Here is a 57,671-nt window from a genome sequence, read left to right as displayed (position 1 = left end):
CACACGGCGCGCTCTGCGGTGGCGCCGGGCAAATGGGATCAAACGATCTACCACCATACGCACCCACCACCCCTCAAGGCAAACCGCCCCCCAAAGCCGCAGCTCACACGGCTTTCGGGCAACGGCCACCAGCAGACCGATCACGCCACCGCCAGGCCGAACCTTCTCTTCGCCGCAACGGCGCCCAGCCCCCCGCGGCGCATCCTGGCGATGCCGGCCACCGCCACGCCCGCAGCCCCCTACGCCGGCGTCCCCGCCGCCGGTGCCGGTTCGCGTTCCACCAACTGCGTGCCCGTGCCCTCGTGCGCCGACGAGGACGGCTCGGCGGACGGCGGGTCCGTGACCGGTGGCGGCGGCGGCGAAGCCGGAGGGGGCGTGGGGGAGGCCGCCGGCGGAGTGGGCGGCGCCGGCGGCCCCGTCGGCCCGGCAGGCGCCCCCGGCGCCACGCTCTTCCCCGGCTGCACCGGCGCCGCCGGCACCCCGCTCGCGCCCTTCGTCGGCTTGGCGGCCTCCGACGCGGACTCCCCCGGCTTCGGTTTCCCCCCGTGCCCGCGCTTCCCGTCGGCCACCGCACCGCCGTACCCCGCGCCGCCCTCGCCGGACGCCCCGGAGCCCCCGTCGGCCCCGTCACCGTCCCGGTGCCCTGCGGAGTGCGACGGCTTGGCCTTTCCCGCGTCATCCCCGACGTTCACACAGCCGGCGGCGGCCGCGACAGCCATCACCGTGACGGCCAGACGGACGGGTACGTACAAGGAGCGCACGGCGGCCACCTCCGGGGGCGAAGAAAGGAGTCAACCTCCCCAACTCCCGCCGCCCACAAGAAGACACGCAACCGAGGCGTCACCCGCGCCATGGGGCCCACACCAGACCCGCGGTCACCGTCAGCCGTACCCCAGCGCATGCAGCCGCGCGTCGTCGATGCCGAAGTGATGGGCGATCTCGTGGACCACGGTCACCTCGGTCTCCGCGACGACGTCCTCGCGCGAGTCGCACATCCGCAGCGTCGGCCCGCGGTAGATGGTGATGCGGTCCGGCAGCACGCCCGCGTACCACTCCCCGCGGTCGGTCAGCGGAGTCCCCTCGTACAGCCCGAGCAGGTCGGGGTCGGAAGGATCGTCGGGCTCGTCCTCGACGAACACCGCCACGTTGTCCATCAGCCGGGTCAGCTCCGGCGGGATCCGGTCGAGCGCCTCGGCGACCAGTTCCTCGAACTCCTCGCGCGTCATCTCCAGCACAGGCCCATTGTCCGGTACGGAACGCCCGTACGAGAGTCGCGATGCCCCGGACAAACGGGACGCGCACCGTCGCATACGAGACCGCAACCCTGGGCATACGGCACCAATGGCCCGCGTCCGAGCCCGAGCCCATGCCCGTCTCCCCCACCTGGAACTCGCCCCCCATGCGCACGAACCACCTGTCTGGATCCGCGTCCTCGGCCTGATGACCGTCGTTCTCGTCGGCGCCTGGCTGGGTCTGCTGGTCGTCGGGAACGTCCGCGCCCAGGTCGGCCCGATGGACACGACGATGACCCTGCGGCCGTCCCTCCACGGCGGTACGAAGATCAACGTCTCCCCACTGGGCGCCCTCTACCTGGACACCCACAGCGCGCCGGTCCGCCTGGACGTCAACGTCGACCAGCTCGACCCGGTCCGCTCCCAGGCGCTCGTCGACCACCCGGAACGCCTCTCCGGCCTCCAGGACGAGGTCGCCAAGGACGTCGAGCACGGCACCCTGGACGTGGCCGTCCGCTCCTGCGTGGCCGTCGTCTGCGGCGCCACCGCCCTCGGCCTCGCCGTCTACCGCCGCCCGCGCCGCGCCCTGACCGCAGGCGGCCTCGCCCTCGCCCTGCTCGCCACGTCCGGCGTGACCGCGTACGCCACCTGGAACCCCAAGTCGGTCCTGGAGCCGAGGTTCTCCGGCCTGCTCTCCTCCGCCCCCGCCCTGGTCGGCAACGCGCGCAGCATCGTCACCGAATTCGATGTCTACCAGCAGGAGTTGGCACGCCTGGTGACCAATGTGACGAAGCTGTACGACGTCACGTCCACGCTCCCCGCCTACGCGCCGGACCCGACCACCCTGCGCGTCCTGCACGTCTCCGACATCCACCTCAACCCGGCGAGCTGGAAGATCATCGCCTCGCTGGTGGAGCAGTACAAGGTGAACGTGATCGTCGACTCCGGCGACACCATGGACCACGGCATTGCGGCCGAGAACGGGTTCCTGGACCCGATCGCCGACCTGGGCGTGCCGTACGTCTGGGTCCGGGGCAACCACGACTCCGACGTCACCCAGCGCTATCTGTCCCGTATGAAGAACCTGCACGTCCTGGACGACGGCCGCGCCGAGACGATCGCGGGGCTGCGCTTCGCCGGGATCGGCGATCCCCAGTTCACGCCCGACCGCTCGGCCCTGCCGGGCGGGGACGCGGCCGAGGAACAGGCCGGGGACCGTCTGGCCACGGCTCTGCGGCAGCAGCGGGCAGCCGGCACCCCGGTGGATGTCGCCATCGCCCACGAACCGACGGCCGCCCGGATGACGGACGGCGAGGTGCCCCTGGTCCTGGCGGGCCACCTCCACCACGTGGAGACCGAGCTCCTGCCGCACGGCACCCGCCTTCGGGTGGAGGGTTCCACGGGCGGCAGCGGCCTGCGCGCGGTCGAGGGCAAGTACCCGGACCCCATCGAGGCCTCGATCCTCTACTTCGGCCGTGACAGCCGTCGGCTGCAGGCCTGGGACGAGATCAAACTGGGCGGTCTGGGCGAGACGACGGCCGAGGTCAGCCGCCACCTCCCAGAGACGTCGCCCTCGGGGTCTTAAACGGTTTTGGCGATACTCCCCGCCATCCCATATGCTTCTCACGTCCCCGACGCGCTGAGAAGCGCCCAGGCGGGCCGATAGCCCTCATCGTCTAGCGGCCTAGGACGCCGCCCTTTCAAGGCGGTAGCACGGGTTCGAATCCCGTTGGGGGCACGCAAGATCGTGTGCGACACTGGTGCACACAAAGCTTGGTCCTGTGGAGCAGTTTGGAGTGCTCGCCACCCTGTCAAGGTGGAGGCCGCGGGTTCAAATCCCGTCAGGACCGCTGAGGTTTCACGTGAAACCTCGTGGCTGGGTAGCTCAGTTGGTACGAGCGATCGCCTGAAAAGCGATAGGTCGCCGGTTCGACCCCGGCCCCAGCCACAACACACAGCCCCTCCGGAATTCCGGAGGGGCTGTTCTTGTGCGCACCGGCCCGGTGGACGTCTATACCGACCTACTGGCCGATTACGACGCCTTCCCGGCGGGCTGATCTGAATCTCCTTGGCGCCGGGGCTGCTCGGCGCTAGGTTCTGGCGGCCCGACACGTCATCAGGGTGGGGAAGATGAGCCGCGATCAGGATGTACATCTGGAGAAGGCCCGTGCGAGATACGGCCTGCTCGCCGTCGTCATCAGCAATCTCGCCATCGCCGGGGTCGCGATCTTCGGCGTCTGGCGGCTCGACGGCGACCGGTCGGTGATCATCGGCGTGCTCACCGCCGCCTTCACGGCGGTGAGCAGCATGACCACCGCCTACCTGGGGATCAAGGCCGTGTCCAATACGGCGAAGTCCATGGCCGCCGCTTCGGCCCCAGCCCCAGCCGCAGCTCCGGCGGCGGCCCCGGCCCCCGCCCCCACCCCGCAGACCTCCTCCACCGCCACCCCGCCCGCCCAGCGGAGCCAGTAGGCCAACCCCGGCCGAACCGCCGGAGGCAAAAGCGTTCGCCACGAATTTCCCCGAGGTGAGATCCTGGACCGCGTATGTCTACGCATCCCGCCCCCGCCCTCGGCGCTCTCGCCCCCCGCCTGACCGAGCTCTCGCTGCGCGACGCGCACCGGCTCGGGCGCAGGCTTGAAGGCGCACGCAAGATCCGTAAGCCGGAGGCCCGGGCCGCCGTCCTCGCGGAGATCGAGGCCGAGGTGGCCAGGGCCGAGGAACGAATGGCCGGCCGACGCTCCGTCGTGCCCGCCGTGTCGTACCCCGAGCAGTTGCCCGTCAGTCAGAAGAAAGACGACATCGCCGAGGCGATACGCGATCACCAGGTCGTGATCGTGGCCGGTGAGACCGGGTCCGGGAAGACCACACAGATCCCCAAGATCTGTCTGGAGCTCGGACGGGGTGTCCGGGGAATGATCGGGCACACCCAGCCCCGCCGGATCGCCGCCCGCACCGTCGCCGAGCGGGTCGCCGACGAGCTGCGCACCCCCCTGGGGGAGGCCGTCGGCTGGAAGGTCCGCTTCACCGACCAGGTGAACCCGGACGCCACGTTCGTCAAGCTGATGACGGACGGCATCCTGCTCGCCGAGATCCAGACCGACCGCGAGCTGCGCGCCTACGACACGATCATCATCGACGAGGCCCACGAGCGGTCCCTCAACATCGACTTCCTGCTCGGCTATCTGGCCCAGCTGCTGCCCAAGCGGCCGGATCTGAAGGTCGTCATCACCTCCGCGACCATCGACCCCCAGCGGTTCTCCCGGCACTTCGGCGACGCCCCGATCGTCGAGGTCAGCGGGCGGACGTATCCGGTGGAGGTGCGCTACCGGCCGCTCCTCGAAGAGGACTCGGACGACTCCGACCGCGACCAGATCACCGCCATCTGCGACGCCGTGGAGGAGCTCCAGGCCGAGGGGCCGGGGGACGTCCTCGTCTTCCTCTCCGGTGAGCGGGAGATCCGGGACACGGCGGACGCGCTGGAGAAGAAGAAGTACCGGTCCACAGAAGTGCTGCCGCTGTACGCCCGGCTCTCGCACGCCGAGCAGCATCGCGTCTTCCAGCCGCACAGCGGTCGCAGGATCGTCCTGGCGACCAACGTCGCCGAGACCTCGCTCACCGTTCCCGGGATCAAGTACGTCATCGACCCCGGCTTCGCCCGGATCAGCCGCTACAGCCATCGCACCAAGGTGCAGCGACTGCCCATCGAGCCGATCAGCCAGGCCAGCGCCAATCAGCGCAAGGGCCGCTGCGGCCGCACGAGCGACGGTGTCTGCATCCGGCTGTACGACGAGGAGGACTTCCTCGCCCGTCCGGAGTTCACCGACGCCGAGATCCTCCGGACCAACCTCGCCTCCGTCATCCTGCAGATGACCGCGGCCGGCCTCGGCGACATCGAGAAGTTCCCCTTCATCGATCCGCCGGACCACCGCAACATCCGCGACGGTGTGCAGCTGCTCCACGAGCTGGGCGCGATCGACCCGGCCGAGAAGGACGCCCGCAAACGGCTCACCGACACCGGCCGCAAGCTCGCCCAGCTGCCCGTCGACCCTCGCCTCGCGCGGATGGTCCTGGAGGCCGACAAGAACGGCTGCGTCCGCGAGGTCATGGTCATCGCCGCCGCGCTCTCCATCCAGGACCCGCGCGAGCGCCCGGCCGACAAGCAGACCCAGGCCGACCAGCAGCACGCCCGCTTCCGGGACGAGACCAGCGACTTCCTGGCGTTCCTCAACCTGTGGACGTACATCAGGGAGCAGCAGAAGGAGCGCGGCTCCAGCTCCTTCCGGCGCATGTGCAAGCAGGAGTTCCTGAACTTCCTGCGCATCCGGGAGTGGCAGGACATCTACACCCAGCTGCGCACGGTCGCCAAGCAGATGGGCATCCACCTCAACGAGGAGGACGCCCCCGGCGACCGCGTGCATGTCTCGCTCCTCGCCGGCCTGCTCTCGCACATCGGCATGAAGGACGTGCAGAACGCCGGGGGGGACGGCGGGAAGAACACAGCGAAGAACGAGTATCTCGGCGCCCGCAACGCCAAGTTCGCCATCTTCCCCGGCTCGGCGCTGTTCAAGAAGACGCCCCGCTTCGTCATGTCCGCCGAACTCGTCGAGACCTCCCGCCTCTGGGCCCGGGTCAACGCGAAGATCGAGCCGGAGTGGGTGGAACCCCTCGCCGAACACCTCCTCAAGCGGACGTACAGCGAACCGCACTGGGAGAAGGACCAGGCGGCCGTCATGGCGTACGAGAAGGTCACGCTGTACGGCGTGCCGATCGTCGCCCAGCGGAAGGTCAACTACGGCCGGATCGACCCGCACACCAGCCGCGAGCTTTTCATTCGCAACGCACTGGTCGAGGGCGACTGGCGGACCCACCACAAGTTCTTCGCCGACAACCGCAGACTCCTCAGCGAGGTCGAGGAGCTGGAGCACCGGGCCCGGCGCCGGGACATCGTCGTCGACGACGACACGCTCTTCGACTTCTACGACCAGCGGGTGCCCGAAGACGTCGTCTCCGGCGCCCACTTCGACTCCTGGTGGAAGCGGAAGCGGCAGGAGCAGCCGGAGTTCCTCGACTTCGAGCGCGAGATGCTCATCCGGGAGTCGGCAGAGGCGGTCACCAAGGCCGACTATCCGGACTCCTGGCGGCAGGGGCAGCTGAAGTTCCGGGTGACGTACCAGTTCGAGCCGGGAGCGGACGCCGACGGTGTGACCGTCCACGTCCCGCTCCAGGTCCTCAACCAGGTCAAGGACGAGGGCTTCGACTGGCAGATCCCGGGCCTCAGGGAAGAGGTGGTCACGGAGCTGATCCGGTCCCTCCCCAAGCCCATCCGCCGCAACTACGTGCCCGCACCGAACTTCGCCAAGCGCTTCCTGGACTCGGCGGTCCCTCTGCAGGAGCCCCTGACCACGACCATGGCCCGCGAGCTCAAGCGCATGGTCGGTGTGCCCTTCGAGGCCGAGGACTTCGACTGGGCGAAGGTGCCGGACCACCTGAAGATCACCTTCCGGATCGTCGACGAGCGGCGCCGGAAGCTGGCCGAGGACAAGGACCTGGAGTCGCTGAAGCTCCGGCTCAAGCCGAAGGCGCGTCAAGCCATCTCGCAGGCCGCCGCGGCCACCGCGGAGCGCGAGGGCGGCGAATCCCTGGAGCGCGAGGGCCTCACGGACTGGACGATCGGCGCGCTCACGCGCGTCTTCGAGACCCGCCGGGCGGGCCAGCCGGTCAAGGCTTACCCGGCCCTGGTCGACGACGGCGACACGGTCTCGGTCCGCCTCTTCGACACCGAGGAGGAGCAGGCCGAGGCGATGTGGAAGGGCACACGGAGGCTCATCCTCCGCAACATCCCCGTCAATCCCGCGAAGTTCGCCTCGGAGAAGCTCACCAACGCCCAGAAGCTGGCCCTGTCCGCCAACCCGCACGGCTCCATCCAGGCCCTGTTCGACGACTGTGCGATGGCGGCGGCGGACAGGCTGATCGGCGACTTCGGGGGCCCTGCGTGGGACGAGGAGTCGTACCGGAAGCTGTACGACAAGGTGCGCGCCGAGATCGTCGACACCACGGTCCGTACGGTCGCGCAGGTGCAGCAGGTGCTTGCCGCCTGGCAGGCCTGTGAGCGCCGTCTGAAGGCCGTACGGAGCCCCGCGCTGCTGGCAAACCTGACGGACGTCCGCAAGCAGCTGGACGCCCTGGTGAAGCCCGGTTTCGTTACCTGGGCCGGTATACGTCGCCTGCCCGACCTGATGCGGTATCTGGTGGCCGCCGACCGGCGGCTGCAGCAGATGCCGACGAACGTCCAGCGGGACACCACCCGCATGGAGAAGGTCCACGAGATGCAGGACGAGTACGCCTGGCTCCTGGAGCAGCTCCCCCAGGGCCGGCCGGTTCCGCAGCAGGTCCTGGACATCCGCTGGATGCTGGAGGAGCTGCGGGTGAGCTACTTCGCGCACGCGCTGGGCACGGCGTATCCGATCTCCGACAAGCGGATCGTGAAGGCGATCGACACCGCGGCTCCGTAACAGACCGGGCACGCTAAGTGAGTTCGACCGGGACCCTCACCCTCCTGTACAGTCCTTCTCGCAGCACAGCGCAGACAAAGTGCCGCAAAACCTGGTCCTGTGGAGCAGTTTGGAGTGCTCGCCACCCTGTCAAGGTGGAGGCCGCGGGTTCAAATCCCGTCAGGACCGCACAGTGAAGAGGCCCGCATCCCGGCAAGGGAAGCGGGCCTTTTCCGTCGCTTCTCCCGGGCAGCGGGGGTGAGCTCTTGACGGCGTCACATTCCCTCGCTACCCAGAAGACAGGGCTCGCTTCCCTCGGCCCCCTTCTGGAGGTGGCGTATGGCGGCTTCGGTGCGGCATGAGACGCGAGCCCTGTTGCGGGCCCATCTGGCGGCCGCCTCGTCGTACCGGCACCGGACCCGTCACTGCCCGGTCTGCCATCAGCTGCTGCGGCTGGCCATGGACTCCGCCCCGCACCCCGCGGAGGCCCCCGAGGACGCCGCAGAGGACGAGGGTCCCGTCGCCGTGTGACAACGCCGGCTCAACAGCCGTTCCCCAGGGGGGCGGTGGAGCGTACGGCTCCATTAGCGCACGTGGGGCAGTACAAACAACCCGTGCGGTATGTGACGGGAGTCACCGCATAAGTTCCTGATACGGCGGTACTTACACCCTGCCTACCCCAAGTCAATTTAATATGTGCAATTGCACCACCTCAACACCCCTCCCCCGCCCTCCCGCCGGGCGCGTCCACAGCGGATCCGACAGCCTTCCTCAGACTCCGACAAGGCTGCTCACAGACCCGTCGGTCATGGTCGACCAAGCCTCATGGACGCACAAAAAAGATCGCGCTGGACCCGGCGGAGTCCAGCGCGATCTACGACGCACCCTGTGTCGCTGCCTGAGAAGTTTCTGTCGGCCTGGGCGTGGGCCCTGTTGGGGCAGGTCCCGCGTCGCTCGGAGCTAGGGTTTCGGGCGCCTCGGCCAGTTGGGGGACCGGTCGGTTTGCCCGCTATTCAGTTGGTCAGGCCTCGCTGCGCTGCTGCGGGATACCCGCGAGCAGAGCGCGGACCTCAGCCTCGCGGTAACGGCGGTGTCCGCCGAGCGTGCGAATCGACGTGAGCTTGCCGGCCTTCGCCCACCGCGTCACCGTCTTGGGGTCGACACGAAACATGGTGGCGACCTCAGCCGGGGTCAGCAGCGGCTCGGCATCAGGGGTGCGAGCGGTCATGAGCGGCCTCCTCGGGAGAACCGAACCTTCTCGGTTCTTTCCTCTAAATTCTGCACCTTGACCCGCGTTGCCCGAAATGGCGGACGCGAGTCGAGTCGGTTATAGGACGAACGGCTTGTCCTCGGCACTACAACTACACCATCTGTCCAGCCGCGTCGGCCAAACCGATGGAATTGCCCTCCCAGGTAGTCATCAGCCGCGGAAGCCGATGGACCATGCCATAGCGGACAGTCACGCCACTGTGACGATCAGTCACATGACGATCAGGAGTCACCAGACCCCCCAAAGCGCGTGCAATGCTGAGATTCCGCCCACAGTGCACCACAGTCGGACGGAAGGAACCCTCCCCGGACTCCTTGTCCTATTTTGGCACGAGGAGTGGTAAGAGGCGCAAGAGCCGTGTAAGTGCGGTCCGTCACCCTTGACGCAAAAGCCCGGATCAGGACCAACGTCCCGTGCGTTCACTGAAGTGCCGTCAACGTACGTTGTTTCGCGCCATCTGGGCCGTGATGTACATCACTCATCACTCACACGTCACCCAGGTGTCATCCGGCTGTCACACCATCACACAACCCGACACTCAGTACGGAGCAGTCGGCACCGGCACTCAGACCAGGCACAGACTGGTTCAGACCAGGCTCAGACCGATACGCGGACGGTTCGCAGACCGGTGCTCAGTTCGCCGAGCGCCGGTTCCGCACCGCCCGCCACCGCTCCACCAGCCGCCCGTACGCCTCCCCGGCCGTGGCCCCGTCACCCAGCCGCAGCGCCTCGATACCCGCCGCCACGTCGGCCGCGGAATGGTCGCCCTCCAGGTCGCCGGCCGGAAGGGCGTGCACCAGGCCGCCGTAGTCCAGCTCGACCAGCGCGCGGGGGTGGAACTCCTCCAGCCAGCGGCCCACGTCCACCAGGCCGTCGATCAGCGGCCCTTCGTCGATGGCGTCCTTGAGCGTGCGCAGCGCCCGGGCCACCCGGCGCCGGGCCTGCACCATCGGTGTGCGGTAGCGCAGCATCGGCGGGATCTCGCCGGTGCCCTTGTCGTACCGGCGCTCCTCGTCGGAGACCAGCACGAACCAGTTGAGCGGTACCTGCCAGGTCGCCGTACGGATCCAGGGCCGGGAGTCGGGGTTGCGGACCAGCCAGCGCTCGTAGTCCACCGTGGCCTGCCGGCGAACGACCGGGGGCAGCATCGCGTCCAGGACCGTGCTCGGCAGCTCGTCGGGCAGCTCCTGCAGGGCCTGCCAGCCACGCAGCCGGGTCCGCCACGGGCACACGCACACGACACCCTCGACCTCGAGGACGAAGGCGTCACTGCTCTCCTGCACCGGCACCGGGATCGGCGGGGTGGGCAGCAAGTCGGCCAGCGCACGGCGGAGTTCGTCCTGGTAGGAGGGCCGGTCCGGGCGCCGGGCGTAGCGCGTCCAGTAACCGCGCTCGGGCTCCGGGAAGGCGGCCAGCGGTTCGTACACACGCAGGTACGTCGCGTAGGGGACGACCACCGAGGACACCTTGGGCACGCCTGCTCCCTCCCCATCGGACCGGGCTCGAAACCAGCTGAACCCACTGCGGAGCAGCCGCGAAACCACAGCAAATCGTCCCACGCTCATACGTGCGCACACGGCGCGGGAGAGTGATCCTGAACACGGCGCGGATAGTGGGTGGGCAATAGCTCTACGCTCATGCCACGGCCCCCGCCACCCTCCCCCGCCGGCCAAAAGCCGAGGGGGAATCCCACGGAGGCCCCCCGCTTCCACTCGCCGCGAACACAACCGGGAGTCACCACAGTGGCCGACGTTTCCACCGGCGTCCTGCACACCCTGTTCCACTCGGACCAGGGCGGTCACGAGCAGGTCGTGCTCTGCCAGGACCGCAAGAGCGGCCTCAGGGCCGTCATCGCCATCCACTCCACCGCGCTGGGCCCCGCCCTCGGCGGCACGCGCTTCTACCCGTACGCGAACGAGGAGGCGGCCGTCGCCGATGCCCTCAACCTCGCGCGCGGGATGTCGTACAAGAACGCCATGGCCGGTCTGGACCACGGCGGCGGCAAGGCCGTGATCATCGGGGACCCCGAGCGCGACAAGACCGAGGAGCTGCTGCTCGCCTACGGTCGGTTCGTGGCCTCGCTCGGCGGCCGGTACGTCACCGCCTGCGACGTCGGCACCTATGTCGCCGACATGGACGTCGTCGCACGTGAGTGCCGCTGGACCACCGGCCGCTCCCCGGAGCACGGCGGCGCCGGCGACTCCTCCGTGCTCACCGCGTACGGCGTCTACCAGGGCATGCGGGCCAGCGCCCAGCACCTGTGGGGCGACCCGTCGCTCCGCGGCCGTACCGTCGGCATCGCGGGCGTCGGCAAGGTCGGTCACCACCTGGTGGAGCACCTGCTGGAGGAGGGCGCCCGGGTGGTGATCACGGATGTGCGCCGGGAGGCCGTCGGCCGGATCTCCGACCGGCACCCGCAGGTCAAGGTGGCCGCCGACACCGGCGCGCTGATCCGCGTCGAGGGCCTCGACATCTACGCCCCGTGCGCGCTCGGCGGGGCGCTCAGCGACGCGTCCGTGCCGGTGCTGACCGCCAAGGTGGTGTGCGGCGCAGCCAACAACCAGCTCGCCCACCCCGGTGTCGAGAAGGACCTCGCCGACCGCGGGATCCTCTATGCGCCGGATTACGTGGTGAACGCCGGCGGGGTCATCCAGGTCGCCGACGAACTGCACGGGTTCGACTTCGACCGGTGCAAGGCCAAGGCGGCTAAGATCTTCGACACCACGCTGGCCATCTTCGCACGTGCGAAGGATGACGGAATTCCGCCTGCCGCGGCGGCCGACCGGATCGCCGAACAGCGGATGCACGAAGCATCAACGGCGGGTGGACGCTGACCGGACGCCGGGTATCCGCACGGATTTCCGGTACCCGTCGGCGGGCAGTTGGAGAGAACTCTCACGTTCGTCGGCGGGTCGCTCGCCAGGAAGTGGTTAAAATCGTCGTTGACCAGCGAGGACGGGGCACCTCGCGGGTCGTGCAGCCAGGCGCGTGGTGCGGGCGACGTACCGTATGGGCGCGGGCTCAGGTACCGTGGAAGCCCTACGGACCGGTCTCTCCGAGGAGAGTCCGTTCCGGATCATGAACGCGTGTCAGACTCTGGGGCCGTCGAGCCCCGTCACCGAGGGGGTCGAGCCATGGGGCGCGGCCGGGCCAAGGCCAAGCAGACGAAGGTCGCCCGCCAGCTGAAGTACAACAGCGGTGGGACTGACCTGTCACGTCTGGCCAGCGAGCTGGGCGCTTCGACTTCGAGCCAGCCGCCGAATGGCGAGCCGTTCGAGGACGACGACGAGGACGACGACCCGTACGCCCAGTACGCGGATCTCTACAACGACGATGATGACGAGGACGAGGACGACCAGTCCGGTCCGCAGTCTCGACATCGTCGCGGTGCGTAATGCCCACGGCTGCTTAGCCGTTCACTGACCCGGTCCGGGGTGGCAACGCCGGACCGGGTTTTGTGCTGGCCTTGCGGCCGATCGGCCTAGGCGTAGTCGCCGGCCAGCTCCGCGCCGGTGGTGTGCTCGCCGCGCTCGGTGATCTCGCCGGCCACCCATGCCTCGACCCCGCGGTCGGCCAGTGTGGCCAGCGCCACGTCCACCGATTCCTGCGGGACCATCGCGATCATGCCGACGCCCATGTTGAGCGTCTTCTCCAGTTCGAGCCGCTCGACGTGGCCGGTACGGCCGACCAGGTCGAAGATCGGGCCCGGCGTCCAGGTGGAGCGGTCGACGGTCGCGTGCAGGTGGTCCGGGATCACCCGGGCCAGGTTCGCGGCGAGTCCACCGCCGGTCACATGGCTGAAGGCGTGCACCTCGGCGGTGCGGATCAGGGCCAGGCAGTCCAGCGAGTAGATCTTGGTCGGCTCCAGGAGTTCCTCGCCGAGGGTGCGGCCGAGGTCCTCGATGTGTGCGTCGAGCGCGAGGCCCGCATGGTTCAGCAGAACATGCCGGACCAGTGAGTACCCGTTCGAGTGAAGCCCGGAGGACGCCATGGCGATCACCGCGTCACCCGTACGGATACGATCCGCGCCGAGCAGCCGGTCGGCCTCCACCACGCCCGTACCGGCGCCGGCCACATCGAAGTCGTCCGCGCCCAGCAGCCCCGGGTGCTCGGCGGTCTCGCCGCCCACCAGGGCGCAGCCGGCCAGCACGCAGCCCTCGGCGATGCCCTTGACGATCGCGGCGACCCGCTCGGGGTGGACCTTGCCGACACAGATGTAGTCGGTCATGAACAGCGGCTCGGCACCGCACACCACGATGTCGTCCATGACCATGGCGACCAGGTCATGGCCGATGGTGTCGTACACACCCAGCCGGCGGGCGATGTCGACCTTGGTGCCCACGCCGTCCGTCGCGGAGGCGAGCAGCGGGCGCTCGTAGTGCTTGAGGGCGGAGGCGTCGAAGAGGCCGGCGAAGCCGCCGAGGCCGCCCAGCACCTCGGGGCGCCGGGTCTTCTTCACCCACTCCTTCATCAGCTCGACGGCGTGGTCGCCCGCCTCGATGTCGACTCCGGCAGCCGCGTAGGAAGCACCGGTGGAACGGCTCTCAGACATTGCCTGGGATCTTTCGGGTTGGTTGCTACGGGGCTTACGGGCGACGGATCGCGTCGGCCGCGGCCGTGGCTGCCGGACCGGCGGCCAGTTCGGTCTCCAGGAGCTGCTTGCCGAGCAGCTCGGGGTCCGGGAGCTCCATCGGGTACTCGCCGTCGAAGCAGGCACGGCAGAGGTTCGGCTTGGCGATGGTGGTCGCCTCGATCATGCCGTCGATGGAGATGTACGCCAGGGAGTCGGCGCCGAGCGAGGTGCCGATCTCGTCGATCGTCATGCCGTTGGCGATCAGCTCGGCGCGGGTGGCGAAGTCGATGCCGAAGAAGCAGGGCCACTTCACGGGCGGCGAGGAGATCCGGATGTGGACCTCGGCCGCGCCCGCCTCGCGCAGCATGCGCACCAGGGCCCGCTGGGTGTTGCCGCGCACGATCGAGTCGTCGACGACGACCAGGCGCTTGCCCTTGATGACTTCCTTCAGCGGGTTCAGCTTCAGGCGGATGCCGAGCTGCCGGATGGTCTGCGAGGGCTGGATGAACGTCCGGCCGACGTAGGCGTTCTTGACCAGACCGTTGCCGAAGGGGATGCCGGAGGCCTCCGCGTAGCCGATGGCGGCCGGGGTGCCGGACTCCGGGGTCGCTATCACCATGTCGGCGTCGACCGGGGCTTCCTTGGCGAGCTTCCGGCCCATCTCCACGCGGGAGAGGTACACGTTCCGGCCGGCGATGTCGGTGTCGGGGCGGGCCAGGTACACATACTCGAAGACACAGCCCTTGGGCTTCGCATCCGCGAATCGCGAGGAGCGCAGACCGTTCTCGTCGACGGCGACGAACTCGCCCGGCTCGATCTCGCGGACGTAGCTCGCGCCGCAGATGTCGAGGGCGGCGGACTCGGAGGCGATGACCCAGCCGCGCTCCAGGCGGCCGAGGACCAGCGGGCGGATGCCCTGCGGGTCGCGGGCGGCGTAGAGGGTGTGCTCGTCCATGAAGACGAGGGAGAAGGCGCCCCGGACCTTCGGCAGGACCGCGTGCGCGGCCTCCTCGATGGTCAGCGGCTTGCCGTCGGCGTCGACCTGGGCCGCGAGGAGCGCGGTCAGCAGGTCGGTGTCGTTGGTGGCGGCGACCCGGGTGGAGCGGCCGTGGTTGTCCTTCGGGAGGTCGGCGACCATCTCGGCGAGCTGCGCCGTGTTGACGAGGTTGCCGTTGTGGCCGAGCGCGATCGAACCGTGCGCGGTGGCGCGGAACGTCGGCTGGGCGTTCTCCCACACGGAGGCACCGGTGGTCGAGTAGCGGGCGTGACCGACCGCGATATGACCCTGGAGCGAGCCCAGGGAGGTCTCGTCGAAGACCTGGGAGACCAGCCCCATGTCCTTGAAGACGAGGATCTGGGAGCCGTTGCTGACCGCGATACCCGCGGATTCCTGGCCCCGATGCTGGAGGGCGTACAGCCCGAAGTACGTGAGCTTGGCGACCTCTTCACCGGGAGCCCAGACACCGAAGACGCCGCAAGCGTCCTGGGGGCCCTTCTCACCGGGGAGCAGATCGTGATTGAGGAGACCGTCACCACGTGGCACGCCACCGAGTGTAGGCGAGATCGACCACTGGTCCGAATTGGGGTTACCCGGCCGTAATGGATCTACGGCCGGGGCCGCGGTTGTGGCTTTCTCCATTTCCGCTGGTCAGCGCGGTGGGAGGATTCTCCAGCCGAGGTTCGTTGGTGCGAACCGGTGCCGGCGCAAGCCCCCCGCACCCCATCTCCGAGTGAGGTGTCGCACATCATGTGGGGGCTCCGGAGGTCACTTCCTGGACAGCTGGACCCGGTCGCCGCCCGCGGTGGTGAGGGTGAGCTTCTTACCTTCGGCCTGGGTGGTGAGCGGCCCCGCGGTGAGGGTGCCGGCCAGGGCGCGCTCGAAGGTCATGCGGGCGTTGTCGCAGGCCATGCGGGTGGTGCGGGCGTTGCTCAGCCGGATCCGGTCGCCCGTGACCTTCGCTGTGGCACTGAACTGGTTGCACCCGTAGCTGCCGGCGGCCTTGCCGTCCTCGATCTTCACATGGGCATGTGCCGGGGCGCGCCGCGTGGTGCCGCCGACGGTCACGCTGTCGACGTTCCACTCGATCCCGGTCACCGGCTGCTGAGGTGCCACCGAACCACTCCCGGTGCCCGCCCGCTCACCGCCGCAGGCCACCGCGAGCGGGACCAGCACGGCGGCCGCTGTCATGGTCAGGGTCATACGCTGTGTGCGCTGCTTGTACCCGTACATGTCCGTTCGACGGAACACACAGGATGATCGGTTCCCTCAGCGCATGAGGGGCAGCTGGGCCCCGATGTCGGCCCGCTCCCCGCTGGCGCTGACCTTGGCGTCCGCCACGGCCTCCTTCCACTCCAGCCGTCCGGTGGCCAGCCGGATCCAGGTGAGCGGATCGGTCTCGACGACGTTCGGCGGGGTGCCCCGGGTGTGCCGGGGGCCTTCGACGCACTGCACCACGGCGTACGGCGGCACGCGCACCTCGGTGGAGCCGCCGGGCGCCTTGACCGCGAGCGCGTCGGCGAGCAGCCGGGTGCAGGCGGCCAGGGCCTGCCGGTCGAACGGCACCTCCAGCCCCGCGACGGCCGCGTTGAGGTCGTCGGTGTGGATGACCAGTTCGACGGTCCGGGTGACCAGGTAGTCGTCGAGGGACATCGCACCGGCGCTGGTGGCGAGCAGCCGGGTGCCGGGGTGTGCGGCAAGGAGGGCGTGGAGGCTGTCGTCGACGTCGGCGAGGTAGGCGTCGAGGTCGGGGTGGCCGGCGGCGAGCCGACGGGTGAAGTCGGAGATCGCCGAGGAGTTGCCTGCGGTCCCGAAGGGCCAGGCGAGCAGGGCCGCGTCCGCCGTGGCCGGCTCGGGCTGGTCCAGGGCCCGGTGGACGGCGGTGACCGCCATGCCGATGTGGGCGACGAGGTCGCGTACGGTCCACTCGCCGAGCCGGGTGGGGAGCGCGAGCTGCTCGGGGGCGAGCGTACGGACGGCGTCGCGCACATTCGTGAGCTGGGCGGCAACCGCCGTACGGATCTTGGCGGGGTCGTACGTCCTGGTGCGCTTCTTGGCCGGGGGCATGGGAGCGAGCCTATTCACGGGCGCAGCTTCACGGCGAGCGAGTACAGGCGGGTGATCTGGGCGGCGCTGTCGTTGTCGTCCGAGACCAGGTACAGAGGGCGCCAGCCCTTGTACTGGCCGGTCTTCCAGGGGGCGCCGAGAGCCATGCCCTCGGCGTTGTCGACGAGCGGGTTCTTCGGGGAGGACGACGGCACGGCGACCTGGCCGGGGCCGCCGACGGGGCAGGTCGCCAGGTCGACGACCAGTTCGTCACCGGCGAAGATCTTCGCCGGCTGGTGCCACAGGGTGGTCACGTGCGTCACGTCCATGGCGTCGGCGACGTCGAGCTGCACGATCCGGATCGCCGTGCCGAGGCCGGCGGTGTACTGGCGTTCCAGCGCCAGGAGGTGCCCGGTGTCGTCGATGGCGCTCAGTTCGGTCAGGTACATGCCGTCGTCGGCCAGGAACGCGTACTGCCGGTCCGCGGTGTAGTTGCCGCCGGGCGTTCCCGTGTAGCGCTGGATGCGGATGATGCCCCGGCCGCGCTGGTCGCCGTCCTCGGCGAGCGGGGCCTCCCAGCCGGCGTAGAGATGGCGGCCGTCCGGCGAGACGGTCAGGGACTCGATGCTGCGCCCGGTCTGCGCGGAGCCCTGGGGCCAGTAGCGCAGCTCCTTCGGGATGGGGAAGTCCTTGCCGATCTGCTTGCCGGTGGCGATGTCGAAGCGGCGGATGGCCGGGCCGGTCTCGGAGGAGATCAGCATCGTCTTGCCGCCCTGCTCGATGACCAGTCCCTCGCCGTCGTACCAGTCGCTGAACAGCCTGGCGTTGGCGTGGCGCAGGGGCATCGCCGTCTTGGGGACGGGGTTCAGCTGGAAGGGGGATCCGAGGTGGAGCGGCCAGACCCGGCCCGGAGAGTTGTCGGCGAGCGCGAGCGCCTCGACGTCCTTGCCCTGCGAGACGAGGGCCAGGGCGGACAGGCCGTAGATCTTTTCGTAGTCGACGTTCACCTTGTTCAGATCGTCGGAGTGGTCGAGCAGCACGGCGCGGGGCGCGTGGGCGTCGGACGGCGAGGGCACCGCGCAGGGGCCGGCCGCGGCCGCCGGGTGGGTGTCGCGCCACCAGTGGCCGAGGGGCGGGATGCCCAGGCCGAGAGCGAGACCGAGCGCGCCGACGGTCACCGACAGAACGGGGGTACGGATGCGCTGCCAGCGCGTGGGCGGGGGCGGCGGGACATGGCGGATCTGTCTGGGCGACACGGCGACGTTGTGGACGAAGCCGAGTCCGCCGACGCCGTTGTGGTCCTCGGCCTGCGGTTCCTGCGCCACCTCGGGCTTGAGGGCACGGATACGTTTCTTGACCTCCTGGAAGAGGTCGCGCAGGCCCAGCATCTCCGGGCCGTCGGCCAGCCCCTCGCGCATCACGTCGACCAGGGCGCCGGTGAACAGGGTGCAGCGCTTGGGGTCGGGAGCGTGGGAGGGCCGGTCCCGCGGGGCGGACGTCATGACGTACGCGCCCTCGACGTCGTGCAGCGTGCGCACGGCCGCCTCGACGTCCTGGCGGTGGCCGTCCGTCATCTCCGTCAGGACATGGCCGCTGAAGCAGCAGTCGAGGATCAGGACCCGGCGCAGCGCGGAGCCCGTGTCGCGGATGGCGCGGCGGACGTCACCGGAGCGGACACAGGTGTCCGGCTGGTCCTCGACCGAGTCGGTCAGGGTGAGCAGCAGCTGGCGCTCATGGCGGTCGATGAGCCCGTGGCCCGCGTAGTAGACGATCAGTGTGTCCTCGGCGAGCTCGGCGGCCTCGCGGATCGGGCGGACCAGCTCGGCCGGTGAGGCCGGGTTGGAGACCGAGCGGATCCGGTTCTGGTCGTCGGGGATGCCCCAGACCTCCGGGTCCGTGAGCGCGGCCCGCAGCTCCGTGAGGTTGTGCTTGACGCTGCGCAGCGGGTCCAGGTGGGCGTAGTCGTCCACGCCGATCAGCACGCAGGCGGAGCGCTCCGGGTCGATCCGGCCGAAACTCTCGACCGTGGGCGTCTGCGTGGTGTCCGTCACCGCTGCTCTCCGTCCGCGCCGTCGGCTCCGGCTCCGCCCGCGCCGTCGGCCTCCGCGAACCTGCGCAGCAACTCCGCCACCTGGTCGGGGTCGTCTCCGGTGATCTCGACGCTGACCCGTCCCCGGGGCCGGTGGCTCCGCCGCCAGGCCAGATACGACAGATGGAGCTGGCCCACGCCGCTCACGGCGGACAGCACCGCGAGAACGGCGTCCAGTCCGGGGCCCATCCGGCCGGCGTCGTCCTCGTCCTCGTCCTCGGTGACCCGGGTGACCCGGACCCCGCCGCGCAGGGCCCGGTCGTCCGTCAACCAGCCGTACAGGGACTGCAGTTCTTCCTCGCGGGCGGCTCCGGCCGCCTCGAACCTGATCTCCATCCGGCTGCTCCCCCGGCTCGCCCACGGATGTTGCCCGACTGTCCAACTACCCCACTGGCATCAGCAGTTGGCAAGTCAATTTTCCCCGGAGAGTAGCGGGGACACGCCCGCGCCCGAAGCGGCGGGTCCACTCTTCAGGTTTTTGACGGCGGCGTACCGGCGTGAGGGCGTCAGGGGAGGAGGCCGGAGCGGGGGGTGATGACCCAGTGGTTGCTGTGTATGACCCTGTCGGCGAAGTCGACGTCCGTCTCGCCGAGGAGGCGGAAGCCCAGGGATCGGCAGATGCCGTTCGAGGGAGCGTTGCCCGTTGTCGGGAAGGCGGTGGTCCTCCCCGAGCCGATGGGCATCGAACTCGACACGGAGATCCTCAAGAACTACGTCCGATGAGCCGAGAAGGCCCCGCCCGGAAAGATGAAGCCGGGCGGGGCCTTCGTCGTGGTACGGCGGGTTACGCCAGCAGCGCCGGGATCGTGCCCTCGTGGGCCTCGCGGAGTTCGGTCAGCGGGAGATCGAACTCGCCCTGGATCTCCACCGAGTCGCCGTCCACGACACCGATGCGGGCCACGGGCAGGCCCCGCGCACCGCACATGTCGTTGAAACGGACCTCCTCGGAGCGGGGCACGGCGACGATCGCGCGGCCCGCCGACTCGGAGAGGAGGAAGGTGAACGCGTCCAGACCGTCCGGCACGACCAGGCGCGCGCCCTTGCCGCCGAGGAGCGCCGACTCCACGACCGCCTGGATCAGACCGCCGTCGGACAGGTCGTGCGCCGAGTCGATCATGCCGTCGCGGGAGGCCGAGATCAGGATCTCGGCCAGCAGCCGCTCCCGCTCCAGGTCCACCTTCGGGGGCAGGCCGCCCAGGTGGTCGTGGACGACCTGGGACCAGGCCGAGCCGCCGAACTCCTCGCGCGTGTCGCCGAGGAGGTAGAGCAGCTGGCCCTCCTCCTGGAAGGCGACCGGCGTACGGCGGGCGACGTCGTCGATCACGCCGAGGACGGCGACGACCGGGGTGGGGTGGATGGCCACCTCGCCCGTCTGGTTGTAGAGGGAGACGTTGCCGCCGGTCACCGGGGTGCCGAGCTGCTGGCAGGCATCCGCCAGACCGCGCACCGCCTCGGCGAACTGCCACATCACCGCCGGGTCCTCGGGCGAGCCGAAGTTCAGGCAGTCGGAGACGGCGAGCGGCTTGGCACCCGTCGTCGCCACGTTCCGGTAGGCCTCCGCCAGCGCCAGCTGCGCGCCCGCGTACGGGTCCAGCTTGGCGTAGCGGCCGTTGCCGTCCGTGGCGATGGCGACGCCGAGGCCGGTCTCCTCGTCGACGCGGATCATGCCGGAGTCCTCCGGCTGGGCGAGGACCGTGTTGCCCTGCACGAAGTGGTCGTACTGCGAGGTGATCCACTTCTTGGAGGCCTGGTTGGGGGAGCCGACCAGCTTCAGGACCTGGTCCTTCAGCTCCTCGCTGGTCGCCGGCCGCGGCAGCTTGTTCGCGTCGTCCGCCTGGAGCTCGTCCTGCCAGGACGGGCGTGCGTACGGGCGCTCGTAGACCGGGCCGTCGTGGGCGACCGTGCGCGGGTCGACGTCGACGATCTTCTCGCCGTGCCAGAAGATCTCGAGCCGGTCGCCGTCGGTGACCTCGCCGATGACCGTGGCGATGACATCCCACTTGGCGCAGATCTCCAAAAACCGGTCCACCTTCTCCGGCTCGACCACCGCGCACATGCGTTCCTGCGACTCGCTCATGAGGATTTCCTCGGGCGAGAGGGTCGAGTCGCGCAGCGGGACGTCATCCAGTACGACGGTCATACCGCCGGAGCCGTTCGACGCCAGTTCGCTGGTCGCGCAGGAGAGCCCCGCCGCGCCCAGGTCCTGGATGCCGACGACCAGCTTCTCGGCGAAGGCTTCGAGCGTGCACTCGATCAGGAGCTTCTCCTGGAACGGGTCGCCGACCTGCACCGCCGGCCGCTTCGACGGCTTCGCGTCGTCGAAGGTCTCGCTCGCCAGGATCGAGGCGCCGCCGATGCCGTCGCCGCCGGTCCGGGCGCCGTACAGGATGACCTTGTTGCCCGCGCCGGAGGCCTTGGCGAGGTGGATGTCCTCGTGCCGCATCACTCCGATGGCGCCGGCGTTGACCAGCGGGTTGCCCTGGTAGCAGGCGTCGAAGACGACCTCACCGCCGATGTTGGGCAGGCCCAGGCAGTTGCCGTAGCCGCCGATGCCGGCGACCACGCCCGGCAGGACGCGCTTGGTGTCGGGGTGGTCGGCCGCGCCGAAGCGCAGCGGGTCGACGACGGCCACCGGGCGCGCGCCCATCGCGATGATGTCGCGGACGATGCCGCCGACACCGGTCGCGGCGCCCTGGTACGGCTCGACGTACGACGGGTGGTTGTGCGACTCGACCTTGAAGGTCACGGCGTAACCCTGGCCGACGTCGACGACACCCGCGTTCTCGCCGATGCCCACCAGCAGCGCGTCGCTCTGCGGGGCCTTCTCACCGAACTGGCGGAGGTGGACCTTGGAGGACTTGTACGAGCAGTGCTCGGACCACATCACCGAGTACATGGCGAGTTCGGCGCCGGTGGGGCGGCGGCCGAGGATCTCCACCACCCGCTCATACTCGTCCTTCTTCAGGCCGAGTTCGGCCCAGGGCAGCTCGACGTCGGGGGTCGCGGCCGCGTGCTCGACCGTGTCCAGAGGCGTCCGGCTCATGCGGTGACCAGCTTCTTGAGGATCGAGGTGAAGAACGGGAGACCGTCGGTGCGGCCGCTGCCGATGACCGGCTCGACGGCGTGCTCCGGGTGCGGCATGAGGCCTACGACGTTTCCGGCCTCGTTGGTGATGCCGGCGATGTCGCGGAGGCTGCCGTTGGGGTTGACGTCCAGGTAGCGGAAGACGACCCGGCCCTCCGCCTCCAACTTGTCGAGCGTGTACTCGTCGGCGACGTACCGGCCGTCCATGTTCTTCAGCGGAATGTGGATCACCTGGCCCTCGCGGTAGTCGCCGGTCCAGGCGGTCCCCGCGTTCTCCACCCGCAGCTTCTGGTCACGGCAGATGAAGTGGAGATGGTTGTTGCCAAGCATCGCGCCCGGGAGCAGATGCGCCTCGGTCAGGATCTGGAAGCCGTTGCAGATACCGAGGACCGGGAGGCCGGCCTTCGCCTGCTCGACGACGGACTCCATCACCGGGGAGAAACGGGAGATGGCGCCGGCCCGCAGATAGTCGCCGTAGGAGAAACCGCCGGGGAGGACCACCGCGTCGACCTGGTGGAGGTCCTTGTCCTTGTGCCAGAGGGCCACCGGTTCGGCACCCGCGAGACGGATCGCGCGCTGGGTGTCCCGGTCGTCCAGACTTCCCGGGAAAGTGACGACGCCAATACGAGCGGTCACTTCGCCGCCTCCGCCACTTCATCGACGCGAACGGTGAAGTCCTCGATCACGGTGTTGGCGAGGAAGGATTCCGCAAGGTCGTGGATGCGGGCGAGCACGGCCTCATCGACCGGCCCCTCAACTTCCAGTTCGAATCGCTTTCCCTGACGGACATCGGAGATGCCTTCGAAACCCAGGCGCGGCAGCGCACGCTGGACCGCCTGGCCCTGGGGGTCGAGGATCTCCGGCTTGAGCATGACGTCGACTACGACGCGTGCCACTGGCACTCCCGGTGTTGTGGTGCTGGCTGCTGAGCAGGTCCTGCCGAGGTCTCCGACAGGTGTCTTCAGACTACCCGCACAAAATTTCTACGCGGGTAGAGTTGTAGGAAACCACGTGAGCCGCATCACGATCGGGTGACAGTGGGGGATCCACACGAAAAGTTCTGGGAAAGTTCCCCGGGTTCGCCCACGACATCTATTGCGCCGGGGACACGCGGACGGATTTAGTCGGGCTTCACTTTGTATTGCCAGGCACTGTACAAATGAATTGGCAATAGCCGATACTCGGCACGTCATCTCCGCCATCGCGGTCATCGCCGATGAGCTGTAAGACGTGCCACACGAAGGGACCGATATTCGTGGCGCAGAAGGTCGTGGTCACTCTCTTTGACGACATCGACGGCTCGGAAGCGGCGGAAACGATCGCCTTCGGACTCGACGGCAAGTCGTACGAGATCGATCTGAATCGAGCCAACGCCAAGGAACTGCGCAAGGCCCTGGAGCCTTACGTGACGGCCGGCCGCAAGCGGTCGAAGTCGGGCAAGGCGTACAAGCAGACGGAGGTCGCCCCCGACCCGGCGGCCGTCCGTGCCTGGGCGCAGGCGAACAAGATGGATGTCCCGGCACGCGGTCGCATCCCGAAGAAGGTGTACGAGGCGTTCAGTGCCGCACAGTGAGACGCGGCTCGGGCTGTCCTCAGGGACCGTCACCGGCCCCCGGGGACAGCCGACTTGCGCTACCCCCCTGCTGATCAGCTAATGTCTGGAGCACGCCGAGGGGCGCGGCCGAAAGGCTGAAACCCACGGAGTACATGCGGGTGTAGTTCAGTAGTAGAACATCCCCCTTCCAGGGGGAAGGCGCAGTGTGCAATTCCTGTCACCCGCTCTGCACCGCCGGTCCTGAGCATGCTTGTGGATCAGGTAGGCTGGTGCTCGCACCGATCGGTGGGAGCCGGTCGGGAGCAGTGCGGACGTAGCTCAGTTGGTAGAGCGCAACCTTGCCAAGGTTGAGGTCGCGAGTTCGAGCCTCGTCGTCCGCTCCAGTTCGTAGGAGAAACCCCAGTCATGTGACTGGGGTTTTTTCATGCGCCAGGACGCCAAGGCACGCTCTGACATTTGTCATCGCGAGTGATGACACCGCGCACTGCTGCCGGGCCCGGTCCCCGGGGACGCTCGTCCCATGGAAGACAACGAACACGAACACGAACACGTGGTTGAGGTCACAGATCTCCGCCGTGTGTACGGGGGCGGGTTAGAGGCGGTCCGCGGAATCACCTTCTCCGTGAGCCGCGGGGAGATCTTCGCGCTCCTCGGCACCAACGGCGCCGGAAAGACCTCCACCGTCGAACTGCTGGAGGGCCTCGCACCGCCGAACGGGGGCCGGGTGCGGGTGCGGGTGCGGGTGCGGGTGCGGGGCCACGATCCGCACCGCGAGCGGGCCGCCGTACGACCGCGCACCGGCGTGATGCTCCAGGAGGGCGGCTTCCCGTCCGAGCTGACCGTCGGCGAGACGACACGGATGTGGGCCGGCTGTACGACGGATGCCCGGCCCACGGCCGAGGCACTCGGCCGGGTGCCGCTGTCCGGTCGTATGGCGTGAGCGGCGTCACCTCATGACGTCTCCGGTACGGCTGTTGCTCGCCGACGACGAACATCGGATCCGGGGTGCGCTCGCCGCGCTGCTGGGACTTGAGGACGACCTGGTCGTGGTCGCGGAGGCGGCCACCGGGCCGGAGGCGCTCGCCATGGCGCGGGCCCATCGGCCCGACGTGGCGGTACTGGATCTGCAGATGCCGGGAGCGGACGGTGTGAAGGTCGCCACATCGCTGCGGACCGAACTGCCCGGCTGTCAGGTGCTGATCGTCACCGGTCACGGACGGCCCGGGCGTCTGAAACGGGCCCTGGCCGCCGGTGTGCGGGGGTTCGTCCGAAGACGGTCAGCGCGCAGCGGCTGGCGGAGACCATCCGTGCGGTGCATGCGGGAAACCGCTATGTCGACCCCGAGTTGGCCGCCGACGCGATCTACGCCGGGGACTCGCCGCTGACCGCACGGGAGTCCGAGGTGCTGGAACTGGCGGCCGACGGCGCGCCGGTCGCGGAGATCGCCGAGCGGGCCGCGCTGTCGCCGGGAACCGTGCGGAACTATCTCTCCTCGGCCGTCGCCAAGCTCGGTGCGGAGAACCGTCATACGGCAGTGCGTCTCGCGCGGGAGCGAGGTTGGGTATAGTTGCTCTCGCGCCTCGGCGCATGCGGACGTAGCTCAGTTGGTAGAGCGCAACCTTGCCAAGGTTGAGGTCGCGAGTTCGAGCCTCGTCGTCCGCTCCGAAAAGAAAGCCCCCGGTTCTCACCGGGGGCTTTCTTTCTTTTCTCGTTCTCTCGTGTCCCTTGCGGGGTCAGCCCCAGCTCTGGCCGGTCAGCCGCTCGTACGCCTCGACGTACTTCGCCCGGGTCGCCTCGACCACCCGCTGCGGCAGCGGCGGCGGGGGCTGCTCGCTCTTCCGGTCCCAGCCGGACTCGGCCGAGGTCAGCCAGTCACGCACGTACTGCTTGTCGAACGACGGCTGGACGCGGCCCGGCTCCCACTCGTCGGCCGGCCAGAAGCGGGAGGAGTCGGGGGTGAGGACCTCGTCGGCGAGGACGAGGACGTCGTCGCCCCCGGCGCCCTGCTCCAGGCCGAACTCGAACTTGGTGTCGGCCAGGACGATGCCCCGGTCGCGGGCGATGTCCCGGGCCCGCCCGTACACCGCGAGGGTGGCCTGCCGCAGTTGGGCGGCCGTCTCGGCGCCGACCTGCCGGGCGACGTCCTCGTACGACACGTTCTCGTCGTGCTCGCCGACCTCGGCCTTGGTGGCCGGGGTGAAGATCGGGGCGGGCAGTTCGGAGCCGTCGACCAGGCCCTCGGGCAGGGCGAGGCCGCACACCGTACGGGACTCCTGGTACTCGGCCAGGCCCGAGCCGGTGAGATAGCCGCGGGCCACGCACTCGACCGGGAGCATCTTCAGGGACTTGCAGATGAGGGTGCGGCCCGCCCAGTCGGCGGGGGCGCCCTCGGGCAGATCGGTGCTGATGACGTGGTTGGGGACGAGGTCGGCGAGCTTGTCGAACCACCACAGGGAGAGCTGGGTGAGCACCCGGCCCTTGTCGGGGATCTCGGTCGGCAGCACCCAGTCGTACGCGGAGATACGGTCGCTCGCGACCATCACGAGGTCGCCGTCCGCGTTCTGGTACAGCTCGCGCACCTTGCCGGTGTGCAGATGCACCAGACCCGGCACCTCGACGGGTTCGGGCTTTTCGACGAATCCGGACACGGTTCCTCCCCGTGGTTCTGTACAGGTGCCCCCGATTCTCCCGTATGCCGGGTTGCCATCGGACACGGGGTTCGGATCTGTGGTCCGTTGAGGGCGATTGAGCGTGTTCTGGGGTGCGTGAGTGAGTGTCCCGGTTGTGGTGTGCCAGGGATCATGGAAGGGAACGGGGAGAAACACGGCCGCCGTGGCGACCGGAAGACGCGCCCTGGGGCACCCGATACGGCGTCGGACGACACCGCCCCGTACCCACCAGCGCGATGGCTACGGGCATCGGACCCGCCCAGACCGGACCGGCAGCCTCTGGGCGTGAGGGCTCACTCCCGCTCAGTCCCTGGGAACGGTCAGTCCCGTTTGCAGATGCGGTCCAGGAGGTTGGCGGTGGCGCGCTGGACGCGGGGGTCGATATGGCCGGGACGGTCCAGGGCCGGGGACCAGGCGAAGGACCCGGAGGCGAAGACCAGGGCGCCGGAGGGGGCCCGGTAGAGGGAGGTCTCCTGGTGACGGACGGCGCCGTCGTTGTCGGTGTAGGGGGAGTGGGCCAGCAGGATGCGCTCCTCGTGCTCGGGCAGCGCGGTGCGCGGGAAGTAGCGGTCGGCCTCCCCGGCCACCAGGCCCGGCAGTTCGTCGCCCTCCTGCGCGCCGGTGGCCTCCCAGAGCCAGTGGCCCGCATTGCGCACGATCAGGGGATACGGCTCGGGCACCCGGCCCGCGTACTGGATGCCGACCGTCTGCTGCTCGGGCCGGTCGATCTCGCGCCAGAGCACGGGTTTGCCGGGGCCCTTGCGTTTTCGGCAGGTGAGCAGGCGGTCGGCGACCCCGGACGGGGACGGCCCCAACTCCACTTGCCAGTACATGGTGTTGGCGGACAGGAAGACCAGCGAGGTGCCGCTGTCCCGGGCCAGCTCGACCGCGCGGCGCATCTGCGGGGACCAGTACTCGTCGTGGCCCGGGAAGACCAGGCCCCGGTAGCGGGCGGGGTCGACGCGGCCGGCGTGCAGGTCGCGGGCGTCGGCGTAGGCGATGTCGTACCCGTAGCGCTCCGCCCAGCGGATGAAGTCGTAGGCGTGGCCGACGTGCAGGGGCAGGCCCGCACCCGCGTACGGGCGGTCGAAGGAGACGGTGGTCGCCGCGTCGGCCTCGCCGAGCAGCCGGCCCCGCTCGTCCCAGGCGTGGTAGAGGCTGGCGCCGGTGCGACCGTCCTCGGGGTAGAGGTTGTACGCCTGCCAGGTGATGTCCGGCAGGAGGAGGAGCAGATCGGCGGGGTGGTCGTCGCGGATCGTGAAGGGCACGTGGGAGCGGTAGCCGTCGGCCGTGGTGAGCACGGCGACATAGGCGCCGATGCTCCAGTACGACGGGACCTGCAACCGCCAGGACAGCCACCAGTGGTGGCAGGAGACCGTACGGTCGGCGGCCAGCGGCGGGGGCTGCACGATGCCGGACAGTCGCGGGCTGGTACTGATCTTGGCGGCGCCGTGACCGCCGTAGTGGCCGATGCGGTAGATGTCGACGCTGAATTCCTGCGGCGGGTCGACGGTGATGTGGAAGTCGACTGCCTCGCCGGGGGAGACCGCGCCGGTCGAGGTGAATCCTTTGATCTGGCGGTGCACGTCGTCCGCCGAGCGGGGGCCGACGGCACTTCGGGGTGCGGGGACCCGCGGATTCTCGCCGGTGGGCTGTGGCCGGCTCGGGTCGACGTACCACGGGACGACATGACCGGTGTCGTCGAAATAGGTCTCGCTGCCGCGCAGCCAGGGAACGGGCCCCTGACCGAAGGGGTCCGTGACGGCGTGCGCGAGTGCTCCCGACTCCCAGCGGCGGATCTGGTCCGATGCCATGGTGGCTCCCCTCCCTCGTGCCCCCGTGAAGTGTGCTGATACGAGTCGTCGTGCGGTGGTACGGCGTTTCGTGGCCGAGCTTGTTCTGTTCTGGTCGTGCCCTGTTCCGGCCTCGATCGTGGTGCTGTGACTGGGGCGGCTGTCTTATGTCGGATGCGCTTGCCATTTCACCGAACGGTCCCAGCACATCACATAACGCACGCGTACGGTCACGGTTCGTTGCGAATTTGCCTGAAGTGGAATGCTTCACTCCGCTAAAGCGTCGAAACGCCGAGGTCAGACCAGCCGTACGGGCTTCTCGGGACGTATCCCGGACTCGACCAGCCAAGCCCGCAGCGGGGCCGGGTCTCCCTCCTCGATGAGGCTGAGGACTCTGGGCGTCAGGTCGGCGGCCCGCTCGCCGTCGACCAGCAGGGACGGGCCGTCGAGCCAGTCCAGACCGGGGGTGGCTCCGGCGGTGTCCATGGCCGCGCAGCACACCATCGCCGTGACGTGGTCGGCGAGGAGTTCGCGGGCGGTGCGCGGAGGCTGCAGTGGGAGCAGGGGCAGCGTCCCGTCGTCCCAGAGGGTGCTGTCGGGGCCCTGCCCGGCGGGTGCGGGCGAGCCGGGGCCGGGGCGCGGGGTGACGGCGGCGGCTTCCTCCCGGGCAAGGGCGGCGGTGAGGCCGGCGGCGAGGGCGGCGCTGCATTCGGTGCCGGTGGTTTCCTCGCCGTCCTCGTCGTAGGCCGGGGGCTCTTTGGGCCTGCTGCGGGCGGCCGGGTCGGTGAGGTGGTCCAGGACCCGGGCCAGCGTGGGGCCGCCGGGGTCGGGGGCGGCGGGGTCGAGGGTGGCGCGGACGCCGAGGGAGTCCAGGACGCGGTGCAGACGGGCCGCCTCGGTGCGCCAGGTGCGGTCCACGACCTCGTCCGGATACTCCTGCCAGGCCACCGGTGACCAGTCCGGTCCCGGCTCGGCGGGGCCGCCGTGGAAGAGGCGGGCGGCGAGCAGCGAGGCGGCCTCGTCCGCCAGGCCCGGCTCGTCCAGCAGGTCGCAGGCGGGCCGCTCGCCGAGCCGGGAGGCGAAGCCCTCGGCCAGCCGGTCGCGCCGGGACAGCTCGGTGAGCGCCGCGACCACTCCCGCGTCCAGCCGGGACGGCCAGCGGCCCATCCGCCAGGCGGGCAGCGCGACCCGGGTCAGAAGGCGGTCCCAGCCGGCGTAGGCGAGGCCGACCTGCTCCTGGGCGACGATCCGCAGTCCGTAGTCCACAGCCTGTGCGCGCTCGGCGGCCGCGGCGGCGACCCCGCGCTCCATCAGCGCCGCGTGCTCCCGGCAGCCCCGCAGCATCAGCCGGGCCACCCAGCCGAGGCCCCCGCAGAACAGGCGGGTCGCCGGACAGCGGCCGGTCGTCGTGGAGACGGCGACCGCCGCGTCCAGCCCGCGCACGAAGCGGCGGGCGGCCGCTATGTCCGGGTGCGCCGACGGTCCCGTACCGGCGACGACCGGGGCGAGGACCGCGCGCAGCTCACCCACACGCATCCACCACAGGAACGGGGAGCCGATGACGAGCACGGGGGCGGCCGGCGTACGGCGGTGCGGGCCGGGGCTGCCGAGCTCGTCGCCGCCCTTGGGAGCGGGCGGGCCGTGCGCCGGGTGGGTGCGGTCCTCCAGCCAGCTGTCGCAGTCCGGGGTGAGCGCTATGGCGGAGGGCACCGGGACGTCGAGACGGTCGGCGAGGTCGCGCACCATCCGGTACAGGTCCGGGGCAGACTCCTCCGGGATCGGGACCGTGGGGCTCACGGCCGGGCGGGCGCGGGCCACGACCACCGCGATGCCGGCGGCGGCCAGCAACACGACGGCGGCGAGCACGCCGACGACCCAGCGGGCCGTGTCCCAGCCGCGGCCGACGAAGTGACCGGTGGAACCGCCGGTCAGCAGGATCACCATGGCCGCCGCGGGCAGCAGCGCCACGGCCAGGGCCCGGCCGCGGACGCGCAGCACGGCGAGAGCCCGCGCACGGGCCCCCTGCGCCCCCGCCTCCACACCGATTCCGGTCACGACCGGACCTCACCCCCTCCCTGCTGTGCCGGCGCTGTCCTGGCTGTTGCTCACTCCCCCACTGTGGCACCCACCACTGACATCGCAATGCCGGTGGGCCAAGTGCCGGAACACCTGCGCCGCACCCTAGTTGGGGCCTTGGCCCCCGTCAGCCGGTTGGGGCATCGGTCACTCGATGGAATGGCTTTGGTCAGAGGTGATCGACAGACAGCAACGATCAGGCCCCGGATTTCCGGGTTCCGGGGCCTGACCAGGAGCGGTGGACGCATGTACGGCGCTCAGGCCTCGGCCGCAGCCTTCGCCGCAATGTCCGTACGGTGCTGGGAGCCGTCGAGGCCGATCCGGGCCACGGCGGCGTACGCCCGCTCACGGGCCTGGGTCAGGTCCTGGCCGGTCGCGGTCACGGAGAGGACCCGGCCACCGGCGCTGACGACCGCGTCGCCGTCCCGCTTCGTCCCCGCATGCAGGACGTAGGCGTGCGGGGCGTCCTCGGCGGCCACCGTGTCGAGGCCGGTGATGGGGTCACCGGTGCGCGGGGTGCCGGGGTAGTTGTGGGAGGCGACGACCACGGTGACCGCGGCGTCGTCGCGCCAGCGCAGCGGCGGAAGGTGGTCGAGGGTGCCGTTCGCGGCCGCGTGCAGGACGCCGGCCAGCGGGGTCTTCAGGCGGGCGAGGACCACCTGGGTCTCGGGGTCGCCGAAGCGGGCGTTGAACTCGATGACCCGGACACCGCGCGAGGTGATCGCGAGGCCGGCGTAGAGGAGACCGGAGAACGGGGTGCCGCGCCGCCGCATCTCGTCGACGGTCGGCTGGAGCACGGTCTCCAGGACCTCGTCGACGAGCTTGGGGTCGGCCCAGGGCAGCGGGGAGTACGCCCCCATGCCGCCGGTGTTCGGCCCCTGGTCCCCGTCCAGGACGCGCTTGAAGTCCTGGGCGGGCTGCAGCGGGAGAACCGTCACACCGTCGGTGATCGCGAAGAGGGAGACCTCGGGGCCGTCGAGGAACTCCTCGATGACGACGCGGCCGCACCCGGCGGCGTGTGCCGTGGCGGCCGCCAGGTCGTCGGTGACGACGACGCCCTTGCCGGCGGCGAGGCCGTCGTCCTTCACGACGTACGGCGCTCCGAAGGCGTCGAGGGCCGCGGCGACCTCCTTGGCATTTGTGCAAACGTACGAACGGGCGGTGGGCACCCCGGCCGACGCCATCACATCCTTGGCGAACGCCTTGGACCCCTCGATCCGCGCGGCCTCCCCGGAGGGGCCGAAGACCGGGACACCCGCCTCGCGCACGGCGTCGGCGACCCCTGCGACGAGCGGGGCCTCCGGACCGACGACGACGAGATCGGCGCCGATCTCCTGGGCCAGCGCGGTGACGGCAGCGCCGTCCAGGGCGTCGACCTGGTGCAGCTCGGCGACCTCGCCGATACCGGCGTTGCCGGGGGCGCAGTGCAGCGCGGTGACGTCGGAATCGAGGGACAGAGAGCGGCACAGGGCGTGTTCGCGGGCGCCGCTGCCGATGACGAGGACCTTCACGGGGGTCAGCGTAGCCGGGTGGGCCGACTGGAGGTTTCTCCAAGGGGGCGGAGTGGGGGCCGACCGTCTGCTGAGGACCGTGTTCCCAAGCGAAACTCAGGGGGCGCGGGGAATAGCGCGAACGACCCCGTACGACCGCAGCCTCCGGACAATCCGCGGCTCCCGCCTCCGGACCGTCGACGTGTGTCACCCGTCACGCGTCACTCGTTGCGGATCTCCTCCACCACCGTCGCCCCGAGCTCCCGCACGATCAGTTCGTGACCCGAGAGGGCCGACTCGTCGAGGTCGGGGTCGTCCTCCTCGGGGATGTCGTCCTCGGGGGACACCGGGGGCGGCTCGGGGGCCGCGGGCGGCGGGGCCGGAGCCGCTGCCGTCGGGGAGGACGACGGGGCGCCCTGGGGCCGGGCCGTGGGCGGTGCGGGCTGGGGAGCCGCCGGGCGGACGGGGGCCGACGGGGCGGGGCCGCCGTAACCGGACGACGCCGAGGGTGCGCCGCCGGGGCCGGCCGGAGCCGGGCCGCCGCCGCCCGTCGGGTCGACGACCGCCTCGATCCGCCACTGCACACTGAACTGCTCGGCCAGCGCCTGCCGCAGCACGTCCTCGCTGCCGCTGCTCGCGAAGTTGTCGCGGGCGCCGGCGTTGACGAAGCCGAGTTGGAGGGTGGTGCCGTCGAAACCGGCGACCTGGGCGTTCTGGCTGAGCAGGATCCAGGTGAAGCGGCGACGGTTCTTGACCGCCTCCAGGATGTTCGGCCAGAGGACCCGGGGGTCGAGGCCGCCGGCGGAGGCGGGGGCGGCCGGGGCGGGAGCAGCCGGGGTCGCGGACGCCGGCGCCGGGGCCGGCTGGGCCGCAGGGGCGCCCGTGGCCGTGGCCGTGGGCCAGCCGCCGGGGCGGCGGGCGACGCCGCCACCCGCGGGGGCGGCCGTCGGCCAGGCGCCGGGCGCGGCGGCAGCGGGGGCCGCAGGGGCCGCGGCCGGAGGGGATGACGGCGTAGGGGCAGGTGGCTGAGGGGCCGGTGACTGATGGGCCGCTGACTGATGGGCCAGTGACTGATGGGCCGGTGACTGGGCGGCCGGTGACTGTGCCGGGGGCGCGGGCTGTGGCTCGGGCGCCGCTCCCCCTCGTACCGCCGCCCGGGCCGCCGCGGGGCCACCCCTCTGCGGCACCGGAGCCCCCGCCGACGCTCCGCCGGGCGCCGCGGCCGCCATGTGCGCCTCGGGCCCGGGGACGTACCCCATGGCGGGCGCACCGCCCCCACCCGAGAAGTTGACGCCACGCTCCAGCCGGTCGAGGCGAGCCATCACGGACCGCTCGTCGCCGTAGGCGGCCGGCAGCATCACGCGTGCGCAGATCAGCTCCAGCTGGAGGCGCGGGGAGGTGGCGCCGCGCATCTCGGTCAGCCCCTCGTTGACGAGGTCGGCCGCGCGGCTGAGCTCGGCGGCACCGAACGTGCCGGCCTGGGCCTGCATACGTTCGAGAACGTCGGCGGGGGCGTCGAGCAGCCCTTTCTCCACGGCGTCCGGGACGGCAGCGAGGATCACCAGGTCCCGCAGCCGCTCCAGCAGGTCGGCGACGAAGCGGCGCGGGTCGTTGCCCCCCTCGATGATGCGGTCGACGACCTCGAAGGCGGCGGCGCCGTCCCCCGTCGCGAATGCCTCGACGACGGAGTCGAGCAGGGACCCGTCGGTGTAGCCGAGCAGGGAGGTGGCCATGGCATACGTCACACCCTCCGCTCCCGCCCCGGCGAGCAACTGGTCCATGACGGACATGGAGTCACGCACGGAACCGGCGCCCGCGCGGACGACGAGCGGCAGCACGCCGTCCTCGACCGGGATGTTCTCCTTGCCGCACACCTCGGCGAGGTAGTCCCTCAGGGTGCCCGGCGGCACCAGCCGGAAGGGGTAGTGATGGGTCCGCGACCGAATCGTCCCGATGACCTTCTCGGGCTCGGTGGTGGCGAAGATGAACTTCAGATGCTCCGGCGGCTCCTCGACGACCTTGAGCAGCGCGTTGAAGCCGGCCGACGTGACCATGTGGGCCTCGTCGATGATGTAGATCTTGTAGCGGCTGCCGGCAGGCCCGAAGAAGGCCTTCTCGCGCAGCTCACGGGCGTCGTCCACACCACCGTGAGAAGCCGCGTCGATCTCGATGACGTCGATGGAACCGCGCCCGTTCCGCGCGAGGTCCTGGCACGACTGGCACTCCCCGCAGGGCGTCGGCGTCGGTCCCTGCTCGCAGTTCAGGCACCGCGCCAGGATCCGCGCGCTGGTGGTCTTCCCGCACCCACGCGGCCCGCTGAACAGGTACGCGTGATTGACCCGGTTGTTCCGCAGCGCCTGCTGCAACGGGCCGGTTACATGCTCCTGCCCGATGACCTCGGCGAACGACTCCGGGCGATAGCGGCGGTACAGCGCGAGAGACGACACGCTTACGAGGTTATAGGCGCCCACTGACAACCAGCCCCGCCCGCAAACGCGAGCGCCCCCCACGCACCCGCCAGAGCCAACCTACCCTTGCTGCCTTCCGGCCCTGGGGGAGTTCAGTCAGATAGCGCCGCGTGGGGGGCTCCGCACAGAGTACCCGACGTCAGCGGGTCGGAACGAGTTCGCGAGCACTCCTCTCGGTCATGTAATGTTTCCGGCGGAGGATTCGCCTAGAGGCCTAGGGCGCACGCTTGGAAAGCGTGTTGGGGGCAACCCCTCACGAGTTCGAATCTCGTATCCTCCGCCAGTGCCTCACCGGGCACGATGTTGAAGGGCCCCGCTGCTTGCAGCGGGGCCCTTCAACGTGCGTGGTCTCAGTTGGTGCGAGTGCCCGTCGCGGCAGCGCTTAAGCCGGGCCACTCACATCTGAAAGGCGGCGCGCAGCTCGTCGTCCCGCAGGAGGTCCAGGACGCCCGGCTCCTCGGCCACGAAGACCCGGGGCGCTTCCTCAGACACAGCCTTGTGCAGCGCCGCGTAACAGACGTCGGCAAACGGCTGGGTGCGCATGCGGTAGATCCTGCGGCGCATGTTCCTGACATCGCCAAGAGCCCGGGCCTGGGCCCAGCCCCGCAGATCGTCGGCCAGGTTCAGCCAGGCTTCGGCACGGACCCGTGGACGCTTCCCCTCGTTCAGGCCGCAGACCTTGATGGTCCACTCGCCCTTCGGCGAGCCCTCGACCGGCCGGTAGACGCCGCTGGCGAGCCCAAGGTCCAGGTGTTCGAAGGGGTTCTCACGGGTCGGGTCAATGAGGAGGGAGCCGACGAGGCCGTCGCCCCGGTGCTTGTTGCCCTTGAAGCGCGTGTTGCAGGTGGAGCAGGCCACAGGAGGTTCGGCCAGTAGAAGGTCCGCAGGGCGCATCGAGATTTGGGAACGAAGTGGTCCACCGTGTCGGCCAGGTGATTCCCGCAGTACATGCAGCAGTCCACACCGGGCGCCATGTCTTCCAACGCCTCGCGCATCGGCCGGTACACATCCCGTCGCACGGTCTTGCGCTCCCACATCCGCTCGGCGTGCTCACCACGCTCGGGCACTGGGGTGCCAGCCATCTCCTGGGTCAGGGCCAGCAGGGAAGCTTCCAGTCCGATAGGGAGCCGCGGTCGTACGATCCTGATCACGAGCCGCCGGTCTCCCGCCTCCTGGCTCGCAGGCTGGAGTCCTCGACGTAGGTCGCCTGGGAGCTGGCCAGGGTCCGGCGCAAAGTGCGGAACCGTCGCACCGTCTCCGGATCGGCGTCGCCCGACGAGACCTCATACTCCAGGTCGGCGAGCTCTTCGCGCAGCTCCTCGGCGCGACGGGAGAACGGGGACTGGAGACCGAAGAAATCCGAGAGCACCGCGTCGTCGCCAGTCCCGTAGACAATCGTGCCGTACTCCTTCTCGTCCACGACCTCTGGCGGGGCCTGCTCGTCGGGGCCCGGCAGCCGGACGAGGCCACCAGGGTCCGCTGCCTGGCAGATGTAGGGGCTGTGAGTGGTCACGATGAACTGGACTGCGGGGAAGTGGGCCTTGAACCACTCGCCGATGCGCTGCTGCCAGGAGACGTGGAGGTGCGCGTCCACCTCCTCGATGAGGACGACGCCCGGGTACGGCAGGTAGGGTCGACCGCCATCGTCCCGGCGCAGTGCCAGCCCTCCGTAGGCGGCGTGCATCTGCCGTACGACGTCGAGGATGAGCGCCGTGACGGTGCGCAGGCCGTCGCTCATCCGCCACTGGGCGATGAGTGGCCCCACGCCGTCGGTCCGCCGCAGCCATGCAGATCTACAGCCATCTCGAATACCTGCTCAGCAAGAACGAGCGGTACCACTTACGCGAGACCGTCGTCGGCAGGGTCAAGAACTCGGCCGCTTTCCTCGCCACGGCGTCGGCTGTGACGTACCAGGGAAGCCGGGTCGACGCCGAGCCGTTCCTCCAGCTGCTTGACGAGACGATCCCGCGTTTGCCGATCCTCGGCTACCTGTACTTCGAGGCGCTCGCGGAGTACCTCATGCTCCACTCGACGTCGCCCCACACCCAGCGCTTGGCTGAGCTCGGCGAGCTGAACAACTGGCTGTACAAGGAGATGCTGTTCGCAGTCTTCCCCAGCATGGCCGGCAAGTTCGACCTCGCGAGATTCCGGCCCTGCCCGAAGCAGCTGGCCGCGCTCATCCATCAGGTCGACCCGTCGCCGCCCGCCTCTTCGCGCCCGGCGATGCCCCCGAAGCATGGCACCACACGCGCTGGGAGTTCGACTCGCTGGCCACCCAGCTCGGCCCCCTACTGGGCCACCTGATCCACCGGGAACTGCGCTCCTTCGGCCGCTACCCCGACTTCTACTTCTACTTCTACTTCGACCAGCACAAGGCGCTGCAAGCCTGGAACTACTGGAACCACATGGACATCGTCGCCCCGTTCAACGGCACTATGCCCAAGGGCGAGATCGGCATCAACCCGGCCTACCCCAACCTCGACTACCGCGTCTGGCGCGCCGAGCAGGACGACACCGGCCATCTCCACCCGGCCGAAGAACTCTCGCTGACCATCGCTCCGCGGCTGGTGGACATCAAGTACACCCTCATGCGCAACAACCAGTGGACCGCCGCCCCCGCGCCCAGCGTCGCCTGATCACCACCGCCGCTATCCGCGGCCCACCTCACCTCGCAACCTCACACGCAGGAGATCCGTGATGAGTCCCTCCGGCATGCCCTCCGCCGACCTTCTCGGCGAGCAGATCCACGCGATCCTCGCCGACCCCGCCACCACCCACGGGCTCGCCCGCACCCTCCGGGCTGCCGCCAAGGAGATCAAGCTCCACCGCTACCACCACGCCAGCCGACGCGCGTGGCCCAACGGCTGGATCGACGACAAGCCCGCCAAGATCCAGATCGGCGGCGGGGCGCATCGCATCGACGGCTTCTTCAACATCGACCTCGTGCCGCCGGCCGACCTTCTCTGGGACATCCGCGAGGGCATTCCCCTCCAGGACCGCAGCACCCACGAGATCTTCTCCGAGCACTTCCTGGAGCACATCGACTACCCGCGCTCGGCCAAGCACTACGTCCGAGAGGCCCACCGCGTGCTCGTGCCGGGCGGCCGGATCATCACCGGCGTACCCGACGCCGCTTTCGCCCTGAACCAGTACCCCGGCCCCCTCGACGCCACCGACGAGACGATCGACCGCTGGTACTCCAAGCGCAACTGCCGCAGCGACATCAACACCCGTCTCGACCTCGTCAACCTGGTCTTCCGCGACCAGGACGACGACCCCACGTACACCCCGCACCTCTGGGCCTACGACCACGAGAAGCTCGTCCAGCTCTTCACCGAGGCCGGCTTCACCACCGTCGAACCCTGGACGTTCGACCCCACCATGGCCAACCCGAAGCGCGGCTGGGGCAGCGTCTACGTCGTCGCCACGAAGTAGCCCCCTCAGGCAGCCCGCGAGTCCGGGACGCCCCCCTTACCTGCCTCGGACTCGCGAGCCTCCACCTACGCCACGGCACCGTGCACCCCGCCCGGCCAATGAGGGCGCCACCTCACCGAGCACGCTGAACCAATTCGCCATCCGAGTTGCTGAGCACCAGACCACCGCGGAGGCGGCCGTACAACGAGTCGTGCGGACCGCCGGATACGACGCGCATGCAATTCGGCCTCGACGGAGGAGGAGCGCCGACCAGCGCAGCGGAGGTAGACACCCGCAGCACGCGCGACTTGATCACGCGCAAGAAGAAGGCCGGTTAATGGCCGTCACGGACTGACCGGCATGCTGCACGTCCTACTGCTGCTCGACGTCGCCCAGTTCGGCCAGCGCATCAAGCCAGACGGCCGCGCGTCGAGTTCGGCGACCGCGTAGCTGAGTCGGAGCAGCAGACGACGACCACCTTCGAAGGGTTGGGTCCTCATTGCTCCAACCGCGCTCGTCTCTCACGCCTGCCGAACCAAGTCGCGGCGGAGGTCGAACCACGCACGTGCCGAGCTCATGTAGCTGTCGGTCCGCGACGTGGGCCTGTCCAGCTGTGCCACGAGCGTGTCCTGCTGGGAAAGCAGCGCGGCACGCAGGTCCGGATCCCGCTCGGCCATCAACTGGAGGACAGCAAGTGCACGGGCACTGCACCCACCGAGGTCGGGCCAGAATCCGTCCGGAGACCGCAGCTCGGCGGTACGGCCTTCGGCCGATGCGTAGGCAAAGGCGACGAAGACCGAATGAGAGCCGGAGGCCGATGGCTTCATGATGTGGTCGATCGCACTACCGAGGGTCTCCTGAGTCCACTTCTGGCGAGGAAGCCACATCGCGCCCCAGGCAGTGGCATAGGGGTAAGACGGGTTCGGTCTGCGCTTCGGTACCTGGCGGGCGAGCAGCTGCGTCTTGTTCATCATGTGCAAGGAGCGCGCGATCCAGCCGATCTCGTTCCAGTGCTCCGCCTCGTCGAAAACCACGTCACGTCGCATCTGCGCGCCAATGGCCTCGGCCACGGCGGGTACCAGGCGATGGGCGAAGTCCGGCCGCACCCTGAGCGCGACATCCAGCAGCACATCGATGGAATGCGCGTTGAGACGCTTCACAAGTGATGTGGGCTCCAGACGCTCCAGCTCATCGAACAAGAACCGGACAGGCTCGTCGGCTTGTGCTGTCACCAGCAGTGACAGCAGAGAGGGTGTGTGTGTCAGGTCCTTCACCCGTGCGTAGCCGAGCCTTCTGGCCAGGCGCTGTCCGGGGATGCCGGCGGCCAGCCGGCAGGCCCAGCCGACGTCCCAGATCAGGGCCAGCCGCAGGACGTCGGCAAGCGCGGCCGGGCTGGTCACCTGCATCACCGTCGCCTGGTGCCGGTCGCGGAGCTTCTCCACCCAGTTCGAATAAACACCGCCCGACCGCAGCCCGAGCGCCACCAGTTGACGAACGACCTCGTACTGCTGGGTGGGGTGCTGGATATGGGCGAGTTCGCTCGTGAAGGCGTTCCAGGCTCCCCGTTCACCCTGCAGGTCGCGCATCAGCGCGGCACCGGAGCCGGCGGACACCCGCTCCACCGCCGTCAGCAGCCGGGCCGCCTCGACGGGGTCGTTGTACACCGACTGACGTGCTTTTTCCCGCAGCAGGCTGTCCTTGCGCCCGCGCCGGGGGACGATCCTGGTCCTCAGCTCGTCGAGGGTCGCCGCAGCGGTGTCACTGTTCAGCCGGGACAGTACGTTGATCACCTCGGTCACCTGATTCGCACTGGCTCCGCGACCGATCTGCGCGGCCCAACGCCGGCCCACCGACTCCGGGGTCTCGGTGCCGTCCTTCCGCAGCACCCACAGCCCGGCGTCCTCCATGGGCACGCCCCCGTCGACGAGCGTCCGGGCGGTCTCCCGGGCGCACAGCGCCGCCGACGCGGGCGAGGCGGAGGCCATCTTCTCGATGAAGCCCGCCGCATCGTGCTCGTTGACGTACCGGCTCGACAGCCCTTGGTACATGGCACGGCCGAGCCGATGGAAGAGACGCCGGGCGTCCGCGATCGACGCGTCCTTCATTCCCTCGAAGAGCCTCTTGTCCGCCACATGCCGGCCCAGCTTCTCCAGGAAGGCAGCCCCGAACTCCTCGTCCTGCCCCAGCAGCAGGGCGGCCTGTGGGCCCCAGGGCCGCATCGAGCGGTTCAGCGCCCTGGCGACGACGTCCACGAAAAGATCCAGGCACTCCTCCCGGAAGGAGGCGTCGGCCTCCCAGATCCCCTTGATCAGGTGGTACTGGATGGAAATCCGTGGATCCTCCTCCAATCGGGCGGTCACCCAGTCCTTACCGAGTTCCTCGGCGAGGTACTGGCTGAAGCCCTTCTTCTCGGTCAGGAACAGCTCGTCGACACGTGCTGTCGCCGACAGGAGCAGACCGGCGCCCTTGACGTCCTGGTTGACCCGCACCTGCTGGGCGAGGGCGCGGGCGAGATCGACGTCGAGGCGCTCCGCGCGGTCGCCGTACAGCGCGTGACGGGCGGTGTAGTCGTGGGTCTCGCTGGTCGTCCGGATCAGCAGGGCGGCGTCCGTCGGGGTCGCGGTCCGCAAGGCGTTGCGGATGGCGACGCCGAAGCCCTCCCCCTTGTTGATGCCCTGGTCGTTCTTGTTGATGCCCTGGTCGTTCAGCAGCTTGGTGACGAAGCCGACCCGGTAGTCCCGGGCCTCCTCCAGCGCGTACCGCAGGTCCACCGCGTCCGCGTGCCGCAGCGCCTGCCGGATGCCCACCTCGTGCCTGCGGAAGACCGTCCCCCAGTCCTCGTAGTCAGGGTCGTAGCGCAGCCGGAGGACGAGGGACGAGATGTACAGCGCGATACCGCGAGTGGGATCGGGATCGTGCTCGAGGAGCTTGCGGACCTCGGCCTCGTTCTGGACCCAGGAGGCGTACTCCGGCATGGCGATGTCGTTGGCTGCGCGGCGCACCAGGCGTTCGACCCGGCCGACCGTGCGGTAGTCGAGGGCCTTGTCAGGGTCGAGGCGGACCAGGGTCTCCACCCCGCGCTCGGCCACGACCTCGTCGAGGCGCGGATGATGGAAGCGGCTGAGCTGCTCCAGCACGCTGTACAGGCCGTCGTTGGGTCTGGGCCTGTCGTCCAGCAACTCTCCGAACCGCTTCACCATCCAGTCGGCGAGGGTGTCGAACTGGGAGTCGCTGAAACGGTGCCTGTGCCGGTGGATCGCGCGGATCACGGCCAGCAGGTCGCGTCCGGACCGGAGGGTGGCCTGCGGCAGACGCGCCACGAGGGTCTTCAGGAGCCGGCCCATCAGCTTGTCGCCGAACGAGGAGTCGATCGCGAGCAGCACCAGCGCGATGCCCACCGGTGACGCGGTCCGGCGCCATTTGGCGAAGTCGTCCTCGTGCTCGGGGTGCAGCAGGCTCTCCGCGAGGCTTCGGCAGACGCGCTCGTCGTTCAGGCGCGCGCCGCGGAGCATGGGCAGCAGCCCGCTGCGGTGGTCGCCCAGGTCTCGGAAGAGTTCCTTGGAGACGAGCTCGGCGACGAGCTCGTGGCGGCGTGGCCGGGTGGCCTCGTCGGCATGGGCGACTTCGGCGTAGGCGTCCAGGATCGTGCGGCAGTCCGTGGGGCTCGGGAAGCGGAGACGGTCGGGGGCTCCGTCCGGAGCGGCACCGATCCTGTAGAGGTCGCCGCGCTCGTGCTCGGGGACGCTCACGTTCCCGCCGAGCAGGGAGACAGCAGCGACGACGGCCGCCAAGTCCTGTGCTTCGGCCCCTAGTTCGGCGCCCTCGATGAAGTTCTGCCGGAGTTCCTCCTCGAGACGTTCGGGCCTGTCGTCCCCGCCGCGGTAGTCGCACAGGCCCTTGACGAATCGTGCGAGGTCGTGGGGGAAGCGGCGAGCCAGGGCTTCGACGAAGCGGGGGTTGCTGGCGACCTTGTCCCCGTGGATCTCCCGGGCGCGGCCGGCCAGGTCGAGGAGGGCGGCGGTGCGGACGATGGACGGTACGACGGTGAGGTTCGCCGCCTGCCAGTCGTGGAGCGAGTTGATGTCGTACCCCAGGCAGGCGAGCATGCTGACGCCGAGCTCCGCCGACACGGCGGGCAGCACGCGGTCAACGTCCATCTCGCCCAGCGGCCGGATGCCGTCGATGATCACGACGGGGCAGCCCGTCTCCGGCTGTTCCAGGGGTTCGAGACTGCCGAGGGCATGCCGTACGACTCCGGCAAGGACGTCACCGCTCGGGAACGCCTGGTCATCGGGGACGAGAACGATCACGCGCCGCCCGGCCTCGACGAGCGACCGTGCCGTGCAGCGGGCGATGCAGCTCTTCCCGGAGCCGGACGGTCCTCCCAGCACGGCCACCTTGCGCTCCGGGTCCTGGAAGATCGCCACAAGGCTGTCGGCCTGGTCTGTGCGGATGTCGGGGAGCGGCTGGCCGTCGGGCTGCGTCAGCGACCAGTCGGAGAGACTCCATCCGGTGGCCTTCAGGGCGCTCTCGTGCCAGTTCCGCGTCCACGCGTCCCAGGCCGCGCCCCAGTAGGCGCGGGCCGCGCCCTCCAGGGTGAGGCCGGGGTCCGCGACCGCGAGCGTCGGGGCGCCGCCCCCGGCGGAGGTACGGAACCAGCCGCCGCGGCCGGGATGGACGAGCGTGCCGTTGCAGGCGGCAGCGCGCAGGGACGCCTCGCCGGGCTCCATGGGCTGGAACTGCGTCGTCGCGCCGAGGTGGGACGACGAGTACGCGCCGGCGGCCGACATGCCGGGCGCGGGGTGGGGCAGTTCGGGGGCGGCGAGTGTCCGCGAAAGGAGCCGCAGGGCAGCGGGCAGGGTCACCGTGGTGTCGTTGACGCGGCTCGGCGGCAGCAGGCCCTGGGCCGCCAGTCTCGGCTTCGGGTCCCCCGCGAGTTCCTCGTCGCGCCCCAACTGGAGGAGCAGGTTCCGTACGGGCTCGGCGCCTCCGTCGGAGGCCCTGTTGGTGACCGGGGTGACGGACCGCCATTTCCTGGTTATACCAGCCAGCTCCCGGACCGCGTCGTCGTGACCGGCGGCGGCGTCACCGGCCTTGCTCTCCAGGGCGAGGCGGGCTGCCCAGGCCGTGGGCGGCAGGTCCGGGTCGGCTTCCGGGCGGAGGACGGTGACGTCCAAGTACTCGGCGGGTGGGCCCTTGGGGGTGGCCGTCTTCTCGGACGCGCCGTCCTCGGACAGGTCGTCCTTGGGCCGGCGCTGCTCAGGGACGTACGGGCCGCTGTCGGGTGCGCAGGCCCGCTCGTAGAGGCCGACGAGGTCGTCCTCCATGCCCTCGATGCTCTGGATGTGCGCGACCAGTTCGGCGTACGGGCCCTCGCAGGCCTCCGGGTCCAGGAGCATGTCAACCAGCCGCTCGATGCTGGTGCGAACGGAGCCGGTCACGAACCGGTCCGGGATGCCCAGCGCCGCGCCGTTCAGGTCCCTCCGCTCCGCTTCCGCCAACAGGGGCCGGACTCCTTGGGCGTGGAGTCGTTCGAGCAGAACGCCGAAGGACGTGCGCGGGGCCGATTCCTCGTGCTTCGTCAGGATATCGTCGAGGGCGAGCAGTGCGCCGACGACACCGTCACGTGCCGAGACGGAGTTCAGGGCCGTCATCTTGCCTCCTCACTGCGGTCGGTCGTCGGGGACGGGCCGGGTGGATCAGGATCGACCGTGTCCGGTCGCGGCGGATCGAGGCGAACGTCGAGACAGAACACTCCTCGCAGGTCGGTCACCACCAGGTAGGACCCGTCCGCGTCGAGGGCGAGCGCCACTGGCTGGTCCGGCAGCGGAAACCGGGAGATCGGCCGCTCGTCACCGGAAGTGGTCGGGAGGAGGCACAGCCAGGGTCTCCGCGCGCCGCCGGCCGCGGCTGCCAGGCTGTCACCGACAGCGAAAGCGAGCGTTCCGTCGCGCACGGCGGGGATGTCGAGACTTCTCGTCCCGTGGCTCTCGTCCCATACGAACAGCCCTCCCCCGCGCTCGACCATGCCCACAGTGCGACCGGTCGACGACACCACGGCGTGCTGCGTGGAGGGCATGAGCAGCGGCTGGCGTCGTATCGCTGGCACGCCCGTGTCCCCTAGGCGCGCGGTTACGGTGCCGAACTCGGTGGTGGCGACGAGCCGTCTGTCGCTGGCCTGGCCCCCCAGGTGGACCTGGGTGACGCGGCTCGACCCCGGCACGACGAAGGACCTGGCCCGCCCGGTGGCGCCCAGTTCGACGACCTCGATCCGCATGCCCGCGGCGACAGCCAGCAGGTCACCGTGCAGTGAGAACGCCGTCGCCCCATCCAGGGCGGCCAGAGGCTCGGGGGCCCGGCCCGTCAGCGGCCACCACAGCAGTCCCACGCCGTCCGCGACGAACGCGACGACGGGCTCGCCGTCGACGACGGCGAGCGCCAGGTGCGAGGCGATACCGTCGTCCTCGGACCGCACCGCCTCGGCGAGCGATGCGCCGTCCGCCAGGTTCCACAGCCGTATCGTGGCGTCGCCGTGGGTGGTCACCACGTAGCCGGCGCCGGACCCGTCGGATGCGACTGCCAGGAGGTCGGGTACGGCCACGCTGTCCTGGGTGGCCCACAGGATGTCGACTCCGGCACCGGAACCGCGCAGGTCCAGACCGCGCCCGTCGCCCCCGGACCTGAGGAAGTCGAGCTTCAGCTGGAACGCCCGCTCCGCCGGGTGGAGCTCGGGCGTCTGGGCCCGTACGCCCTTGACGACCCACTCCGGAAAGAGCCGGTCCCCTCCGGCAACCAGTTGTCGGGCGAGGGCGCCGCCGGGCAGTGCCGCCCAGAAGGCCATCGAGGACAGCTCGGTGGCGAACTTCCGCTCGAAGGGGCGGGCGGCGGCCGCGAACAGGGCGGTCAGGGCCGTGTCCGCCGCCCAGTCGATTCCGGGCTCGCCGGACGCTCCGGCCGTATCGGCTCCGGACGCGTGGACGGGCAGGCAGTTCCGCACCGCCTCGGCGAACTCCTGCCCGCGCGGATCCAGCGCAACGGGGGTGGCGAGGCGCCACGCCGAGGGCGTCGCGACGCCCTCGCCCGCATCGGCGCCCATCACCGCGGTGTCCGTCACCGAGGTCCCCAGCAGCTCCGCGGCCTCCCTCGCCTCCTCGGGGCTGTACGTCCTGCCAGAGCGGTCCGCGGCCGTGGCGAGCGCCGCCCAGTGCTCGGCCGTCAGGCCGGCCTCGTACCCGCACGCCGCCGCGGCCCGCACCGGCTCCAGCATCGCCCGGCACCAGTCCTCCGGGCGGTCACGGGAGGCGAGCAGGCTGCGATGGAAAATCGTCAGCCGCTTGCCCGCCGCCTCCCGGGCCTTCGCCCCGCCGTCGCCGTCGTGCGAGGTGCCCAAGAAGGCGTCGACCGCGTCGACCGCCGCCCCGAAGTGTCCGTGGCAGGCGGCGGCGACCGCGCTGGCGCCCCGTGCGCGGGCATAGGCTCGGACGCCCTCGTCGTCAGTGCCGAGCTGAAACACCGGCAGCTGGAGGCGCTGCCACACCGCGTCGGCGGCAGCGTCGTGGCCCGCCGAGGCAATTACTGTGGTGCGCGCGTACTCGGCCAGGGGGTCGAGCAGCTCCGTGACCACGACCTCCATCTGGTCGTCGTCCACCAGATGGAGGTCGTCGACCAGAACGGTCCGGGGAGGCAGGTCCTCCAGGGCCTCGCACAGCTCGTCCGGGGTCGGGGCGTTCCCCAGGTCGAGGCCGCCGAACGCCCGGGCGATCCGCCGGGCCAGGCCCGAGACACTGGCGTCCTGCGCGGACACCAGTGCGTGCACCGAGTCGTCCGGGAGGATCAGACCGCGCCGGGCGACGGGCGGCAGCAGCCGCCGCCACTCAGTCTTCCCGCACACGGCCAGGTGTCCGAGGAGCGCGCTCTTGCCGACTCCGGCCGCGCCCCGAAGAACAAGCGGCCCGGCCGGTCCGCCGCCGGCGATGAACTCGCGAAGACGCTGCTGTTCCTCGCGCCGGCCCGAGAAGTACCAGCCCTCCTGGCCCCGGGCCCTCCGGCCGCGTGCGAGGTGGGACCACTCGTCGAGATCCCCGTCGAGCCAGTCGGGCGACGTCTGCGGCATGTACGCCGGATCGGGCAGTGCGCGACAGCCCCGGCGGTCGATGGAGGACACCCACACTTCCTGGCTGTCCGTCGGCAGGTACTTGTTGATCTGTTCCACGAGAACGGAGGGCTCGATGAACTCCCGCGTGCCGTCACTCCGGGAGAGCGCCTTTGCGAACGCGCGGGCGAAGGCTAGCTGTTGGGCCTTCTGGGCCCTCCGGGCGGTGGAGATCACCCAGGCGTCGTAGTCAACGCGACCGACAGTGGACTGATGCCGACGGGTTTCCATGGCAGTACCCGCGCCGGGCTCGGAGTAGCAGGCGTCAAGGACGATGACCGCCTGCTCGAAGAGTTCCTTCTTGCGTTGCCGGTCAGCCCCGTACAAGGCGTTGATGATGTGTTTCGGCTCAAGGAGCTCCTTCGCCTCGCCGTACGTCGGCAGAGCCAGGCCCCACGTGGTGTCGGGATCCTGCTCGCCGTGCCCCGTGCAGTAGACGAACAGCGACAGCGGCGGCTCCTGCTCACCGTTGCTCACCGCCTTCAACCACGCCGCGAGCTCCGTGCGTACCTCGTGCAGGCCCCGCTCCCCGACCGCTCCCTCGGGCCTGGGGATCTCCCGCATCCCCAGTTCCTGGAGCGTGCGGCGCATCAACCTCAGCTCGTCCGGCACGTGCTCGAGTCGCGCCAGGCCGGTTTCCTCACCGTATTCACCCTCTCCCGCCAGGAAGAACCACCGCTCACCCAAGAGCTGCCTCGACAGCGCGAGCGGTCCACACGTTGGTCAGGTACCGGGTGCAGTCGTGCATGTGGAGCAGCGGGTTGATGACGACGAAGTCCTCAACCTCTCCGCCGTAGAGGGTCTTGATGCGCTTACGCAGGGCGACGACGTCCTGCTCGGCGGCCACGTTCACCCAGCGGCGCACGGACGGCGGGCGCCCCGGTTCCACGTCGGCCGAGCGGGCCAGGCGGCGCCGGATGGACTTCAGTCCCAGCGGCGAGCCCATGGTGACCAGGGTGTCGATCCGGGCGTCCTTGAGCTTCCACAGGACCTCGTAGGCGGCCACGCTCCCCAGCGAGTGAGCGAGGACCACCCGCGTGTCGTCCTGGATCGCCGTCTCCAGCTCGCCCCGGATCTCCTCGCCCAGTGCAGGGTCCTCGAAGTACCGGTGCACCTGCTTGATCTGGCGGATGAGGACCGAGGCCGTCATTCCGCCGAGGTACGGGGTCCTCTCCAGGACGTCGAGACAGGCCTGCGCGCCGCGGACGACGAACCCCTTGGAGGCCGGCCCGGCGCTCTCCTCGTCGAAGGCTGCCGGATCCGCCTCCCTGGCCATGGCCTCCAGCAGCTCGTACTCGAAGCCGTCGGCCACGTCGGCGGCGGTGTAGAGCGCGTCGCCGCCAGCCTTGCCCGTGCCACCGTTGTACAGGTGCCCGTAGAAGGCCGCCTCGAACGTCACCGCCCCGGCGTCGGGATACCGGATGTTCCGCAGCCCGGTGCTCAACGCACCGTGCCAAGTCTCGTGCATCTCCTCACGCGACTTCCAGGACCAACCGATGCCGTGTACGCCGACGATTCGGGCCACGCTCGCCTCCCCCATTGACTGTCCAGAACATCCCAGACCAGCACCCCAAAAGGGTAGCGCCTGAGCACCTGGAGACCGGTGCGCTAGCGGACATCTCCTGTACCCGCACCCGATGTACGTGTCGGCGATCCCTGAACCTGGATTCTGGATCACCCGTCACCGAGAGGATGTCCCCATTCATGCACGAGAGGCGACAGAGGGCCTGACCTCGTAAGACGGCCGGGGCTTGTGGTCTCAGTTCTGGTCTCATTCACCCTCGTCCAGACCCGTCCGGACGAGGCCACCGCGAACACTCCGCCGCAGGACAGGACACCCACGCCCCCCGCCGGACCCCCATACGAACATTTGGAAAGCGTGTTGGGGGCAACCCCTCACGAGTTCGAATCTCGTATCCTCCGCCAGTGCCTCACCGGGCACGATGTCGAAGGGCCCCACCTCACGGTGGGGCCCTTCGGCGTTGTCCTCAGACCTCGTTGTCCTGGTTTTTGTCCACAGCCGGTGTTTCCGGGGGTCCCCAGATGGCTTCGGCGATCTTCCGGGCCACGTCCTTGAGCATGACGTCCGGCACATGCAGGTACCGCGCCCGCATGCTCGCGGAGGTGCCTGTGCCTGGCTCCCACCCCATGATCTGATCGATGACCCGGTCCGGGACACCGAGCAGCATGAGCACGGTGGCGGCCGTGTGCCGGGCGTCGTGCAGCCGAGCGTTCCGAACCCCTGCGTCTTCCAGCAGCCGCTTCCAGTCAGTTGGAAAGCGTGTTCGGGACAACCCCTGGCAGACGAAAGGCCCCGACCGTTCGCCGGTCGGGGACTTCTTCGTGGTCCGTCTCACTCTCCGTCCCAGCAGACCCGGCTAACCGGCGATCCGTACCTTCTTCGCGACCGTCACCTGGTCCAGGTCCGACACCCGTACCGTCAGTTTCATCGTCCACTCGCCCCCGATCGGGAGGCTGACGGAGTTGGCCGCCCAGTAGCCGCCGCGGTCGGTCAGGCCGGTGGGGAGGGGGCCGATCCTCTGGGCGGTGAGGGTGAAGGAGAGGCGGAGTTCGGGGACGGTGGAGATACCGCCGTCGGGGCCGAGGACGACCGCCTGCACGGAGTTCGCGCCGACCCGGCCGGGGTCCAGGGTGATCTGTACCTTGCCGTGGCCGTTCGGGGTGCCGACGTCGAACGGGACCACGGAGACGGAGGCCGCCGGGATGCCGGCGGCGGTCGAGCCTGTTTCCGTCCCCGCCTCGGCGGCCGCGCGGCCGGGCAGGGTGCCGGTGAGGATCGTGGTGACGCCCAGCACGGCTACGCCGACGGTGACCTCGGCGAGGACCGAGCGGCGCAAGGCCCGGTGGTGCGGCGCGGGGGCCGGCTCCTCCGCGGCCGGTGGGGTCGCCGGGGGCGGCCCGCCGACCGTTTCCGGGACGCGGTCGCGGACCGCCGCCGCGGCCGGGGCGCTCGCCCGCTTCGCCGTCCAGCGGCGCGACTGGGAGGCCGCCGCCAGCAGCAGGGTCACGGCGGCGAGTTTGACGAGCAGGAGACGGCCGTACGTCGTGTCGGTGAGCGCCTGCCAGGAGCCCAGGCCGCGCCAGGACTGGTACACGCCGGTGGCCACGAGGACCGTCACCGAGGCGAAGGCCACCCGGGAGAAGCGGGTGACGACGACGGCGGGGAGGGGTGTGGCGGTGGACCGGTAGAGGGTGGTGAGGAGGGCCGTGAGGCCGCCCAGCCAGAGCGCCATCGCCAGGAGGTGCAGGACCGAGGACGTCATCGCCAGGGGCACCTGGACGCCTGCTGAGGCATGTTCCGCCGCCGCCCAGGTCAGGGCCAGGCCGACGGCGAGGGCGGTGACGAGGAGCGGCCGCGACGGGCCGAACCGGTTCTCGCGCTTGCGGAGGAGGGAGTACAGGCCTGCCGCGATCACTAGGAGGGCGACCCTGGCCAGCAGCGCCAGGCCCGGGCGGCCCGTCGCGGTCCTGGCGAGCGCGGAGAGGTCGAAGGCAGTCGCCGGGGAGGTGCCCTCCTCGTAGGGGGAGCGGAGGACGAAGAGGAAGAGGGTGGCGGCCAGGAGGGCCCACCAGGCGGTCCGGACCGGTTTGCGGAGGGGGGCCGGGTCAGGGGGGCGGCAGAGGGCTGTGAAGGCCACGGTGCCTATCAGCAGCGCCACGGCGAGGTACGCGACATAGCGGCCGATGTTGTAGAGGCTGCCGGTGGCCGGGTTCTCGGCCGGGCCGGTCGGGATGGTCGCCATGGTCGCCGACGGCTTGCCCACGGAGAAGGTGAGGGCGCCGGAGACGGGGTGACTGTCCGCCGACACGACCCGCCACGCCACGGTGAATGTGCCGGTGCCGAGCCTCTTCGGGAAGGTGATCCGGGCGGTGTCCGAGCCGGCGGGGCCGTGTCCCGGGCCGCCGGTGGTCACCCGGTGGTTGGTGGGGTCGTACACCCGGAACGAGTCGTCGAGCAGGCCGACGGACTCGGTGAAGGTCAGGGTGACGGACCCGGGCGACGACTTGAGTACGGCACCGTCGGCGGGGTCGCTGCCGCGCAGTGCCGCGTGCGCGGAGGCGGGGGCGGCCGACGCGAGGAGGAGGGCGGTGAGGAGGGTGCCGAGTAGTGCGAGGGCGCGCAATGCTCCGCGTGGGGCTGCCCCGTGGGGGGTTGTTGTGCGCCGTTGGCCGGGTCCTTCGCTCACGTCACCGTCCTGAGTGCCCACGTCACCGTCCTGAGTTCGGAAGCACGCCTTCATGGGTCATACGGATGGGGGGCATGCAGCGCTCATTGTGTCCGCGGGTACGACGGGCCGGTCGCGCCCGTGCGGCGGAGCCGCGCACCGACACGGCCCGGCGGCCCTGGCGGCACGCTGTCAGCACGTCGGCCGGGCCGATGTACCGCCGTCCACAGACCAAGTCGTGGCCGGTGATCCAAGACCAGGGCGACCTGTCCGTCCAGCAGGAGGGTCATGGGCGGCAGAGCTCCGTGATGCGGGCGGCTTCGGACGGGTAGCGCGCCGTGAGGTGGGCCGCGTTCCCGTGTTCGTACCCCTCGAAGGTGAATCCGGGGGCCATGGTGCAGCCGAAGAGGGTCCAGGCGCCGGGAGGTGCCACACGGGCGCCCATCCAGGTACCGGCCGGGACGGTGAGCTGGATCCGCTGGCCGTCGCGGATGTCCGGGCCGAGGACGGGGGTGCGGGTGGTGCCGTCGGGGGCGAGGAGCAGGAGGTCCAGGGGGTCGCCCAGGTAGAAGTGCCAGATCTCGTCGGAGGGGAGGCGGTGCAGGGCCGAGTAGTCCTCCGCGGTGAGGAGGGCGACGATCGCGGTGCCCTCGGGACGGCCGTCGGCGCGTGCGGGACCGGACCAGGTCTGCCGGAACAGCCCGCCCTCGCGGGGGATCGGCTCCAGTCCGTAGTGGGCGATCAGGTCATCGGGCGTCAGCATCCGGGAAGGCTACCGTCCGGGTGGGAAATGCCAGTTGAGCGCGCTTTTCGGGCAGGTGGGCGTCCGGGAGGTCGATGTCGGGGAGTACGGGGGAGACGACGGCCGGGCCGGGTGCGAAGGGCCGGCGGGTGAAGCGGGCGCGCGGGGCGGGTGGGGTCGCGGGATCATCGAGCCATGGACGCCAAGACCGAAGCCAACACCAACACCAACACCACGACTCTGCACCTCGCCCAGGATCCCGAGGCCGACGAACTCCTCAGCCGCAGCAAGCTCGCCGTGCTCATCGGCATGCTGCTCGACCAGCAGGTCCCGATGGAGTGGGCGTTCAAGGGGCCGGCGACCATCGCGAAGCGCATGGGCACGGACGACCTGGACGCCCACGAGATCGCCGCCCAGGATCCGGAGGCGTTCGCCGCGCTGCTCTCCGAGAAGCCCGCGGTGCACCGCTACCCCGGCGCCATGGCCAAGCGGATCCAGCAGCTGTGCCAGTACCTCGTCGAGCACTACGACGGTGACGTCGAGGCCATCTGGCGCGACGTCGACAGCGGGGCGGAACTGCTGAAGCGGCTCGAGGAGCTGCCCGGGTTCGGCAAGCAGAAGGCGCAGATCTTTCTGGCGCTGCTGGGCAAGCAGCTGGGGGTACGGCCGAAGGGATGGCGGGAGGCGGCGGGGCCGTACGGGGAGGAGGAGTCGTTCCGGTCCGTGGCAGACATCACGGGACCCGAGTCACTGGCGAAGGTGCGGGCCCACAAGCAGGAGATGAAGGCGGCGGCGAAGGCGGCGAAGGCCGCAGGGAAGTAGCCCTCACCCGGTCAGCCCCTCCCTGCTGGCAAGGGCGCCCCCACCGGTTTCAGCTGTACCCATGACCGAGCCCCCCAGCACCGGCCCCGCCGACGACGACCGCAAGGCTCACTCCGCCTCCACCTTCCGGCATGAGCCCGAACCGCCGTTCGAGGGGCCCTTGCACGCCCTCTCGAAAGCCGCCTGGCAGACCGTACTGCTCACCGGGATCGCCTCCCTGATCCTCGGCATCCTGGTCCTCGTCTGGCCGGGCGCCTCGCTGCTCGCAGCAGGTGTGCTCTTCGGCATCTACCTGCTGATCAGCGGCGTTTTCCAACTGGTCGCCGCGTTCGGCACACACAAGACGACCTCGCTGCGCGTGCTGGCCTTCATCAGCGGCGCGCTGTCGATCTTGCTGGGCCTGTTCTGCTTCCGCGGCCCGCTGGAGTCGATCCTGCTGCTCGCGCTGTGGATCGGGATCGGCTGGCTGATCCGCGGGATCACCCAGACGATCGCCGCCGTGCACGACCCCGGGACGCCTGCCCGCGGCTGGATGATCTTCCTCGGGATCGTCACCTTCATCGCCGGCATCGTGCTGATCGTCTCGCCGTTCCAGTCGGTCGCCGTACTGACCCTGGTCGCCGGTTTCTGGCTGGTCGTCGTCGGCATCGTCGAGATCGTCTCCGCGTTCGGCATCCACAGCCGGGCCAAGCACATCCCCCTGGCCCTGTGAGCAGCGTCAACCCCGCGCCTCACCGGTACGCCGAGCGAGCGGATCTCGCGCCCGGCGCGATGAACACCATCCACCGCGCGGGGAGATGACCGCCATGAGCAGCGGTTCCCCCTCCGGTCGCCCGCAGCCAGGACACGCCTGGCCGCGGGCGCTCGTACTGCTGCTCGTCCTGCTGCTGGCCGGCGCCCCGACGGCGGCCGAGGCCCGCACGGCGACCGCTCCGGCCGTCTCCGCCGAGACGGCCGAACACGACGTCCTCGACACTCCGCTCCGGCTCCCCGCCCGAGCCGTCCCCCGCGCCGACGTACCCCAGCGCCCCGCGCCGCTCCCCGACGCGGCGCCCGCCGACCCGGCGGACCAGCACCGCCCGTGCCCGACGGCACCGTGTCCGACGTACGCCACGCCTCTTCTGCGCACCGTGGTCCTGCGCTGCTGACCGACCGACCGGTCCCGCACTCCCCCAGGTCAGTCAGCTCTACGCAAGGAACACAGCCATGTCCACAGACCCGTACGCGGTCCTGCGCGCCCTGCTGCGCGCGGAGGCCGTTCGCAGCGCGCCGAAGCCGGAGGCGAAGGTGGCGGAGCCGCCGAGGCCGCGGCCTCAGGAGCAGAAACGCGGTTGACGTCGTGAGCCGGGCGGTCCCTGCGGGGCGCCCGGCTCACCTGCGCCTGCGCGCCGTACCGAACAGCGACCGGGTGATCTCCCGGCCGAGCTGTGTGCCCACCGAACGGGCGAGGGACCTGAACATCCCGCTGCCGACCACCTGTTCGACGAGAGAGGGTTCCTCTCTCCGGGCCGCGGGCTTCGGCCGGCCTTCGGCCTTCGGCTCGGCGGCCGGGGCCTGCCGCAGCTTCTCGTACGCCGACTCCCGGTCCACAGCCTGTGCATAACGTCCATAGAGAGCGGACCCCCGCACCGCCGCGTCCAGTTCCGCCGCGTCGACGGGCCCCATCAGGGACTCGGGGGCCCGCAGCCGTGTCGCCGCGACCGGGGTCGGGGCGCCCTTCTCGCTGAGGACGGTGACCACGGCCTCTCCGGTGCCGAGCCCGGTGAGAAGCTCTTCGAGGTCGTACGACGACTTCGGGAAGGTCTGCACGGTCGCCCGCAGCGCCTTCTGGTCCTCGGGGGTGAAGGCCCTGAGCGCGTGCTGGACGCGGTTGCCGAGCTGGGCCAGGACGTCGGAGGGTACGTCCTTGGGGGTCTGCGTGACGAAGAAGACGCCGACCCCTTTCGAGCGAATGAGGCGCACGGTCTGGGTGATCGAGTCCAGGAACGCCTTGGAGGCGTCGTTGAACAGCAGGTGCGCCTCGTCGAAGAAGAAGACCAGCTTCGGCTTGTCGGCGTCGCCGATCTCGGGGAGGTCGTGGAAGAGGTCGGCCAGCAGCCACATCAGGAACGTGGAGAAGAGGAGCGGCTTCTCCTGCACGGCGGGGAGTTCCAGGACCGAGACGATGCCCCGGCCCTCCGGTGCCGTACGGAGGAAGTCGGCCGTGTCGAACTCCGGCTCGCCGAAGAAGTCCGCCATGCCCTGCGCCTCGAAGGCGGTCAGCGAGCGCAGGATCACCCCGGCCGTGGCCGTCGACAGCCCTCCGATGTTCTTCAGTTCGGCCTTGCCCTCGTCGGAGGTGAGGAAGGCGACCACCGCGCGCAGGTCCTTGAGGTCGGTCAGCTCCAGGCCCTTGGTGTCCGCGTAGTGGAAGATCAGGCCGAGGGACTGTTCCTGGGTCTGGTTGAGCTGGAGCACCTTGGAGAGCAGCACCGGGCCGAAGCTGGTGACGGTGGCGCGGACCGGGATGCCGTGGCCGAGGCCGCCGAGCGCGAAGAACTCGGCGGGGAAGCCGGCCGCCGTCCACTCCTGCCCCACCTCCTCCGCCCGGCCTCGGACCCTCTCGTTCGTCTGCCCGGGGCGGGCGATGCCCGACAGGTCGCCCTTGACGTCCGCCAGGAACACCGGGACACCCTGCGCCGAGAGCTGTTCGGCGATCAGCTGGAGGGTCTTGGTCTTGCCGGTGCCGGTGGCGCCGGCGACCAGGCCGTGCCGGTTGAGCATGGGGAGCGGGATACGGATCGGGGCGTCGGGACGGCACCGGCCCTCCCAGAGGAGGGCGCCGAGGTCCAGCGCCTGACCGGTGAAGGCGTACCCGGAGGCGATCTCGGCGATCTTGGCGAGCTCGGCCAGGGGCGTTTCACCGGTTTCCTCGGCTTCACCGGCGCTCATCATCGGACCCCCTGTTCCCGTTTTGCCTTTTTGATGACCTTTACGGCGTCTTTTCCAGCGTCGCACTCGGTCGCCATGGCTGCGCCCGGAACGTCTGGACCGGTAGGCTTTCCGTGTGATCTTCAAGCGCATCGGAAACGGCCGGCCGTACCCCGACCACGGCCGGGAGAGCACCCGGCAGTGGGCGGACGTCGCACCGCGCCCGGTCCGCCTCGATCAGCTCGTGACGACCAAGGGGCAGCTCGACCTGGAGACCCTCCTCGCCGAGGACTCGACGTTCTACGGCGACCTCTTCGCGCACGTCGTGAAGTGGCAGGGCGACCTGTATCTGGAGGACGGGCTGCACCGCGCGGTCCGCGCCGCCCTCCAGCAGCGTCAGGTGCTGCACGCACGCGTGCTCGAACTCGGCTGACGCCCGCTCACCACCCGTCGTTACGCGCCGGTTGCCCCTTTCGGGTTGGACCGTGCGACGTCGGATGATCATTTATTAGTCAACGCACCCGTGGCGCACTACGCTGCGCTCATGAGCATGCTGACTCCCCCCGGCATGGGCGGCCAGTACCGGATCACAGGGGACAAATACCCTCGCATGCGCCCGCGCCGGCGGCGTGCCCGGCTCGCCCTGTCCATGGTCGCCTCCGTCACCGCGCTAGGCCTGGTCGGCTGGGGCACCCTGCAGCTCATCGACGTCTTCACGGGCGGTGACAAGAAGGCGTCGGCGGCAGGTGTCACGGCGTGCGTCAAGCAGGCCGCAGCGAGCGCGAGCCCGGCGGCCGGCGCGTCGTCGGCGGCGCTGCCGAAACCGGCCCAGATCACGGTCAACGTCTACAACGCCACGACCCGCACGGGCCTGGCCAAGGACACCGCGGACGAACTGAAGAAGCGCGGCTTCAAGATCGGCGCCGTCGGCAACGCGCCGACGAAGTTCGACGCGAAGGTCAAGGGCGCGGCGATACTGCTCGGACCGGCCTCTGCCCTGCACACGTCCCTGGCGGTGCTAGCCACCCAGCTGACGGCACCGGACCAGCGCACGGAGGCGGGCCGCAAGGGCGCCGACGTGGACCTGATCCTGGGCGACGCGTTCAGGACCCTGACTCCCCAGGCGACCGCCGCGAAGGCCATCGCGGCCTTGTCGAACCCCAAGCCGACGGCGTCGACTTCGAAGAAGGACTGCTGAGGGCCGGGCTCCGCCGGAACAGCGGGCACAGTCCGAACGCCGCCGAGGGCAGCCGACCTGAAGGGGCGCGGGGAACTGGGCGGGGGCACTGCGCGACCAGCCACAACGGCCCCCGCGCCCGCCACCACACCCGCACCCCTACGGCGCCAGGGCGCCCAGCCACCCACGGCCATTCACCCGCCCGGCGCAGCTGTTACTCGGCCGCCCCGTAGAGGCGGTCCCCCGCGTCCCCGAGCCCCGGCACGATGTACCCGTGCTCGTTGAGGTGGTCGTCGATCGCCGCCGTCACGACGGTGACCGGCGTCCCCGCCAGCTCCCGTTCCATGAGCTCGACACCCTCCGGCGCGGCCAGCAGGACCACCGCCGTCACATCGTCCGCGCCCCTCTTGATGAGCTCACGGATCGCCGCGACCAGCGTGCCGCCCGTGGCCAGCATCGGATCCAGGACGTACACCTGGCGCCCGGAGAGGTCCTCCGGCATCCGCGAGGCGTACGTGGACGCCTGGAGCGTCTCCTCGTTGCGGATCATGCCCAGGAAGCCCACCTCGGCGGTCGGCAGCAGCCGGACCATGCCGTCCAGCATGCCGAGCCCGGCCCGCAGGATCGGCACGACCAGCGGGCGGGGACGGGCGAGCTTGACGCCGGTGGTGGACGAGACCGGGGTCTGGACATCGACGGCCTCGGTCCGCACGTCCCGCGTCGCCTCGTAGGCGAGCAGAGTGACCAGTTCGTCGGCGAGCCGACGAAACGTCGCGGAGTCGGTGCGCCGGTCGCGCAGGGTGGTGAGCTTGTGGGCGACCAGGGGGTGGTCGACGACGTGGAGACGCATGCCCATAACAGTAACCGCGTCCCCGTACACCTCGCGCTGGCCCTGCGCCGGCCCCGCGCCGGCATCAAACCCCCCGTCCGGGGGAACGTGGGAGTGACGGAGTGGGGTGGTGTGACCGTGCCTGATCTGCCTGAGCTGCCTGAGCTGTCCGACCGCGCATACGGCGCGCCCGAGGGTGAGACGGAGGCCGAGCGGCGCCGTCGCCGGGCCTGGTTCCTGCGCGAACTCGCCGAGGCCAAGGCGCTGCGCGACCGCGTCCAGCCCCGCCGCGCCAAGACGGCCCGGCTGCGACACGCCATGCGTATGCGCACGTTCCGCTGGTAGCCGTCGGCAGGACGGCAAGAACGTTGAAAGTCGTAAAGCCGATCGTTCGGCAAAGATCCACTGCTTGTGGCGCGTTGCGGTCCGTCATGGGGAAGGCCGTGCGTGGACCGCGAGGAAACCCGCGTACGATCCGCAGGTGGCGGCAACGAGTGCGCTGGTGACCCCGTACACGGGCACATGGACGCCTCTTTGCATACGTGCGATCAAAACTGCCAGACACAGGGAGCCGAAGACGTCCCCTGAACGCCTTGTTTCTGCCACGATTCCGAGTGGGTGGGGCTCGGAGCACAGCTCTCCCCGCCCAGAACCTCCGCCGGGGGGACCCCCAACCGGCACGCCTAAGACCAGTGGGAGAGTCACGGTGTACTTCGCCGCACTGCTCGCGCGCACCGAAGACGGGTGGGAAGCGAGCGACACAGAGCTCGACGATGTGGAGACCCTGTCGGACCTGGCCGACCTGGCCCGGGAATCGGCGTCGGACGCCGACGACACGGTGCTCGTCTTCATCGAGCAGGAAAACGCGTGGTTCGGCGTCGTGCGCGTCGACGGCGAGGAGGACCCCCGGGTCTTCGTCTCCGACGCAGCCGCCGCCGCCCGTAGCTCGTACGGCGAGCTCCTGCTCACGGACGAACTGCTCGGAAGGGAGCCCAAGGACGAAGACGACGACCTGGACGCCCTCGACCTCGACGGCACCGAGGACGGTGAGCCGGAGGCCGAGGACGACGAGGACCCGGACAGGGACATGTCCGCCATGCCGTCCGGCCCGGTCGGCGACAACGGGATCCTCGACGACCTGGGCGTGAGCGCGAAGGAGCTGCTGTCGCTCAGCGACGACGCGCTCAACGAGATCGCCGAGGCCCTGGGGGCCGCCGAGGTCCTGGAGACCGTCCGCTGACCCTCGACGAGGCATACGGGTCCCCCGACCCGGTACGCGACCGCTGGCGGGCCGCGATGCGGCTCGCCCTGGACGAGGCCGGGCAGGCCGTCCGGGGCGGGGACGTCCCCGTCGGCGCCGTCGTGCTGTCCCCGGACGGTACGACGGTCCTCGCGACCGGTCACAACGAACGCGAGGCCACCGGCGACCCCACCGCGCACGCCGAGGTCCTCGCGCTGCGCCGGGCCGCCGCGGCCCTGAGAAGTTCCGCCGCGGCCCCGGGGAATTCCACCGCCGTCCTGGGGAATTCCGCGGCGCCGAGCTCCGCCGGGGAGGGTGCCGGCGGGCGACGGGCGGGCGAGTGGCGGCTCACCGGCTGCACC

The 57,671-nt window shown here is 70.1% G+C and carries 45 protein-coding genes, 8 tRNA genes, 1 other RNA gene and 3 pseudogenes (1 of these 57 only partly in view); 28 read left to right on the top strand and 29 right to left on the bottom strand.

Annotated features, from left to right (window positions below; genetic code table 11):
* Positions 1-239: 239 nt before the first annotated feature.
* Positions 240-761, bottom strand: coding sequence for a hypothetical protein (locus tag ABZ396_RS28975; RefSeq protein WP_358917268.1), 522 nt, complete (start codon positions 759-761; stop codon positions 240-242).
* Positions 762-881: 120 nt separating this feature from the next.
* Positions 882-1,235, bottom strand: coding sequence for a metallopeptidase family protein (locus ABZ396_RS28970; protein WP_358917270.1), 354 nt, complete (start codon positions 1,233-1,235; stop codon positions 882-884).
* A gap of 106 nt (positions 1,236-1,341) precedes the next feature.
* Between ABZ396_RS28970 and ABZ396_RS28965 the strand changes: the two genes are divergently transcribed.
* The 8 genes from ABZ396_RS28965 (at position 1,342) to ABZ396_RS28930 (ending at position 8,257) form a co-directional block, all read left to right on the top strand.
* Complete coding sequence (locus ABZ396_RS28965) at positions 1,342-2,817, top strand: metallophosphoesterase (RefSeq protein ID WP_358917272.1); 1,476 nt, start codon at positions 1,342-1,344, stop codon at positions 2,815-2,817.
* Positions 2,818-2,897: 80 nt separating this feature from the next.
* Positions 2,898-2,970: transfer RNA gene (locus ABZ396_RS28960), tRNA-Glu, on the top strand.
* Between the two features lie 37 nt (positions 2,971-3,007).
* Positions 3,008-3,082 (top strand) — tRNA-Asp (locus ABZ396_RS28955).
* Positions 3,083-3,106: 24 nt separating this feature from the next.
* A tRNA-Phe gene (locus ABZ396_RS28950) sits at positions 3,107-3,180 on the top strand.
* 182 nt (positions 3,181-3,362) lie between these two features.
* Positions 3,363-3,704 carry a hypothetical protein gene (locus ABZ396_RS28945; RefSeq protein ID WP_358917274.1) on the top strand — a complete coding sequence of 114 codons (342 nt, stop codon included), beginning with the start codon at positions 3,363-3,365 and terminating at the stop codon, positions 3,702-3,704.
* Positions 3,705-3,778: 74 nt separating this feature from the next.
* Positions 3,779-7,747 carry an ATP-dependent RNA helicase HrpA gene (gene hrpA, locus ABZ396_RS28940; RefSeq protein ID WP_358917275.1) on the top strand — a complete coding sequence of 1,323 codons (3,969 nt, stop codon included), beginning with the start codon at positions 3,779-3,781 and terminating at the stop codon, positions 7,745-7,747.
* Positions 7,748-7,840: 93 nt separating this feature from the next.
* Positions 7,841-7,915, top strand: a tRNA-Asp gene (locus ABZ396_RS28935).
* Positions 7,916-8,065: 150 nt separating this feature from the next.
* Positions 8,066-8,257 carry a DUF6274 family protein gene (locus tag ABZ396_RS28930; protein ID WP_358917277.1) on the top strand — a complete coding sequence of 64 codons (192 nt, stop codon included), beginning with the start codon at positions 8,066-8,068 and terminating at the stop codon, positions 8,255-8,257.
* Between the two features lie 490 nt (positions 8,258-8,747).
* Here ABZ396_RS28930 and bldC read toward each other — a convergent pair whose 3' ends face one another.
* Positions 8,748-8,954, bottom strand: a complete 207-nt coding sequence (bldC, locus tag ABZ396_RS28925) for a developmental transcriptional regulator BldC (RefSeq protein ID WP_003949541.1) — start codon at positions 8,952-8,954, stop codon at positions 8,748-8,750.
* 674 nt (positions 8,955-9,628) lie between these two features.
* On the bottom strand, positions 9,629-10,471 hold the full coding sequence (locus ABZ396_RS28920; protein ID WP_358917279.1) for a hypothetical protein: 843 nt from the start codon (positions 10,469-10,471) through the stop codon (positions 9,629-9,631).
* 267 nt (positions 10,472-10,738) lie between these two features.
* Between ABZ396_RS28920 and ABZ396_RS28915 the strand changes: the two genes are divergently transcribed.
* The gene (locus ABZ396_RS28915) at positions 10,739-11,830 is read left to right on the top strand and encodes a Glu/Leu/Phe/Val dehydrogenase dimerization domain-containing protein (protein WP_358917281.1); all 1,092 of its coding nucleotides are present in this window, start codon (positions 10,739-10,741) and stop codon (positions 11,828-11,830) included.
* A 300-nt stretch (positions 11,831-12,130) separates the two neighbouring features.
* Entirely contained in the window at positions 12,131-12,391 is a 261-nt protein-coding gene (locus ABZ396_RS28910) for a DUF3073 domain-containing protein (RefSeq protein WP_358917283.1), read from the top strand.
* 86 nt (positions 12,392-12,477) lie between these two features.
* Here ABZ396_RS28910 and purM read toward each other — a convergent pair whose 3' ends face one another.
* The 9 genes from purM to purS form a co-directional block, all read right to left on the bottom strand.
* Positions 12,478-13,548, bottom strand: a complete 1,071-nt coding sequence (purM, locus tag ABZ396_RS28905) for a phosphoribosylformylglycinamidine cyclo-ligase (protein ID WP_358917285.1) — start codon at positions 13,546-13,548, stop codon at positions 12,478-12,480.
* A 34-nt stretch (positions 13,549-13,582) separates the two neighbouring features.
* The gene (gene purF / locus ABZ396_RS28900) at positions 13,583-15,112 is read right to left on the bottom strand and encodes an amidophosphoribosyltransferase (RefSeq protein WP_358917287.1); all 1,530 of its coding nucleotides are present in this window, start codon (positions 15,110-15,112) and stop codon (positions 13,583-13,585) included.
* A 222-nt stretch (positions 15,113-15,334) separates the two neighbouring features.
* Entirely contained in the window at positions 15,335-15,757 is a 423-nt protein-coding gene (locus tag ABZ396_RS28895; RefSeq protein WP_358917289.1) for an META domain-containing protein, read from the bottom strand.
* 78 nt (positions 15,758-15,835) lie between these two features.
* Positions 15,836-16,633 (bottom strand): sterol carrier family protein, encoded by a 798-nt coding sequence (locus ABZ396_RS28890; RefSeq protein WP_358917291.1) that lies wholly within the window; start codon positions 16,631-16,633, stop codon positions 15,836-15,838.
* Between the two features lie 14 nt (positions 16,634-16,647).
* The gene (locus tag ABZ396_RS28885; RefSeq protein WP_358917293.1) at positions 16,648-18,663 is read right to left on the bottom strand and encodes an esterase-like activity of phytase family protein; all 2,016 of its coding nucleotides are present in this window, start codon (positions 18,661-18,663) and stop codon (positions 16,648-16,650) included.
* Entirely contained in the window at positions 18,660-19,037 is a 378-nt protein-coding gene (locus ABZ396_RS28880) for a hypothetical protein (RefSeq protein WP_358917295.1), read from the bottom strand. The genes ABZ396_RS28885 and ABZ396_RS28880 overlap by 4 nt, the downstream gene beginning before the upstream one ends.
* A gap of 448 nt (positions 19,038-19,485) precedes the next feature.
* The gene (purL, locus tag ABZ396_RS28875; RefSeq protein ID WP_358917297.1) at positions 19,486-21,744 is read right to left on the bottom strand and encodes a phosphoribosylformylglycinamidine synthase subunit PurL; all 2,259 of its coding nucleotides are present in this window, start codon (positions 21,742-21,744) and stop codon (positions 19,486-19,488) included.
* Positions 21,741-22,421, bottom strand: a complete 681-nt coding sequence (purQ, locus tag ABZ396_RS28870) for a phosphoribosylformylglycinamidine synthase subunit PurQ (RefSeq protein ID WP_358917299.1) — start codon at positions 22,419-22,421, stop codon at positions 21,741-21,743. Before purQ ends, purL begins: the two co-directional genes overlap by 4 nt.
* Positions 22,418-22,681 (bottom strand): phosphoribosylformylglycinamidine synthase subunit PurS, encoded by a 264-nt coding sequence (purS, locus tag ABZ396_RS28865; protein ID WP_358917301.1) that lies wholly within the window; start codon positions 22,679-22,681, stop codon positions 22,418-22,420. The genes purQ and purS overlap by 4 nt, the downstream gene beginning before the upstream one ends.
* 359 nt (positions 22,682-23,040) lie before the next feature.
* Here purS and ABZ396_RS28860 point away from each other — a divergent pair, with 359 nt between their 5' ends.
* The 6 genes and pseudogenes from ABZ396_RS28860 to ABZ396_RS28835 all read left to right on the top strand — a co-directional run bounded on the left by ABZ396_RS28860 (position 23,041) and on the right by ABZ396_RS28835 (position 25,002).
* Positions 23,041-23,358 (top strand): Lsr2 family protein, encoded by a 318-nt coding sequence (locus ABZ396_RS28860; RefSeq protein ID WP_358917303.1) that lies wholly within the window; start codon positions 23,041-23,043, stop codon positions 23,356-23,358.
* Between the two features lie 136 nt (positions 23,359-23,494).
* Positions 23,495-23,566, top strand: a tRNA-Gly gene (locus ABZ396_RS28855).
* Positions 23,567-23,647: 81 nt separating this feature from the next.
* A tRNA-Gly gene (locus ABZ396_RS28850) sits at positions 23,648-23,723 on the top strand.
* Between the two features lie 137 nt (positions 23,724-23,860).
* Positions 23,861-24,247, top strand: a pseudogene (locus ABZ396_RS28845) (ATP-binding cassette domain-containing protein); the annotation flags it as partial.
* A gap of 46 nt (positions 24,248-24,293) precedes the next feature.
* Positions 24,294-24,907, top strand: a pseudogene (locus ABZ396_RS28840) (response regulator transcription factor).
* A gap of 22 nt (positions 24,908-24,929) precedes the next feature.
* Positions 24,930-25,002, top strand: a tRNA-Gly gene (locus ABZ396_RS28835).
* 71 nt (positions 25,003-25,073) lie between these two features.
* On the opposite strand, the gene ABZ396_RS28830 is transcribed toward ABZ396_RS28835, so the two are convergent.
* From ABZ396_RS28830 to ffs, 6 genes are all read right to left on the bottom strand, one after another.
* Positions 25,074-25,988, bottom strand: a complete 915-nt coding sequence (locus tag ABZ396_RS28830) for a phosphoribosylaminoimidazolesuccinocarboxamide synthase (protein ID WP_358917305.1) — start codon at positions 25,986-25,988, stop codon at positions 25,074-25,076.
* Between the two features lie 341 nt (positions 25,989-26,329).
* Positions 26,330-27,823, bottom strand: a complete 1,494-nt coding sequence (locus ABZ396_RS28825; protein WP_358917307.1) for a N,N-dimethylformamidase beta subunit family domain-containing protein — start codon at positions 27,821-27,823, stop codon at positions 26,330-26,332.
* Positions 27,824-28,099: 276 nt separating this feature from the next.
* Complete coding sequence (locus ABZ396_RS28820) at positions 28,100-29,857, bottom strand: hypothetical protein (protein WP_358917309.1); 1,758 nt, start codon at positions 29,855-29,857, stop codon at positions 28,100-28,102.
* 278 nt (positions 29,858-30,135) lie between these two features.
* Positions 30,136-31,389, bottom strand: coding sequence for a phosphoribosylamine--glycine ligase (gene purD, locus ABZ396_RS28815; RefSeq protein ID WP_358917311.1), 1,254 nt, complete (start codon positions 31,387-31,389; stop codon positions 30,136-30,138).
* 200 nt (positions 31,390-31,589) lie between these two features.
* Positions 31,590-33,815 carry a DNA polymerase III subunit gamma and tau gene (locus ABZ396_RS28810; protein WP_358917313.1) on the bottom strand — a complete coding sequence of 742 codons (2,226 nt, stop codon included), beginning with the start codon at positions 33,813-33,815 and terminating at the stop codon, positions 31,590-31,592.
* 45 nt (positions 33,816-33,860) lie between these two features.
* An RNA gene (gene ffs / locus ABZ396_RS28805) (signal recognition particle sRNA small type) lies at positions 33,861-33,959 on the bottom strand.
* Between the two features lie 72 nt (positions 33,960-34,031).
* On the opposite strand from ffs, the gene ABZ396_RS28800 reads away from it, so the two are divergent.
* Positions 34,032-34,119, top strand: a tRNA-Ser gene (locus tag ABZ396_RS28800).
* Positions 34,120-34,232: 113 nt separating this feature from the next.
* On the opposite strand, the gene ABZ396_RS28795 is transcribed toward ABZ396_RS28800, so the two are convergent.
* Together ABZ396_RS28795 and ABZ396_RS28790 are read right to left on the bottom strand one after the other, a co-directional pair.
* Entirely contained in the window at positions 34,233-34,730 is a 498-nt protein-coding gene (locus ABZ396_RS28795; RefSeq protein ID WP_358917315.1) for a hypothetical protein, read from the bottom strand.
* A 253-nt stretch (positions 34,731-34,983) separates the two neighbouring features.
* Positions 34,984-35,601 (bottom strand): AAA family ATPase, encoded by a 618-nt coding sequence (locus tag ABZ396_RS28790; RefSeq protein ID WP_358917316.1) that lies wholly within the window; start codon positions 35,599-35,601, stop codon positions 34,984-34,986.
* A gap of 20 nt (positions 35,602-35,621) precedes the next feature.
* Between ABZ396_RS28790 and ABZ396_RS28785 the strand changes: the two are divergent.
* Positions 35,622-36,472: pseudogene (locus ABZ396_RS28785) on the top strand (hypothetical protein); the annotation flags it as partial.
* Between the two features lie 61 nt (positions 36,473-36,533).
* A complete protein-coding gene (locus tag ABZ396_RS28780) occupies positions 36,534-37,271 on the top strand; it encodes a methyltransferase domain-containing protein (protein ID WP_358917318.1) in 738 nt (245 codons plus the stop codon).
* A gap of 500 nt (positions 37,272-37,771) precedes the next feature.
* Here ABZ396_RS28780 and ABZ396_RS28775 read toward each other — a convergent pair whose 3' ends face one another.
* The 6 genes from ABZ396_RS28775 to ABZ396_RS28750 all read right to left on the bottom strand — a co-directional run bounded on the left by ABZ396_RS28775 (position 37,772) and on the right by ABZ396_RS28750 (position 50,349).
* The gene (locus ABZ396_RS28775; protein WP_358917320.1) at positions 37,772-42,904 is read right to left on the bottom strand and encodes a hypothetical protein; all 5,133 of its coding nucleotides are present in this window, start codon (positions 42,902-42,904) and stop codon (positions 37,772-37,774) included.
* Positions 42,901-45,993, bottom strand: coding sequence for an ATP-binding protein (locus ABZ396_RS28770; RefSeq protein WP_358917322.1), 3,093 nt, complete (start codon positions 45,991-45,993; stop codon positions 42,901-42,903). Before ABZ396_RS28770 ends, ABZ396_RS28775 begins: the two co-directional genes overlap by 4 nt.
* Before the next feature lie 88 nt (positions 45,994-46,081).
* Positions 46,082-46,927 (bottom strand): hypothetical protein, encoded by an 846-nt coding sequence (locus tag ABZ396_RS28765; protein ID WP_358917324.1) that lies wholly within the window; start codon positions 46,925-46,927, stop codon positions 46,082-46,084.
* Between the two features lie 463 nt (positions 46,928-47,390).
* A complete protein-coding gene (locus tag ABZ396_RS28760) occupies positions 47,391-47,759 on the bottom strand; it encodes a tyrosine-type recombinase/integrase (protein ID WP_358917326.1) in 369 nt (122 codons plus the stop codon).
* 21 nt (positions 47,760-47,780) lie between these two features.
* A complete protein-coding gene (locus ABZ396_RS28755; protein WP_358917328.1) occupies positions 47,781-49,547 on the bottom strand; it encodes a copper resistance protein CopC in 1,767 nt (588 codons plus the stop codon).
* 328 nt (positions 49,548-49,875) lie between these two features.
* Positions 49,876-50,349: a cupin domain-containing protein gene (locus tag ABZ396_RS28750; RefSeq protein WP_358917446.1), complete on the bottom strand. Its 474-nt coding sequence runs from the start codon at positions 50,347-50,349 to the stop codon at positions 49,876-49,878.
* Positions 50,350-50,526: 177 nt separating this feature from the next.
* Between ABZ396_RS28750 and ABZ396_RS28745 the strand changes: the two genes are divergently transcribed.
* The 4 genes from ABZ396_RS28745 (at position 50,527) to ABZ396_RS28730 (ending at position 52,488) form a co-directional block, all read left to right on the top strand.
* On the top strand, positions 50,527-51,153 hold the full coding sequence (locus ABZ396_RS28745) for an HhH-GPD-type base excision DNA repair protein (RefSeq protein WP_358917329.1): 627 nt from the start codon (positions 50,527-50,529) through the stop codon (positions 51,151-51,153).
* A gap of 61 nt (positions 51,154-51,214) precedes the next feature.
* Complete coding sequence (locus ABZ396_RS28740) at positions 51,215-51,865, top strand: HdeD family acid-resistance protein (protein WP_358917331.1); 651 nt, start codon at positions 51,215-51,217, stop codon at positions 51,863-51,865.
* A gap of 94 nt (positions 51,866-51,959) precedes the next feature.
* The gene (locus ABZ396_RS28735) at positions 51,960-52,301 is read left to right on the top strand and encodes a hypothetical protein (RefSeq protein WP_358917333.1); all 342 of its coding nucleotides are present in this window, start codon (positions 51,960-51,962) and stop codon (positions 52,299-52,301) included.
* A 58-nt stretch (positions 52,302-52,359) separates the two neighbouring features.
* Complete coding sequence (locus tag ABZ396_RS28730; RefSeq protein ID WP_358917334.1) at positions 52,360-52,488, top strand: hypothetical protein; 129 nt, start codon at positions 52,360-52,362, stop codon at positions 52,486-52,488.
* A gap of 36 nt (positions 52,489-52,524) precedes the next feature.
* Here the strand turns inward: ABZ396_RS28730 and ABZ396_RS28725 are convergent, their stop codons facing one another.
* Complete coding sequence (locus ABZ396_RS28725; RefSeq protein WP_358917336.1) at positions 52,525-54,084, bottom strand: helicase HerA-like domain-containing protein; 1,560 nt, start codon at positions 54,082-54,084, stop codon at positions 52,525-52,527.
* Positions 54,085-54,199: 115 nt separating this feature from the next.
* Here ABZ396_RS28725 and ABZ396_RS28720 point away from each other — a divergent pair, with 115 nt between their 5' ends.
* Positions 54,200-54,496 carry a type II toxin-antitoxin system VapB family antitoxin gene (locus ABZ396_RS28720; protein WP_003955420.1) on the top strand — a complete coding sequence of 99 codons (297 nt, stop codon included), beginning with the start codon at positions 54,200-54,202 and terminating at the stop codon, positions 54,494-54,496.
* Between the two features lie 111 nt (positions 54,497-54,607).
* Entirely contained in the window at positions 54,608-55,261 is a 654-nt protein-coding gene (locus ABZ396_RS28715; RefSeq protein ID WP_358917338.1) for a LytR C-terminal domain-containing protein, read from the top strand.
* A gap of 193 nt (positions 55,262-55,454) precedes the next feature.
* Here ABZ396_RS28715 and upp read toward each other — a convergent pair whose 3' ends face one another.
* The gene (gene upp, locus ABZ396_RS28710) at positions 55,455-56,090 is read right to left on the bottom strand and encodes a uracil phosphoribosyltransferase (RefSeq protein ID WP_358917340.1); all 636 of its coding nucleotides are present in this window, start codon (positions 56,088-56,090) and stop codon (positions 55,455-55,457) included.
* Between the two features lie 126 nt (positions 56,091-56,216).
* Here upp and ABZ396_RS28705 point away from each other — a divergent pair, with 126 nt between their 5' ends.
* From ABZ396_RS28705 to ABZ396_RS28695, 3 genes are all read left to right on the top strand, one after another.
* Positions 56,217-56,414 (top strand): hypothetical protein, encoded by a 198-nt coding sequence (locus tag ABZ396_RS28705; protein WP_358917448.1) that lies wholly within the window; start codon positions 56,217-56,219, stop codon positions 56,412-56,414.
* A gap of 361 nt (positions 56,415-56,775) precedes the next feature.
* The gene (locus ABZ396_RS28700) at positions 56,776-57,309 is read left to right on the top strand and encodes a hypothetical protein (protein ID WP_358917342.1); all 534 of its coding nucleotides are present in this window, start codon (positions 56,776-56,778) and stop codon (positions 57,307-57,309) included.
* Positions 57,310-57,365: 56 nt separating this feature from the next.
* Positions 57,366-57,671, top strand: partial view of a nucleoside deaminase gene (locus tag ABZ396_RS28695; protein WP_358917344.1) — the 5' portion only. It continues 222 nt past the right edge of the window; the window shows 306 of its 528 coding nt (coding positions 1-306); it begins with the start codon at positions 57,366-57,368; its stop codon lies off the right edge, out of view.

Source organism: Streptomyces sp. NPDC005866 (genome assembly GCF_040629895.1).
In the GTDB taxonomy this organism is placed as follows: Bacteria; Actinomycetota; Actinomycetes; order Streptomycetales; family Streptomycetaceae; genus Streptomyces.
This window is presented reverse-complemented; position numbering and strand designations above follow the sequence as displayed.

What these genes read in the sequence shown, in the direction of transcription:
- ABZ396_RS28880 (WP_358917295.1), bottom strand. Translation starts at nt 19,037, where the DNA reads ATGGAGATCAGGTTCGAGGCGGCCGGAGCCGCCCGCGAGGAAGAACTG.
- ABZ396_RS28725 (WP_358917336.1), bottom strand. Translation starts at nt 54,084, where the DNA reads ATGAGCGCCGGTGAAGCCGAGGAAACCGGTGAAACGCCCCTGGCCGAG.
- ABZ396_RS28930 (WP_358917277.1), top strand. Translation starts at nt 8,066, where the DNA reads ATGGCGGCTTCGGTGCGGCATGAGACGCGAGCCCTGTTGCGGGCCCAT.
- ABZ396_RS28945 (WP_358917274.1), top strand. Translation starts at nt 3,363, where the DNA reads ATGAGCCGCGATCAGGATGTACATCTGGAGAAGGCCCGTGCGAGATAC.
- ABZ396_RS28730 (WP_358917334.1), top strand. Translation starts at nt 52,360, where the DNA reads ATGTCCACAGACCCGTACGCGGTCCTGCGCGCCCTGCTGCGCGCGGAG.
- ABZ396_RS28770 (WP_358917322.1), bottom strand. Translation starts at nt 45,993, where the DNA reads ATGCGCCGCACGCTCCAGGAACTGGGGATGCGGGAGATCCCCAGGCCC.
- ABZ396_RS28910 (WP_358917283.1), top strand. Translation starts at nt 12,131, where the DNA reads ATGGGGCGCGGCCGGGCCAAGGCCAAGCAGACGAAGGTCGCCCGCCAG.
- ABZ396_RS28775 (WP_358917320.1), bottom strand. Translation starts at nt 42,904, where the DNA reads ATGACGGCCCTGAACTCCGTCTCGGCACGTGACGGTGTCGTCGGCGCA.
- hrpA (WP_358917275.1), top strand. Translation starts at nt 3,779, where the DNA reads ATGTCTACGCATCCCGCCCCCGCCCTCGGCGCTCTCGCCCCCCGCCTG.
- ABZ396_RS28715 (WP_358917338.1), top strand. Translation starts at nt 54,608, where the DNA reads ATGAGCATGCTGACTCCCCCCGGCATGGGCGGCCAGTACCGGATCACA.
- purL (WP_358917297.1), bottom strand. Translation starts at nt 21,744, where the DNA reads ATGAGCCGGACGCCTCTGGACACGGTCGAGCACGCGGCCGCGACCCCC.
- bldC (WP_003949541.1), bottom strand. Translation starts at nt 8,954, where the DNA reads ATGACCGCTCGCACCCCTGATGCCGAGCCGCTGCTGACCCCGGCTGAG.
- ABZ396_RS28825 (WP_358917307.1), bottom strand. Translation starts at nt 27,823, where the DNA reads ATGGCATCGGACCAGATCCGCCGCTGGGAGTCGGGAGCACTCGCGCAC.
- upp (WP_358917340.1), bottom strand. Translation starts at nt 56,090, where the DNA reads ATGCGTCTCCACGTCGTCGACCACCCCCTGGTCGCCCACAAGCTCACC.
- ABZ396_RS28740 (WP_358917331.1), top strand. Translation starts at nt 51,215, where the DNA reads ATGACCGAGCCCCCCAGCACCGGCCCCGCCGACGACGACCGCAAGGCT.
- ABZ396_RS28965 (WP_358917272.1), top strand. Translation starts at nt 1,342, where the DNA reads ATGGCCCGCGTCCGAGCCCGAGCCCATGCCCGTCTCCCCCACCTGGAA.
- ABZ396_RS28745 (WP_358917329.1), top strand. Translation starts at nt 50,527, where the DNA reads ATGGACGCCAAGACCGAAGCCAACACCAACACCAACACCACGACTCTG.
- ABZ396_RS28735 (WP_358917333.1), top strand. Translation starts at nt 51,960, where the DNA reads ATGAGCAGCGGTTCCCCCTCCGGTCGCCCGCAGCCAGGACACGCCTGG.
- ABZ396_RS28780 (WP_358917318.1), top strand. Translation starts at nt 36,534, where the DNA reads ATGAGTCCCTCCGGCATGCCCTCCGCCGACCTTCTCGGCGAGCAGATC.
- ABZ396_RS28895 (WP_358917289.1), bottom strand. Translation starts at nt 15,757, where the DNA reads ATGACAGCGGCCGCCGTGCTGGTCCCGCTCGCGGTGGCCTGCGGCGGT.
- ABZ396_RS28890 (WP_358917291.1), bottom strand. Translation starts at nt 16,633, where the DNA reads ATGCCCCCGGCCAAGAAGCGCACCAGGACGTACGACCCCGCCAAGATC.
- ABZ396_RS28795 (WP_358917315.1), bottom strand. Translation starts at nt 34,730, where the DNA reads ATGCGCCCTGCGGACCTTCTACTGGCCGAACCTCCTGTGGCCTGCTCC.
- purM (WP_358917285.1), bottom strand. Translation starts at nt 13,548, where the DNA reads ATGTCTGAGAGCCGTTCCACCGGTGCTTCCTACGCGGCTGCCGGAGTC.